Source organism: Hydrogenophaga sp. GW456-12-10-14-TSB4 (genome assembly GCF_059424305.1).
The window spans coordinates 1-56429 of sequence record NZ_JBWKZH010000019.1; the positions used below are offsets into that span (position 1 = coordinate 1).

Genomic DNA, 56429 nt, shown 5'->3' on the forward strand with positions numbered 1-56429 from the left:
ACCCCCGTCCGCCCGGCGCTGCCCCCCGCCGGTGGCCTGCCATCGGCCGTGGCCGCGGCACTGTGGCGGGGTGACCAGCTCGGTGCACCGGTTTCGGCCGTGTGGCCCAGCGGCTTCGCCGTGCTGGACGCGCAACTGCCTGGCGGTGGCTGGCCCGGCCACGGGCTGACCGAAATCCTCACCCCCCACAGCGGCATGCTGGAATGGCGCCTGCTCGGGCCGGCGCTGCGCCGGGTCTGTGCTGCCGGGCAGCCGGTGGTGGTGATCGGCCCGCCGCTCTCGCCGCACCTGCCCGGCCTGCGCTTCGAGGGCCTGGACGAGCGCCGGCTGGTCTGGGTGCAGGCCGACACGGCGGCCGAGCGCCTGTGGTCGGCCGAGCAGCTCATCAAGGCCCAGGCCGGTGGCGCGATCGTCGCCTGGCTGCCGCAGGCGAAGGCGGCGCAGATCCGCCGGCTGCAGGTGCTTGCCACCGGCTTCGAGTCGCCGGTGTTCGTGTGCCGGCCCCTGCACGCCCTGGGCGAGTCGTCGGCCGCGCCGCTGCGCGTGCAGGCCTGCGTGGGGGTGGACTGGGAACTGCACCTGCGCATCGCCAAGCGCAAGGGCCCGCCGCTGGAGGACACCCTGCGCCTGCCCTCGGTGCCCGGCGGCCTGGCCGCCGTCCTCCCGCCCCGGCTGCGCCAGCCCAGTCGGTGGATGCCCCGAACCGGAGAGACCGACCATGTTGTGGTCCGCCCTGTTGCCCAGCCCGAGCGCCGGCACAGTCCCGCCCACTGAGGCCGCGCCGCAGCGTGCGCTGGCGACCTGGGCCCTGCAGTTCACGCCCCGCGTGGCCCTGGCCGACGAAGCCGTGCTCATGGAGGTGGCGGCCAGCGTGCGCCTGTTCGGCGGTCGGCGGGCCCTGCGCGACCGCGTGTGGGGTGAGGCCCGCGAACTCGGTGTGGCGCAACTGGCCTGGGCATCCAATGGCCTGGCCGCGCTCGCGTTGGCGCGCGCCGGCATTGAAAACGGTTTCCAACGCCCCTTGGCCGAGCTGCTCGACACCCTGCCCATGGCGACGCTGAGCGCCGTGCGCCCGCACCGGCTCACGCTCGAACACATCGGCTGCCGCACGCTGGGCGACGTGCGCGCGCTGCCGCGCAGCGGCCTGGGCCGGCGCTTCGACCAGCCGCTGCTGCAGGCGATCGACCAGGCCTACGGGGCGGCGCCCGAGGCGCACGACTGGGTGGCGCTGCCCGAGCACTTTGAAGAGCGGCTCGAACTCATGGCCCGCGTGGAGCAGGCGCCGGCCCTGCTGTTCGGCGCGCGGCGCCTGCTGCGCGTGCTCAGCGGCTGGCTGGCGGCGCGGCGCGCGGGCGTCACCGCCTTCACGCTGCGCTGGGCGCACGACGCGATGCGCGCGCGCTCAGCGGGCGAGGGTGGCGAGATCACCATCCGCACCGCCGAGCCCACGCGCGACATCGAACACCTCTGCCGCCTGCTGGGCGAGCACCTGGCGCGGGTGGAACTGCTCGCGCCCGTGGGCGACCTGGTGCTGGTGGCCACCGAGGTGCGGCCACTGCACGACGTGAGCGCCTCATTGCTGCCCGACACCGTGCGCCAGGGCGAGCAGCTGGGCCTGGTGCTGGAGCGGCTGTCTGCCCGCCTGGGGCCGCAGCGCGTGTTGCGCCCGGTGCTGTGCGAAGACCACCGCCCCGAATGGATGTGCCACTGGCAGCCGGCCACGCTGCCCCTGCCGCGCCAGGGCGCGCCCGGCACCGAGCTGCCGCAGCCCGGCTTTCTGCTGCCCATGCCCTTGCGGTTGGCCGTGCGCGATCACCGGCCGATTCACCACGGCGAACTGGTGATGCTGCTCGGGCCGCAGCGCGTGGAGGGCGGCTGGTGGGACCGCGTCGAAGGCACCGAGCGCATGCGCAACGTGGTGCGCGACTACTGGGTGGCCCTGTCTCCACAGGCCGGCGTGCTGTGGGTGTTCCAGACCCGGCTGGACGGCGCACCCGCCTGGTACCTTCATGGGCATTTCGCATGAGTGCCGACGTCCTTCCCGACTACGTCGAGCTGCGCTGTCTCTCGAACTTCAGCTTCCTGCGCGGCGCCAGCCACCCCGAGGAACTGGTCGAGCGCGCGGCGGCGCTGGGCTACCAGGCGCTGGCCCTGGTGGACGAGTGTTCGCTGGCCGGCGTGGTGCGCGCGCACGTCGCCGCGAAGAAGCACCGCTTCCAGTTGCTGATCGGCAGCCAGTTCCAGGTGCGGTGCGACGCGCCCTTCACCCTGGTCGTGCTGGCCTGCAACCTCAACGGCTACGGCAACCTGTGCGAATTCATCACACGCCTGCGCCGCAGCGCCCCCAAGGGCAGCTACCGTCTGGCGATCGGCGACATCGATGCCCAGGCCCTGGCCGACTGCGTGGTGATCGCCGTGCCCGACCGCCACAGCGACCAGGACCCGATGGACACCGTCGCGCGCTGGCTGCTGCAGCATTTCCGGGGCCGCTGCTGGCTGGGCGTGGAACAGCTCTGCCGCTTTGACGACGAAATGCGCCTGCACCGGCTGCGCCAGAGCAGCGAACTCACTGCCGTGCCGCTGGTGGCCGTGGGCGACGTGCGCATGCACGTGCGCTCGCGCAAACCCCTGCACGATGTGCTCACCGCCACGCGCATCGGCAAGCCACTCACCGAATGCGGCTTTGTGCTGGAGCCTAGCGCCGAGCAGCGCCTGCGCGGGCGTCTCACGCTGGGCCAGCTCTACCCCGCCGACCTGCTGGCCGAAACCCTGGCGGTGGCCGCGCGCTGCGATTTCTCGCTCGACGAACTGCGTTACCAGTACCCGAGCGAGGTGATCCCCGAGGGCGAAACACCGCAGAGCCACCTGCGCCAGCTGACCGAAGCCGGAGCCCGAAGGCGGTGGCCGCAAGGCACGCCCGAGGCGTTTGCCCAACAGATCGAGCACGAGCTGGAGCTCATCGCCTACAAGCAATACGAGCACTACTTCCTGACGGTGCACGACATCGTGGCCTTCGCGCGCTCGAAAGACATCCTGTGCCAGGGCCGGGGCTCGGCGGCCAACAGCGTGGTGTGCTACTGCCTGGGCATCACCGAAGTGGACCCGGGGCGCACGGGCCTGCTGTTCGAGCGCTTCATCTCGCGCGAACGCGACGAACCGCCCGACATCGACGTGGACTTCGAGCACGAGCGGCGCGAGGAAGTCATCCAGTACCTGTACGGGAAGTACGGCCGCGAGCGCGCCGCGCTCACCGCCACCGTCATCAGCTACCGCCCGCGCAGCGCGCTGCGCGATGTGGGCAAGGCGCTGGGCTTTGCGGAGGGCTCGCTCGATGTGCTGGCCAGACAGTCGCGCTGGTGGGACGGGCACGCGATCGCGCCCGAGCGGCTCCAGGAAGCCGGCCTCGACACCGGCGATCTGAAGGTGCGCCAGCTGCTGGAACTCACCTCGACGCTCATGGGATTTCCGCGCCACCTCTCGCAGCACACCGGCGGCTTCGTGCTCACGCAACTGCCGCTCTCGCGCCTGGTGCCGATCGAGAACGCCACCATGAAAGACCGCACCGTGATCGAGTGGGACAAGGACGACCTCGACGCCGTCGGCCTGCTCAAGGTGGACGTGCTCGCCCTGGGCATGCTCACGGCGCTGCGCAAGGCCATGGCGCTGATTGGCGAGAAACAGGGGCGGGCGTTCGGCATGCAGGACATTCCCGATGGCGACGACCCGACCTACGACATGGTCTGCGCCGCCGACACCGTGGGCGTGTTCCAGATCGAGAGCCGCGCGCAGATGAGCATGTTGCCGCGCTTGAGGCCGCGTTCTTACTACGACCTCGTGATCGAGGTCGCGCTGGTGCGGCCCGGGCCCATCCAGGGTGGGGCGGTGCATCCTTATCTGAACCGGCGGCAGGGCAAGGTGCCGGTGAGTTTCCCCGGGCCCCATGGGGGCAGGGCCTTGAAGGCCGCGCTGGGCCGCACCATGGGCGTGCCCATCTTCCAGGAACAATGCATGCAGATCGCCGTGCTCTCGGCCGGCTTCACGCCGGGCGAGGCCGATGAACTGCGCCGCGCCATGGCCGCCTGGAAGCGGCACGGCAATGTGCAGAAGTACGAAGAGCGGCTGGTCAAGGGCATGACCGATCGCGGCTACGAACTGGAGTTTGCCCAGAGCATCTTCGAGCAGATCAAGGGCTTCTCCAGCTACGGCTTTCCCGAAAGCCACGCCGCCAGTTTCGCGCTGCTGGTCTATGTGAGCGCGTGGATCAAATGCCATCACCCGGCCGAGTTCCTCACCGCGCTGCTCAACAGCCAGCCGCTGGGTTTCTACACGCCCAGCCAGCTGGTGCAGGACGCGAAACGCCACGGCGTGGTCGTGCGACCGGTGGACGTGCTGCACAGCGATCGCGACAGCACGATCGATGCCGACGGCGCGGTGCGCCTGGGCATGCGGCTGGTCAGCGGCATCGGCCAGGACGCGACCGAACGCATCGTGCAGGCGCGCGCGCAGCAAGCTTTCCGCAACGCCCAAGACCTTGCGCGCCGCGCCGGCCTGGATCAGCCGCAGATGAAAGCGCTCGCCGCCGCCGATGCCCTCATGGGCCTGAGCGGCCACCGCCGCCAGCAGGTGTGGGATGCCGCCGCGCTGCGCTCGCCGCCAGCCCTGCTCAAGGGCGCACCGGTGGACGAAGCCCCGCTGGCCTTGCCCGCCGCGCCCGAAGGCGAAGCCGTCGTGTGGGACTACGCCAGCACCGGCCTCACCTTGCGCCGCCACCCGCTGGCCCTGCTGCGCGAAGAACTCGCGAAACGCCGGCTCATGACCGCCGCACAGCTCCAGGACGCGCCCGATGGCCGCCTCGTGCGCCACTGCGGCATCGTCACCCTGCGCCAGCAGCCCGGCACCTCCTCGGGCGTGGTGTTCGTGAGCCTGGAGGACGAAACCGGCGTGGTGCAGGTCATCGTGTGGCAACGCATCCGCGAGCGCCAGCGCGCCGTGCTCACCGGCGCGCGCCTGCTGGCCGTGTATGGCCGGTGGCAGCGCGAAGGCGAGGTGCGCAACCTCATCGCCGGCCACCTCGAGGACCTCACGCCGTTGCTCAACGGCCTGTCCACCGTGAGCCGGGATTTTCATTGAGGCCCATCGGCGCTAGGATTGGCTGCATGAACCTCGACACCTGGCTCATCTACCTCCTGGCCGCCGCCGGCCTCTCCCTTTCCCCTGGCCCCAATGGCCTGCTCGCGCTCACGCACGGCGTGCTGCACGGCCAGCGCAAGACGCTGTTCACCATCTTCGGCGGCACGCTGGGCTTCGTGGCGGTCATTGCGCTGTCCATGTTCGGCATCGGCGCGCTGCTGCAGACCTCGCTGGTGTGGCTCACCGCGCTGAAGTGGCTCGGTGGCGCCTACCTCGTGTGGCTGGGCATCCAGGTCTGGCGCTCGCCGCCCGTGGGCGTGCAGCTCACCGAAGGCGACCGGGCCGGGCCGGCGCGCTCGGGCGGCTCGCTGTTCCGGCAGGGCGCCTTGTCCGCCGTCACCAACCCCAAGGGCATCCTGTTCTTCGCGGCCTTCCTGCCGCAGTTCATCGACCCGCACCGCAGCCTGCTGCTGCAGTTCGCGATCATGGCCGGCACCTTCGCGCTGGTCGAGGCCGTCACCGAGCTGTTCATCGCCGGCATGGCCGCGCGCATCAGCCCCTGGCTGCGCCGCGTGGGCAAGCGCTTCAACCAGGTCTGCGGTGGCATCTTCGTGGCCATCGGGCTGGCGCTGCCGTTGCGTGGCTGACGTGGCGACGATCCTGACCGTGGACGACCACGAGCTGGTCCGCCTGGGCCTGCGCCAGGTGATCGTTCAACATTTCGCCGACCGTTTCCAGGTGGCGGAGGCGCCGAGCCTGGAGCAGGCCCTGCTGTTTCTGGGGGGGCGCGCCGGGGACGTCTTTCTGCTGCTGCTCGATCTGAACCTGGGCGACACGCGCGGCCTGGCCGGCCTCAAGCTGCTCAAGCAGCGCTACCCGCAGCTGCCGATCGCCGTCGTGTCGGGCACGCACGATGCCCGCGTCCGCGATGAAGCCCTGGCCCACGGCGCCCTGGGCTACTTCTGCAAGACCGGGGATTCGGATGGCCTGAAGGGCCTGCTCGACACCATCGAGCGCGCCGCGGCCGGGCCTCGCCCGGAGCCCACCGATGCGCGGGCCCGCTGGCAGGGCCTCAAGCCGGGCGTGCGATTGACCGATCGCCAGATCCAGCTTCTGGAACTCCTGCTGAGCGGTCTCGACAACCGGGCGATCGCGGCCGAAACCGGGCTGGCGCTGGGGTCGGTGAAGAACGCCGTCTCGACGATCTTTCTCACCTTCAACGTGCGCTCCCGCGCCGAGCTGATCGGGCTGTTTGCCTGACCCCACCGGGCCGTGACCGGCATGCCGTCGTCCAACCTCCGCATGGCCGTGCAGCGCACCCGGCTCGAACTGCTGTTGCAGAAGACCGGGCCGCTGCGCATCCTCTCGCCCATCCCATTTGCGACGCCGCTGGCGATCCTGTTTGTCCTGGACGGGGCGTCCCGCCTTCCGCTGGTCTGGCTCGGCCTGTTCTACCTCGTCGTTTTCGTCAGCTACGTGCAGCGCAGGAAGCTGGAAACCCACGGCCCGTTGCAGGACCATGAGCTCTCCCACGTCCTGCGCGGGCGCATTCGCGACATCCTGCTGCTGGGCACCCTGTGGGGCGCGGCCCCCTGGATGCTCGGTGCGCACCACAGCACCGAACACCTGGTGCTGGTCTCGGTCTTCATCATGGGCGCGATATCGCTCGGGTCGGCCATCGTGTCGACCCACCGCCAGACCATTGCCGCCTTCAGCATCCCGGCCGCGGTCGGGCTGATCTCCAACAGCCTCTGGCACGGCGGGGCGGTCGGCTGGGTGCTGGCTTTCTGCATGACGCTCTTCTTGCTGATGACGCTCAAGTGGACCTTCCAGCAGGCCGATCTGCTCGAACAGTCCCTGACGGCCCGCTTTGAAAAAGAGGACCTCGCCCGGCGCCTGGCGCAGCAGGTGGAACTGGTCGAAAGCGCCAACCGCGAGAAAAACCGGTTTCTCGCCTCCGCCAGCCACGACCTGCGCCAGCCTCTGCATGCCATCTCGCTGTTCACCTCGGTGCTGGAGCGGTCCCCGTCCGATCCGGGCAACGCGCAGACCATCGCGCGGTTGAGCCAATCGGTGCGCATGCTGAACCAATCGCTGGACACCATGCTCGACATCTCCCGGCTGGACGCCGGCGCGGTGCAACCCGAGCTGGCGCCGGTGAGGGTGCATGAGCTGTTCCTCTCGCTGAACCACATGTTTTCCGGCAGCGCCGAGGAACGGGCGCTTCAACTCCGCTTTCGCGCGCCGGGCGATCTGCTCGTCGTGAGCGACGTGCAGCTGCTCACGCGCCTGCTCGGGAACCTGATCGACAACGCCATCAAGTACACGCCCCGTGGCGGCGTGCTGGTGGCCGCCAGAACGGGGGCGGCCGCGGGGCGTGCCGGCTGGGTGTGCTTCGAGGTCATCGACACCGGGATCGGCATCGCCGGCGAACACCAGCAGCGCGTGTTCGACGAGTTCTTCCAGCTCGCCAACCCGCAGCGCGATCGCGCCTCGGGGCTGGGCATCGGTCTGTCCATCGTGAAACGCCTCTCCCATCTGCTGGCACATCCGCTGGCACTCACCTCCCGGCCGCAGCGGGGGACGCGCTTCCGGGTCTGGGTGAAAGAGGCCGACGCGCAGCGGCCAGGGCCTGTCGATGCGGACCCGGTGCCGGTCACCGCGCCCACCGAGAGGCACCTGCCGCGCCATGTGCTCGTCATCGATGACGAGCCGGTCAGCCGGGAGGCCATGGCCTTGTTGCTGACCTCGTGCGGTTGCACGGTGCATGCGGCCGGCGATCTGGCGCAGGCGCAGCAACTGCTGCAGCGCCATCCGATCGATGCCGTCGTGTCCGACTTCCGGCTCTCGGGCGAACGCAACGGGCTCGACCACCTTCTGGCGTTGCGCCGCAGCTCGCCGCAGTTGCGCACCTTGCTGGTCACCGGCGAGACCGCGCCGCAGCGCATCGCCGACATCCGGGCCAGCGGGGTCCCGTTCCTGCACAAGCCGGTGCGGGCGCAACAGCTGCTCGACGCGCTGGCAGGCTGATCCGGCCTGGCCATGTGACCCGGGTCACTTCACGCCGGGCAAGGCCGCCACGGATACTGCGACCGCCTCTGACGGCACCCCTCCAACAACGTCCCCATCGGGACCTCCTTCTCATGTCCAAAATCCTCCTGGGGCTGGCGCTGTCTTGCCTGGCCAGCGCAGCCATTGCGGCGACCGATCCTTCGTGCGGCGAGTACGACAAGCTCCGCACCCAGCGGGACAACGCGCTGCGCGTGAAGAATTTCAAGCAGTATTGCGACGCCCTGTCCGGCCTGATCAAGCTGATGCCGGCCAAGCCGCCCGAGCCCGCGCGGCTCCAATGCGAGGCCAAGGCCACCAACGTGAAGGTCGAGACCTGGCTCGGCATGCGCCCCGAAGTGATCTCGATCATGACGAGCACGTTCGACGAACAATGCCGGTGACGCTCGCCCGGCCTGGGCTACGATGGCGACCTCGGGTCTCGGGCTGACCCTTCCAACGCGCAGGCATGGCATGCCTCTCACGACCCATGAACCTCCGCGGCAACCTCCAGGCTTGGGCGAAGCGAGCCAAACGGGACGGCGTGACCCTCTGGTTCGCGGGAAAAAACCGGCGCACCCCCTGGTACGCCAAGGCGCTCGGCCTCTTCGTGGTGGCCTACGCGCTCAGCCCCCTCGATCTGATTCCCGACTTCATTCCGGTGCTTGGCTACGTCGACGACGTGTTGCTGCTGCCCGCCCTGATCTGGCTGGCCATCCGGCTCCTGCCCGCCGACGTGCTGGAGGAATGCCGCGGCGAGGCGGACCGCTGGATGGAAGCGAACCACGCCAAGCCACGTAGCCGGCTGGGCACGGTGCTGGTGGTCGGTGTCTGGATCGTGCTGGGCGCCGCAGTGCTGGTCTGGCTGCTCCGATGGCGTGCGAGTGTCGGCGCTGCCTCAAGCCTTGTTTGAGGCTGCGCGCCTTCCGCAGGAAAAGCGCGCCGAGCCGCGCAGGCGTGGCTGACGCGCTGGCCCGCCGCTGTCTTTCCATCCTTCGTGATTTTTGCCCTGATCTGCCGCAAGCCATCCAGGCGGCGCGGCGAAGGCACCGCACAATGCGGCACGCGATGACCTGTGCGCGCAGCCGCAGTCCATCATTCACGGACCGATCGTTCACAGGAGACCCGATGTACCAGGTATTCGACACGGACATGGAGATGTCCTCCATGATTGACAAGCTGTCTTTCCAGTTCAAGCAGCGTTTGTTCGAACACCCCGCGTTGAATCTGGAAAACATCAAGAAGGCCATCCCCGAAATCAACCCGGACCTCATCTACTTTTCGGGCCACAAGATGAGCAAGGACGAGGACTTCGAGACGGCCATCACCGAGGGGCGAAAAGCCCTGCCGATCGAAAAGATCATCGAGAACCTCCCGACGTCCAACTCGTACATCATGATCCGGGAGCCGGAAAGCCACCCCGCATTCCGCGGGCTTCACGACGACCTGGTGAAAGACATCGCCCGGACCGTGAAAGCCCGGGGCCAGGGCGTGCCCATCGAACCCCGTTCCTACATCTTTCTCTCGTCGCCCCACAGCATCACGCCTTTCCATTTCGATCGCGCATCGAATTTCCTGCTTCAGATCGCGGGATCGAAAGAGGTCACTGTTTTTCCGCCCCTGGACAAACGTGTCATCACGCAGCCCGAATACGAGTCGCACGTGGAGCGCGAAGTGGGCGCCCTCAAATGGAAGCCCGATTGCGAGAGCCTGGGTGTGTCCTACCACTGCGAACCGGGGGACGCGCTTCACATCCCCTTCCTGGCCGGGCATCACGTGAAAAACGGCCCTGAGGTGTCGGTGACCTTGTCGATCTTCTTCAACGACACCCGAACGCTCAGGCAGCTCAACGCGATGAGGTTCAACCACCGCGTCCGCAAGAAGCTGGGCGCCTCGCCCATGGCGGTGGGCCAGAACCATCGCATGGATTCCTTGAAGGCCCTGGCATTTCGGGGCTACGCGCGCTTGACCGCGTAAGCAGCAATGGGTCCAGGCGGCACCGTGTTCACCTGGGCATCGCTGGCCCTGGTGGCGCTTCTTGCGGGTTGCGCCGCACCGCACACCGGCACCACCGACTCCCTCGGCATTTCATTTGTTGCCGTGCCCGCGGGCGAGTTCCTGATGGGCAGCGACGAAACGCCGCAGGCCCTGGCGGCGGCTTACCCCGCGCTGGAGCGGTCGCGCTTCGAGGGCCTGACGGACGAGACTCCGGTGCACCGCGTGCGCATCACCCGGCCCTTTGAAATGAGCCGCCATGAGATCACGGTGGGGCAGTTCCGGGCCTTTCTCCAGCGCTCGGGCCACGTGCCGGAATCGATCGCGGACGGCACTGGGGGCTATGGCTACAACCCGGCCTACGACCCGGCCACCAGCGCACGGCACGATGCCTTCGAGGGCCGCTCGCCACGCTACTCCTGGCAGAACCCCGGCTTTGCGCAGGGCGATGACCACCCGGTGGTCAACGTCACCTGGAACGACGCGGTCGCGCTGGCGCGCTGGCTGTCAGGGCAGGAAGGCCGGACCTACCGGCTGCCCACGGAGGCGGAGTGGGAATATGCGTGCCGCGCGGGCGGCAAGGGCCGCTACCAGCACGGCGACGACCCGGCCGGGCTGATCGCGGTGGGCAACACCTTCGATGAAGACGCCGCGGTGAACTGGCCGGCCTGGCGCGATCGCGCGGTGCCTGGCCGTGACGGCCATGCGTTCACGGCGCCCGTGGGCACCTACGCGCCGAACGCCTTCGGGCTGCACGACATGCACGGCAATGTGTGGGAGTGGGTGTCGGACTGGCATGGGGACGACTACTACGCGCAGTCGCCGACAGACGACCCGGCGGGCCCGGCCGATGGCGCGGTGAAGGTGCGCCGGGGCGGCTCCTGGCACACCTGGCCCTTGTACACGCGGTGCGCTTTCCGAAACTGGAACACGGTGCAGACGCGCTACACGCTGGTGGGCATTCGGCTGGTGCGCGAATCGCTCCCCTGAGCATGGGGCCAGGGCGTCAGCACTTCGTGGCCCTCGGGCGTGACGGCCACCATGTGTTCCCACTGGGCGGACAGCGACCGGTCCTTGGTCACGACGGTCCAGCCGTCGGCCAATGAGCGGGTTTCGCGTTTGCCCGCGTTGAGCATGGGCTCGATGGTGAACACCATGCCCGGCTCCAGCCGGAGTCCTTCGCCGCGCCGCCCGTAGTGCAGCACGTTCGGCTCTTCGTGGTAGATCCGGCCGATGCCGTGTCCGCAGTATTCGCGCACCACGCTGAAATGTTCGCGCTGGGCGACGGACTGGATGGCATGGCCAATGTCGCCCAGCGTTGCTCCGGGCCTGACCTCCCGGATGCCGGCCAGCATGGCCTCGTAGGTGGTCTCCACCAGGCGCCGGGCCAGCACATTGGGCGTGCCGACGAAGTACATGCGGCTGGTGTCGCCGAACCAGCCATCTTTGTTGACGGCCACATCGATGTTGACGATGTCGCCTTTCTTCAGAATTCGATCGGGCGAGGGGATGCCGTGGCAGACCACCTGGTTGACGGAGGTGAGGATGGTCTTCGGGTACCCGTGGTAGCCCAGGTTGGCGGGGATGGCACCCTGCACGTTCACGATGTGCTCGTGGCAGATGCGATCCAGTGTTTCCGTGCTCACGCCCGGCACGACATGGGGCTCGATCATGCCGAGCACCTCGGCGGCCAGCCGGCCGGCCCGCCTCGCCATCTCGATGTCCTCGGCGGACTTGAGGGTGATGCCGCGGGCCACTAGCGTTTGCCGGGTGGGGCCGAGACGGCCATGGCGATGTCCAGGCCGCCCGCGAGTTCGGCCTGCACCAGCAGTTGGCAGATCTCGCGGTGGTCCAGCTCCGGGTGAAGCTCGGCCAGCATGCCCACCCGCATCCAGTGCTCGGCCTGCGAATTGATCGACCTGCTGAGAGCGGTTCCCGCCACGCGCAGGTTCTCGTGCATCAGGTCTGAAATCTTGACGATACCCATCCATCACCTATATATGAAACGTATACGAATCATACATGTTTTGGATGGTGGTGATTGGAACTACCTGCGCTCGCCCGCCAGCTGGTCGGTGATGAACTTCCAGTGCGCCGGGCTCACCGGTGTGATGGAGAGCCGGTTGCCGCGCTTGAGCACCACCAGCTCAGCCAGCTCGGGCGTCTCGCGCAACTCGGGCAGGCCGATCAGCCGCGTCTTGCGCAGGGCCTGCACGTCCAGCAGCAGCCAGCGTGGTGCGTCGGGTTTCGACGCGACGTCGAAGTAGGGCGACTTGGCGTCGAACTGTGTGGGGTCGGGCCGCGTGGTGGACGCCACGCGCGCGATGCCGGCGATGCCGGGCTCGGGGCAGCTGGAGTGATAGAACAGCACGCCGTCGCCGACCTGCATGGCGTCGCGCATGAAGTTGCGGGCCTGGTAGTTGCGCACACCGGTCCAGGGCACGGTGGCTTTGGGGGCAGCGAGCGCGTCGTCGATCGAGCACTCTTCGGGCTCGGATTTCATCAGCCAGTAGTGGGTCATGGGGGTGTCCTTTCAGGCATCGGTGAATCGCGGCTCAGCCGGGCGCTTCGGCCTCGGGCCACAGCTTGGGAAAGTAGAAGCGCAAGGCGTGTTGCGGCACACCCAGGCGAAGCCGGCCATGGGGGGAGTCTGACTCCAGCAGGCCGCGCTTGAGCAGGGCGCTCACCTGGGCCGTGGCCAGCCGCTCGCCCAGGCTGAGCATGGCCTTGAAATCGGCGCGGTCCAGGTCGCCCTGGGTGGCAAACAGGTAGTGCAGGGCACGCAGGGATTCGGTGCGCACACCCTGTTTCACCACCTGTTCCTCGTAGTCCAGGCACGCGGCCATGCGGTCTTTCATACCGTCGAGTGCGAGCGCCTTCGACATGAATCTCACCTGATCCTGGCAGACGTCCAGGACGTAGGCGATCCATTGCTCCAGGCCCCGCTCGGTCAGGTTGCCGCGCCCGTCGAGGTCGCCCGCCCGGGGTTCATCGGCGGCCGACAGCCGGGCGTAGTAGGTGTCCTGGCTGCGCGCGAAACCGCGCAGGGGCGACCACAGTCCGCTGGTGAGGCCGAGATGGCCCAGCACAAGGTGGCTGTGCAGCCGCGCCACGCGGCCGTTGCCATCGCGGAAGGGGTGGATCCAGGCCAGCCGGTGGTGCGCGGCGGCCATGGCCGCGACCTGCAGTTCACCCCGTCGCACCCGCCCATAGCCCTGGGACCAGCGCGCCAGGAAGGTGGCCACCTGGTCGGCGGCGGGCGCCGCATGCCGATCCACGCTGACCTGCTGGCGGCGCAACTCGCCTGGGTGCAAGGTTTCTGGTGGCTCGGTGTGGGGGATGGCGAGATCGTCCGATGGCAGGCGGGCAAACAGGTCCTGGTGGATGTCCTGAACGGTTTGCGGCGACCAGACGCGCGGCGTGTCCCATTGCGGCCAGAGCGTTTCCAGCTGGGTTTCGGTGGCCATGTGGGCCAGTGCCAGCCGCTGGCGGCGCGCCTTGTCGGCGTCTTTGGCGTAGTCGTCGCGCAGCGCCTGCTCGATCTCCAGGGGCAGCGTGTGCTGGCCTTCGATCTTGTTGGAGTAGTACGAGTTCATGGCCCGCAGCAGGCGCCGCAGGCCCGCCAGCGAGCCGGGCTGGCACAGGCCGTTGAGCCGGTCGGCCTGTCGGATCAGGTCGCCCGCCTGCTCCAGAAGAGGGCCCAGCCGGTGCTCACCAGGGAGCAGGGGCTCCATCTGGATGGGATTGTCATAAAGCTCAAACTTCTGCGACTTTGAAGGCATTCACAAGTGTATGTCCCATATGGGTTTTTATCAATTCATGCGGAAATTTTTGCGACTTTGTTTGCGACTTCGAGATCACCAGAAAAACTCAGTGCAGCTTCACCAGCGGCGTCGCCCGCTTCACCAGGAAACGCGCCACCGCCAGCACGCCGGTGCGCAGCGTGCCGAGCACGGCCTGGTGGTGCATCAGGTGCAGGCTCACGTACATCATGCGGGCGAACATGCCTTGCACGTACCAGGTGGAGCGGAACAGGTTGCCCATGAGGTTGCCCACCGAGGTCTGCGTGCCCAGCGAGACCAGCGAGCCGTGGTCCTTGTAGACGTAGGGCCTGGTGCTCGCGGGCAGGCCGTTGGCCCGGCGCAGCAGCGCATCGACGAGGTAACTGGCCTGCTGGTGCGCGGCCTGGGCGCGCGGGGGCACGAAGCCGCCTTCGGCCGTGGGACAGGCGGCGCAGTCGCCCAGTGCGTAGAGGTCGGTCTGGCCTTTCACCAGCAGGTTGGCCGCCACCTCCAGCAGGCCAGCGCGGGTGGTGGGCAGGCCGAGCGTGCCCAGCACGTCGGGCGCCTTGATGCCGGCCGCCCAGACCACGATGTCGGCGGCGAACACGCGGCCGGTGGCGTCTTCCACCTGCTCGGGCGTGATGCGCGCGACGCGGCAGTCGGTCTCGATGGTGACGTGGCGTTCGCGCAGCAGCTGCGCGGCGGCGGTGGACACCTTTTCGGGCAGGGGCGCGAGGATGCGGGCCGCACCTTCGAGCAGGGTGATCTGAACGTCTCGGTTCGGGTCGAGCCGGCGAAAGCCGTAGCGGGAATGCACCACGCTGGCTTCGCGCAACTCGGCCGCGAGTTCCACGCCGGTGGCGCCACCGCCGATGATGACCACGCGCACCTGCGCTTGCGAGCCCGCGCTCTTGCGCAGTTCGGCGGCGGTGAGCAGCTTGAGCATGCGCAGGCGGAAGTGCTCGGCATCGGCCGGGCGGTTGAGCGAGAGCGTGTGTTCGGCCGCGCCGGGCACGTTGAAGTGGTTGGCCGTGCTGCCGACAGCGATCACCAGCTGATCGAAGGGCAGGGTGCGCGCCGGAATGAGCTCCTGGCCGGTTTCGTCGTTCACCGGGGCCACGGTGAGGGTCTTGCCGGCGGTGTCGAGCGCGGTCATGGCGCCGAAGCAGAAGGTGAAGCGGTTGTCGTGCGCGAGCATTTCGTACGACAGGCCTTCCTGGTGGATGTCCAGCGTGCCGGCGGCCACTTCGTGCAGCGAGGGCTTCCAGATGTGGAAGAGCTGCTGGTCGACCAGGGTGACCTGTTCCGCGCCGAGCTTGCGCCCGAGTTTGCAGGCCAGTTCCAGGCCGCCCGCACCACCACCCACGATCACGATTCTTGTCTGCATGTGTTCCGTCTCAGTGGAAGACCAGCTGCCACTGTAGACGACGCGGCGCTCCCTTCAGGTTCGCTCGGGCTTGCGGCCGGTCACAAGCACGAACTCCGCCGGCACGGCGTGGCCGGCACCGCGGCGCCAGGGCGCGAGGGCGTCGAGGTAGCGGGCGCAGGCCCGCGCCCGCGCGGCATCGCCAAAGCGCGACCAGGCCAGCGCCACCGGGCCGCCGGCGAAGGCGGCGCGGCAGGCCTCGTCGCCGCTGGCGTAGCGCAGCGTGGTGCTGAGGCGCTCGGTCTGCAAGCCGGTCGCGCCCGCCTCGCCGCACAGCCGCGCCAGTGTGTCGCCCTGGCCGAGGCGGAAGAACAGCGGGCAGACTTCGGTGGTCACTTCGGCATCGACGATGGGAAACAGCGCCGACCAGCCGCAGCGCTCGCGCTCGCCCCACACGGCCAGGCCCAGCCGGCCACCCGGGCGCAGCACGCGCAGCAGCTCTTTCAGGGCCTGCTCGGGTTCGGGCAGGTACATCAGGCCGAAGGCGCAGAGCGCCGCGTCCAGGCCCGCGTCGGGCAGCGCGAGCTGTTCGGCGTCCATGCGCTCGAAACGCAGGTGGGGCTGCCCGCCGGCGTGTGCGCGGCGCGCGGCGGCCTGCACCATGCGCTCCGACAGATCGACCCCGATCACCTGGCCCAGCGGCCCCACGCCCTGCGCCGCGCGCAGGGTGACCAGGCCGGTGCCGCAGGCCACGTCGAGCACGTGTTCACCGGCTTGCAGCGCCACCTTCTCCAGCAGGCGGGCCTGTGCCGGGGCGAGCTGGGCCTGCCACAGGGTTTCGTAGTCGTCCGCGGCCAGGTCCCAGCCGTAGCGCTGCACGCGGCGCTGCAGACGGGCGTCCATGGCCGGGCGTGTCCTCAGCGGCGCGTGATGACGATTTCGAGGTATTCGCTGGGCACCACCAGCGCGGCGGGCCCGCCCCGGTTGAGGCGGTTCAACAGCTCGCTGAGGTCGGTCTCGAGTGCCTGGGCCTTGTCCGCTGGCAGCGCGGCAAAGGCCTTGTGCACCGGGCCGTACCAGGTGCGGAACACGTCGATGAAGTGCGCCGCGGAGCGGTAGCGGAAGTTGAACAGCCGGGGCGTGGCTTCGATCTTCGCGGCGGCGTTGCCGAAGAGTTCGCGCAGGTGGGCTTCGGTGCCCCAGAGCGAGGGCGGCTGCACGCCGGCCGGTGGCGGCAGATGGCGCCCCAGGGTCTTGAACAGCTGGCCGATGAAGCCTTCGGGCGTCCAGTTGGCCAGGCCGATGCGCCCGCCCGGGCGGCACACGCGCGCCATCTCGGCCGCGCTGCGGGCGTGGTCGGGCGCGAACATGACGCCGAAGGTGGAGAGCACCACGTCGAAGCTGGCGTCGTCGAAGGGCAGTTCTTCCACGTCGGCGACCTGGAATTGCACGTCCAGCCTTTCGGCTTGTGCGCGCTCGGCGCCGCGTTCGAGCAGGGTGGGCACGTAGTCGGTGGAGGTGACCCGGGCGCCCCGGCGCGCGGCGGCCAGGGTGGCGTTGCCGTTGCCGGCGGCCACGTCGAGCACGCGCTCGTCCCAGCGCAGGTCGCAGGCTTCGGCGAGCGATTCGCCGACGAGCTGCAGCGTGGTGCCGATGACGGCGTAGTCGCCGCTGGCCCAGGCGGCCTGCTGGCGGGTTTTCAGGGCGATGAAGTCGGTGGGGGCGTTCATGATGGTGTCTCCGCTGAGGGGTGGGTGGGCCGAGGGCGACCCGGCATGCAGTGGAACGCGCGGGGGCGCATGGCGTCCTGCCCGAAGCGCGCTCCGGGCTGCCCGATCGTCCGGATCTGGCCCGGCGCGACGGCGCGGCTGACCGCGCGTCCGGAAATGCTGTCCCGGCGTCCGGCCCGGGCGCGCGAGCCGACGTGCTGCCTTGGTGCCGCGAGGCCGGGCGCCCATAATTCCGTGGCCCGGAGGTGCACCGTGACGCAACAACCCATTGCAGAGGCCCTGCAGCGCGTGCAAGCCGTGCTGCAGCGCCGGCCCGAGGCCGGCTTGCACGAGGACGGGCCCGCCACCGCCCGCTGGACCGGCGGCACGCGCGTCGTGGCCAGCCACGCCAACGGAACGCAGGTGCCGACCGACATGCCTGGCGAGCTGGGCGGCACCGGCGATCGGGTGACGCCGGGCTGGCTGTTCCGCGCGGGACTGGCCTCCTGCGCGACCACCTCCATCGTGATGGTGGCGGCCGCCGAGGAAGTCGCACTCACCCTCCTGGAGGTGAAGGCCACCAGCCGCTCCGATACGCGCGGTCTGCTGGGCATGCGCGATGCCGATGGCCGGGCGGTGGCCGCCGGACCGGGGGACGTGCAACTGGCCGTGCGCATTCAGGCAAACGGTGTACCGCCCGAGCGGCTGGAGGCGCTGGTGCGGACGGCGGTGGGCCGCTCGCCCATTCCGAGTGCGTTGCAGACCGCCACGCCGCTGGCCTTGCGCATCGACACCGGGTGAGACCGTGGACGCTTTGTCGGAAACCCTGCGCGTGGTGCAACTGGTGGGCGCCATCTTTCTCCAGGGCCGCTTCACCGCGCCCTGGTGCTACCAGTCGCCGCGCGCCGACGCGGCCGCGCCGCTGCTGGAGCCCGATGCCGAGCGGGTGGTGATCTTCCACCTGGTGACGGAAGGCGAATGTTTCGTGGAGCTGGAGCACCAGCCGCCGGTGCGGCTGGGCGCGGGGGATGTGATCGTGTTTTCACAGGGCGACGCACACCGCATGGGATCGGCCCCCGGCCTCACGCCCGCGCCCGGCACGCCGCTGAAGGAGCTGCTGCAGCGCCGGCCCCGCCAGCTCATGTACGGCGGCGGCGGTGCCTCCACCCGGCTGCTGTGCGGCTACCTGGCGTGCGACGCGCGGCTGGCCCGCCTGCTGCTGGCCGGCTTGCCGCCGCTGGTGCGCGTGAACGTGCGCGGCTCGAACGCGGGCACCTGGCTGGAGGCCTCGGTGCGCTACGCGCTGGCCGAGGCGCGCTCGCCCCGGCCGGGGGGTGCGGGCGTGCTGTCCAAACTGGCCGAGGTGCTGTTCATCGAGGTGCTGCGCCTCTACATCAACGAGCAGAGCGCGGGCCGCACCGGCTGGCTCGCGGGTTTGGGCGACCGCGTGGTGGGCGCCGCGCTCAACGCGTTGCACCAGCGCCCGGCGCATGCCTGGACGCTGGAGGAACTCGCGCGCGAGGCGGGTACCTCGCGCTCGGTGCTGGCCGAGCGTTTCCAGCACCTGGTGGGCAGCTCGCCCATGCAGTACCTGATCCAGTGGCGCATGATGCTCGCCGCCAACCTGCTGTGCCGCAGCAAGGCGCCGCTCTCGCGCATTGCCGAAGACGTGGGCTACCAGACCGACACCGCCTTCATCCGCGCGTTCCGGCGCGAGTACGGCGTGCCGCCGGCCACCTGGCGGCGCCGGCGCGCGGCGCAGGAGGAACTGGCCGCACCCACCTGATCGGTGGGCGGTGGTGCGGTGTGCCACCATGGCGGTTTTCCAGCCTCGAAAGGAAACCCCATGGACCCGTTCATGCAAGCCGCCATCGACGAAGCCCGGCTGGGCCGCGCCGAGGGAGGTATTCCGATCGGCTCGGTGCTCGTGCACCAGGGCCGCATCATCGGGCGCGGCCACAACCGGCGGGTGCAGCAGGGCAGCGCCATCCTGCACGGCGAGATGGACGCGCTGGAGAACGCGGGCCGGCAGCCGGCGCGGGTCTACCAGGAGTCGGTGATCTACACCACGCTCTCGCCGTGCCCGATGTGCAGCGGCGCGATCGCGCTCTACGGCATTCCGAAGGTGGTGGTGGGCGAGAACGAAACCTTCATGGGCGAGGAAGACTGGTTGCGCAGCCGGGGCGTGGAGGTGCAGGTGCTTCAGGACGCCAGCTGCGTGCACCTGATGCAGGACTTCATCGCCGCCGAGCCCGGGCTCTGGAACGAGGACATCGGCGAGCCCTGAGGCGGCGCAAGCTCAGGGGCTGGCGGCGGCCTCGCCGGTGGCGCGCGGCCGGACCACCTCGCAGTGCCAGCGGTCATGCCGCAGGATGCGGCCCGCCGCCTCCAGCTGGCGCAGCGAGCGCGCGATGGTTTCGCGCGTGGTGGAGAGCAGGGCGGCCAGCGCGACGTGGCTGGGCAGGCGGATGGCCTGGCTGCGCTGTTCGCGGGCGTACAGCTGGAGGGTGGCGAGCAGTTTCTGCTGCAGGCCCTTGATGCGCATGACGCGCGACCAGTCGGCGAGCTGGCCGTGCGAGTCCACCAGGTGGGCCTGGATGCAGGCGTGGAACTGGCGGTCCACCACGCCCAGGCGGTAGAAGTCGGGCACGTCCACGCTGCAGACGCGCCCGGTCGTGAGGGCCAGGGCGCCGATCTGCTCCTGGTGCCCGTAGACCGCGTAGTGCCCCAGGGTCTTGCCCCGGCCGAGCAGGGCCACGGGATGCGGTTGGCCGTCCTCCCCCTGGCGGGTGGCCATCACGGCCCCCACCTTGATGATGGAAATGCGCTGTGCCACCACGCCTTCGAGCTGGAGTGCGTCGCCCTTGCCGAAGGCCGATTCCTCGATGCATGAAGCGAGCAGCTCGCGCGAGGCGTCGGGCAGGCCGCCGATCAGGCAGACGCTGAGCGTGGCGCAATGGCCGCAGCGCGTCCGGCAGCGGGGCGGCTGGACAGGGGCGGCATCGGTGGGCGCATTGGGCTGTTTCATAAGGGCCCCGGGATTTAAACAAGGGTTGCTCTCCAGTGGACGCGAATGGGGGACGAAAAAACGCGTGCTGCGTCACATCTGTTGCAGATTCCTGCTTTTCTGCTGCGTTTTTTGAGATACCGCAAGGCCCATGTGTGCCGAAATAGGGTTCCATGCGGTCCTCTGCGGGCCCGCAGTGCGAGCACCCCACCTCCCACAGCGAGACACTTGCCGATGCGAAACAACCAGCCCGTGACGCAGCAGGAACACGAGTTCGATGAACACAGCACCCTGCTGTCGACCACCGACACGCAGAGCCACATCGTCCACGCCAATGCCGCCTTTTTGCAGGTCAGCGGGTTCACCGCCGAGGAGCTGATCGGCCAGCCGCACAACCTGGTGCGACACCCCGACATGCCGCCCCAGGCGTTTGCCGACATGTGGGCCACCCTGCGTCAGGGCATGCCCTGGTCGGCGCTGGTGAAGAACCGGCGCAAGAACGGTGACCACTACTGGGTGCGCGCCAATGCCGCGCCGGTGATGCGCAACGGCGTCTTGACGGGGTACCTGTCGGTGCGCACCAAGCCGGCCCGCGACGAGGTGCAAGGGGCCGAGGCGCTGTACCAGCGCTTCCGGGAGGGCCGGGCGCAGGGGTGGCGCTTCTTTCGCGGCCTGGTGGTGCGCAGCGGTCCGCTGGCCTGGCTGTCCTGGAGCCGCTGGCTGGGCGTGAGCGGGCGCATCCGCCTGGCGCTGCTGCTGCCCGGCGTGGGCATGGCCGCGGTGCTGGCGCTGTCGGGCCTGACGGGGGAGCGGCTGGCGTGGACGGCGGGTCTGCTGGCACTGCTGCTGGCGGGGGCGGCGTTCTGGCTGCAGCGGCAGCTGGCCGAGCCGCTCAAGTTGGTGTTGCAACAGGCCCAGCGGGTGGCCAGCGGGCATGCCGGCGGACTGGCCAGCCTGAACCGGGTGGACGAGATCGGCATGCTGCTGCTGACCGTGAACCAGTCGGCGCTGAACCTGCGCTCGCTGCTGGCGGACATGTCGACCCAGGCCGCAGGGGTGTCGGTGGCCAGCGGCGAGATCGCCCATGGCAACGACGACCTGAGCAGCCGCACCGAGCAGACCGCCGCCAACCTGCAGCAGACCGCGTCGTCGATGGAGCAACTGGTGGCCACCATGCGGCAGAACGCGAGCGCGGCCCAGGATGCGGCCACGCTGGCGCGGCAGACCAGCGAGGTGGCGAGCTCGGGCGGCGAGGCCATGCGGGCGATGGCGCGCACCATGGAGCAGATCACGCGCTCGAGCCACCGCATCGCCGAGTTCGTGGACATCGTGGACGGCATCGCCTTTCAGACCAACATCCTGGCGCTCAACGCCGCCGTGGAGGCCGCGCGCGCGGGCGAGCAGGGTCGGGGGTTCGCGGTGGTTTCCACCGAGGTGCGCACGCTCGCGCAGCGCAGCGCGAACGCGGCCAAGGAGATCCGCGAACTGATCGACGGCAGCCTGGCCGGCATTCGGGAAGGGGCCGCGCAGGTCGAGGCCACCGGCTCGCGCATGAACGAGATCGTCGCGCAGGTGGGCGATCTCACGCGGTTGATCACCACGGTCAACGCGGCCTCCGTTCAGCAGACGCGCGAAATGGAGCAGCTCAACACCGCCGTGGGGCGGCTGGACGAGATGACCCAGCAGAACGCGGCGCTGGTGGAGCAGAGCGCCGCCGCCGCCAACGCCTTGAACCACCAGTCGCAGAGCATGAAAAGCGCGGTGGGGATCTTTGCCTGAGGAGCAGAAGACCATGTCGCCGACCTCCATGCCCGCCGCCGAAGACGTGATGCGGCGCCTCCAGATGCTGGAGATGATCGTGCAGAACACCTCCAACATGGTGGTGGTGACCGACGAGACGCGGCGCATCATCTGGGTCAACGCCGCTTATTCGCGCATCACCGGCTGGCCGCTGGAGGAGTGCGTCGGGCGCCGCCCGGCCGAGTTGCTGCACGGGCCGCAGACCAGCACGCTGTCGCTCTCCCGCCTGGGCGCGCTGCTGCGGCAGGGGCAGTCGGTGCAGGACTTCGAGCTGCTGAACTACAAGCGCTCGGGTGAGCCTTACTGGGTGTCGCTCAACATCGAGCCGATCCGCGACACCGCCGGCCGCCTGACGAGTTATGTGTCGATCCAGTCCGACATCACCGAGCGCAAGAAGCGCGAGCTGGTCATGGCCGACCTACAGCACCGCCTGGAACTGGCCCAGCGGCTGGCGCGGCTGGGCCGCATCGAACACGACGAGGAGACCGGGCGCTCGCGCTGGACCTCGGAGATCTACCGCATCCTCGGCTGCGAGCGCGACGAGGAGGAACGCGACCTGCAGGCCTTCGTGGCGCATGCCCACGCGCAGGACCGGCCCGCGCTCCAGGCCGCGCTGGACGACGCCCTGCGCTCGGGCGACGAGATCGACGTCGAATTCCGTGTGGTCACCGCCACCGGCGCCTTCCGCTGGGTGCGCTGCCGGGGCGTGCCGCACGTGGGGGCCAAGGCGGTGGAACTGCCGCTCACCTTCACGGTGCAGGACGTGACGCTCTACAAGAACCTGATCGAGCAGCGCCACCGGCGCAACGAGGACCTGAACCAGCAGGTGCTGCTGCGCACGCGCCAGCTGGAGGAAGCCTACGGTTCGCTGGAGGAGTTTTCGTACGCGCTCTCGCACGACCTGCGCACGCCACTGCGCCACATCGCCGGCTTCGCCGAGCTGCTCAGGGAGGAGGTGATCGCGGGCGACGTGCAGGGCAGCCTGCCGTACTGCGACAAGATCATCCGCGCCGCCGTGCAGATGAGGCACCTCATCGACGGCATGTTGTCCTTCGCGCGCCTGGGTCGAAAAGGCATGAAGGTGGGCGAGGTGGACATGGCCGCGCTGGTGGACGAAACCGTGGGCATGCTGGCGATCGACGTTGGCATGAAGAAGCTGCGCTGGCGCATCCAGCCCGGCCTGCCCAAGGTGCAGGGCGACCCGGTGTTGCTGCGCGAGGTGTGGGCCAATCTGCTGGACAACGCGGTGAAGTACGCCTCCCACCGCGAGGTGATCGAGGTCGAGGTCGGGTGGCGGTCGCTGCCCGACGGCACCGAGTTCCATGTGCGCGACAACGGCGTGGGTTTCGAGCCGGGGCAGGCGGAGCGGCTGTTCGGCATGTTCCAGCGCCTGCACAGCGACCCGCGCTTCGAGGGCGCGGGCATCGGGCTGGCGCTGGTGCGCCGCATCGTGGAGTACCACGGCGGGCGCATCTGGGCCGACGCCTGTCCTGACCAGGGCGCCACCTTCCATGTGTTCCTGCCCTTGACGGTGGCGCCGGACGGCGCCGACGAGGCCGGCCTGCGGCCCGAGGACGCCCCGCCCGTGGGCCGCAGCGCCTGAACAGGCCCTACATCCAGAGCGCGCGCCAGGCCAGGCGCGGCAGGTCGGCCTTGTGCAGCGTCACGCGGGTCCGCCAGCTGCGGTGCTGCTGCGCGGCGATGGCGTCGAGGATGCGCAGGCCGCCCTGCACCACGAGGCGCAGTTCCCAGCCGGCGCGGCCCGGCACCCGGTGCACCAGGGGCGCGCCCTGCTGCATGAGGCCCCGCGCAGAGGCGCAGAGTTCGGCCACCACGGCCTGCATGGCCTGCTCCTTCGGGTGGTGGTCGGACGCGAAGTCGGCCACCACCACCCCCTGGCGCCGCAAGGTGTCGGCCGGCAGGTAGACGCGCCCGCGCGGCAGGTCCACGCTGATGTCCTGCCAGAAGTTGATGAGCTGCAGGGCACTGCAGATCTGGTCACTCTGCCGCAGCGAGGTCTCGTCGCGCACCCCGTACAGGTGCAGCAGCAGGCGGCCCACCGGGTTGGCCGACAGGCGGCAGTAGGCCAGCAGCTCGGGCGTGTCGGCGTAAGGGTGGTCGCTGGCGGTGTGGCGCACGTCTTGCTCGAAGGCGCTGAGCAGGTCGTGCAGGGGCTGGGCGGGCAGGGCGTGGCGGTGCGCGGCCTCGCCCAGCGCACGGAAAAGGCCCGACCAGCGTGCGTCGGGCGTGTGCGGCGTGGCGCGCTGCAGGCAGTGCTGCAGTTCGGTCCGATAGGCGGCGAGGTCGGCCAGGCGCTGCGGCGCCGGGGCATCGCCTTCGTCGGCGATGTCGTCGGCGGTGCGGGCGAAGTGGTAGAGGGCGCCGATGGCCGGGCGCAGCGCCGGCGGGCACAGCCAGGAGGCCACGGGGAAGTTCTCGTAGTGCCCGATGCCCGCGCCCATCGGCCCGGCCTCAGCCTTGCTGGATGACGCCGTTGTCATGAAGAACACGCATGTTTTTGATCTACAATTTTTATTACTAACCGGTCAGTCATTAGTGTGGGTCCTTGACGAAGAGGGCTCCCGCGTCCCGTGGTTCCATCCCGCCTCCCTCAGCCATGCCATGAATACACCGCATTTTGTCCTGATCGTGACCGCCGCACTGGCTCTCTCCGCCTGCTCGCGGCCTCCTGCGCCCGAGGAGCCGATCCGCTCGGTCAAGCTGCTCACCGTGGGCACGGGCAACGTGGTGGCGCGCAGCGAGTACGCCGGCGAGGTGCGGGCGCGCACCGAATCCCGGCTGGGCTTTCGGGTCGGGGGCAAGCTGGTGGCGCGTCCTGCCGAGGTGGGGCAGCGGGTGAAGCCGGGCCAGTTGCTGGCGCAACTGGACGCGCAGGACCTCGCGCTCTCCAGCCAGGCGGCCCAGGCTCAGGTGAGCGCCGCCCAGACCCAGCGCGACCTCGCCGCCGCCGATCTCAAGCGCTACCAGGACCTGCAGGCCCAGGGTTTCGTGAGCGGTGCCGAGATCGAGCGGCGCCAGGCCACGCTGCAGTCGGCCGAGGCCACGCTTCGACAGGCGAAGGCGCAAGGGGCGGTGCAGGGCAACCAGGCGGGCTATGCGCGCCTGCTGGCCGACGGCGACGGCGTGGTGCTCTCGGTGGAGGCCGAGGTGGGTCAGGTGGTGGCCGCCGGCACTCCCGTGGTGCGGGTGGCGCGCGACGGTGCGCGCGACGTGGTGATCGCCGTGCCCGAGGACCGGGTGGCGCAGATCCGCCCCGGGGCGACGGCGCAGGTGCGGCTGTGGGCCGGCGCAGGCGCGGCCTCTGCCGCCGCCGCACCGCTGGAGGCGACGGTGCGCGAGGTGGCGGCCAGTGCCGATGCGGCCACGCGCACCTACCAGGTGAAGCTCTCCCTGCCCGACGGCGCGGCCGTGCCGCTGGGGGCGACGGCCTATGTGACGCTGGGCGGCGCGGTGGCCGGCCCGGCGGTGATCAAGCTGCCCACCAGCGCGCTGATGCGCGCCGACCAGGGCTCGGCCGTGTGGGTGTTCGATGCGGCTGCGGGCACGGTGCAGCCCCGCCCGGTGAAGGTGGCCGGGGCCGACGGCAACGAGATGGTCATCCTGGACGGGCTCAAGCCGGGTGAGGAGGTGGTGGCCACCGGGGTGCATGTGCTCTCGCCGGGGCAGAAGGTCACGCGCTTCACGGCTTCCGCCACGCAGTGAGGCCCGGCATGAACGACGCTTCATCGACGACGCCGGCCGGCGACACCGGCTCCTGGGTTTCGCGCTTCAACCTGTCGCAGTGGGCGCTGGACCACCAGGCCTTCACCCGCTACCTGATGATCGTTCTGATGGTGCTGGGCGTGGTGGGCTACTTCCAGCTCGGCCAGGATGAAGACCCGCCGTTCACCTTCCGGGCGATGGTGGTGCGCGCCTACTGGCCCGGCGCCACGGCCGAGCAGGTCGCCGAGCAGGTGGCCGACCGCATCGAGAAGACGCTGCAGGAGGTGCCCTATGCGGACAAGATCCGCAGCTACTCCAAGCCGGGCGAGACGCTGATCATCTTCCAGCTCAAGGACTCCTCGCCGCCGCAGGAGGTGCAGCAGATCTGGTACACGGCGCGCAAGAAGGTGGGCGACATGCGCGGCACCTTGCCGCAGGGCGTGGTGGGCCCGTTCTTCAACGACGAGTTCGGCGACGTGTACGGCGTGATCTACGCGCTGCAGGGCGAAGGCTTCTCGCCGGCCGACAAGAAGCAGGTGGCCGACGACGTGCGCCAGCGCCTGCTGCGCGTGAAAGACGTGCGCAAGGTCGAGCTGTTCGGCGTGCAGGACGAGAAGCTCTACATCGAGATTTCGCAGAAGCGCCTGGCCACGCTGGGCCTGAACCTGCAGCAGGTGCTGGACGCGCTGGGGCAGCAGAACGCGGTGGAATCGGCTGGCTCGGTGCAGACGCCGCAGGACGTGGTCCAGGTGCGCGTGGCCGGCGCCTTCAATTCGGTCGAGCAGTTGCGGGCCATGCCGATCCGCGCGGCCAACGGCACGCAGATCCGCCTGGGCGACATCGCGAAGATCGGCCTGGGCTACGTGGACCCGCCGCAGGTGCTGGTGCGCCACGAGGGGAAGGACAGCATCGCGCTGGGCATCTCCATGGCCAAGGGGGGTGACATCATCGCCCTGGGCAAGGCGCTCAAGACCACCGTGGCCGGCATCGAGGCCACGCTGCCGGCGGGCATGACGCTGGCCCAGGTGCAGGACCAGCCCAGCGCGGTGACGAACTCGGTCAACGAGTTCGTGAAGGTGCTGATCGAGGCGGTGGTGATCGTGCTCGCGGTGAGTTTCCTGGCGCTGGGGCTGCACCGGCGACCGGGCGGCCGGGGCCTGAAACGCTACGTGCTGGACATGCGCCCGGGCCTGGTGGTGTTCATCACCATCCCCCTGGTGCTGGCCATCACCTTCCTGGCCATGCACTACTGGGGCATCGGCCTGCACAAGATCTCGCTGGGCTCGCTGATCATCGCGCTGGGCCTGCTGGTGGACGACGCCATCATTGCGGTGGAGATGATGGTGCGCAAGCTCGAAGAGGGCTACGACATGATGCGCGCGGCCACCTTCACCTGGGACGCCACGGCCATGCCCATGCTGACGGGCACGCTGATCACCGCTGCCGGCTTTCTGCCGATCGGCCTGGCCAACTCCACCACCGGCGAGTACACCTTTGCGATCTTCGCGGTGACCGTGCTCGCGCTGGTGATCTCCTGGGTGGTGGCGGTGCTGTTCGTGCCCTACCTGGGGGTGGTGCTGCTCAAGGTGAAGCCGCACGCCGAAGGCGAGCCGCACGAGGTGTTCGACGGCCCGTTCTACGTGCGCTTCCGCGCCGTGGTGGACTGGTGCGTGCAGCACCGCTGGCTGACCATTGGCGCGACCATCCTGACCTTCGTGCTCGGCATCGCCGGCATGGGTTCGGTGCAGCAGCAGTTCTTCCCGGATTCGAGCCGGCCCGAGATTCTGGTGGACATCTGGCTGCCCGAGGGCAGCAGCATGCCCGCCATGGACGAGGTGACCCGCCGCGTGGAAAACCGGCTGGCGAAAGAAGAGGGCGTGCGCGGCGTGACCACCTGGGTGGGTTCGGGCGTGCCGCGTTTCTACCTGCCGCTGGACCAGATCTTCCCGCAGACCAACGTGTCGCAGATGATCGTGCTGCCGCAGGACCTGAAGACGCGGGAGCACCTGCGCAAGGCCTTGCCCGGTCTGCTGGCCACCGAATTCCCCGAGGTGCGCGGGCGCGTGAAGCTGCTGCCCAACGGCCCGCCAGTGCCGTACCCGGTGCAGTTCCGCGTGGTCGGCTCCGACCCGCAGGTGTTGCGCGGTCTGGCCGACGAGGTGAAGCTGGCGATGCGCGAGAACCCGAACATGCGCGGCGTGAACGACAACTGGAACGAGTCGGTGAAGCGCCTGCGGCTGGAGGTGGACCAGGCCAAGGCGCGCGCGCTGGGGGTGTCGAGCCAGTCGATCGCTCAGGCGTCGCGCACGCTGTTGTCGGGCACCACGGTGGGCCAGTACCGCGAGGGCGACAAGCTGATCGACATCGTGCTGCGCCAGCCGCTGGAGGAGCGCGATGCGATCACCAGCCTGGCCAATGCCTACCTGCCCACGGCCAGCGGCCAGGCGATTCCGCTGTTGCAGATCGCCAGGCCGGTGTTCGACTGGGAGCCGGGCGTGTTGTGGCGCGAGAACCGCGACTATGCGATCACGGTGCAGGGTGACGTGGTCGAGGGCCTTCAGGGGGCGACGGTGACGGCGCAGTTGCAACCCAAGCTCAAGGCGATCAGCGACGGCTGGGCGTCGAAGGGGCTGGGGGCGTACCACATCGAGGTGGCGGGCGCGGTGGAGGAGAGCAGCAAGGGTTCGGCCTCGATCGTGGTGGGCGTGCCTTTGATGTTGTTCATCGTGTTCACCTTGTTGATGTTGCAGTTGCAGAGTTTCAGCCGGTCGATGCTGGTGTTCCTGACCGGGCCTTTGGGCATGGCGGGGGTGGCAGGGGCTTTGCTGTTGCTGAACCGGCCGTTCGGTTTCGTGGCTTTGCTGGGGGTGATCGCCTTGATGGGGATGATCCAGCGCAACTCGGTGATCCTGATCGATCAGATCGAGCAGGACCGGGCGCGCGGTGTGCCGGCGTGGGACGCGATCGTGGAGGCGGCGGTGCGGCGGATGCGGCCCATCGTGTTGACGGCGGCGGCGGCGGTGTTGGCGATGATTCCCTTGTCCCGCAGTGTGTTCTGGGGGCCGATGGCTGTCGCGATCATGGGCGGCCTTATCGTGGCGACGGTGTTGACTCTGCTGGCTTTGCCGGCGATGTACGCGGCCTGGTTCCGGGTTCGTCGGCCTGCCTGAGTTTTTTTGGTGGACCTCGCGGGCGCATGGGCGTCCGGCACTCTGCTCCGCGGGTGTCCCCCGACCCGGCTTCGCCGGGTCTCCTCCTTTACCCCGCTGCGCAGAGCACCGAACACCCATGCGCCAGGAGGTGTAGGCAAACCAGCGCTTCGCACACCCATAGGTCATCGGCGAGGGCGGGGTGAGGGCGCAGCGAAGTAAAGGAGGAGGGGCGGCGAAGCCGGCCCGGGGGACATGAGCGGAGCCCTCACCCCGCCCTCGCCGAGGACCGCTCTAGCCGGAGGCTCCAGGCAGGCAACAATAGAACCCATGCGCCTAAGACACATCGAAGTTTTCAACGCGGTGATGCTCACCGGCAGCGTGAGCGCCGCCGCCCGCATGATCAACGTCACGCAGCCCGCCGTGAGCCGCACGCTGCAGCACGCCGAGATCCAGCTGGGCTTCCAGCTGTTCCAGCGCGTCGGCGGGCGCTTGCGGCCCACCGACGAGGCCCAGACCCTCTACCCCCACATCGAACGCCTGTTCGCCCAGCTCGATGAAGTGCAGCGCCTCTCCGCCAGCCTCAAGGCCGGGCGCGGCAAGGGCGAGTTGCGCGTGCTCACCGTGCTCGCCCTGAGCTACGAAGTGTTCCCGCGCGCCATGCGCCTGTTCCGCGAAAAACACCCCACCGTGCGCGTGCACCACGAAGCGCTGCACTCGCCCCAGATCATCTCCTCCCTGGTGCTGCAGGAAGCCGACGTGGGCTACGTCTTCAGCGCCGTGTCACACCCCGCGCTGGTGCAGGAACAGCTGGCCGACCGCCATGTGGTGTGCGTGGTGCCCAAGGGCCTGCTGCCCGCGCGCCAGATTCGCACTGGCGTCATCACCCTGGCCCAGCTCTCGAAACTGCCGGTGATCGCGCTCGACGGCCGGGACCCGCTGGGCCTGCTGCTGGCCCACACCGTGCGCGACAGCGGCGCCGGCCTGCAGGAGGTGATGACCGTGCAGACCTACCACGTGGCGCTTGCGCTCGCGCACCACGGCGTGGGTGTGGCCATGGTGGAGAGTTGCACCGCCGCCTCGGCCGATCTCGCCAAGGTCGACGTGCTCCGGCTCGAGCCCATGGTGCCCACCACGGTGCGCATGCTGCGGCCCACCGCGCGGCCGAATTCGCTGACCACGCGCGCCTTCACGCGCTGCATGCAGCAGGCGTTGCTGGAGACCGCAGGCTGAGTTGCAGTTGCGCCGCGAGCCGCTGGGCACTGCCGAAGGCCAGCGTGAAACCCAGGGCGCCGTGCCCGGTGTTGAACCACAGATTGTCGGGCCCGCCGCGCAGCCGCCCCAGCACCGGCAGCCCGGTCGGTGTGGCCGGCCGCAGGCCGGCCCAGGGCCGCAGGTCGTCGCCGCAGCGGGCGTCGGGAAACAGGGCCTGGGCGCTGGCCGCCAGCGACGCGATGCGATCGGCCGGTATGTGTGTGTTTTCGCCCACCAATTCGGCCATGCCCGCCACGCGCAGGCGCGAGCCCAGGCGCGCGAACACCACCTTGCGGGCGGCGTCGGTCACGTTCACGCGCGGCGCCGCACCGGGGGCCTCGCTCACGTCCAGCGTGAGGCTGTAGCCCTTGAGGGGGTAGACCGGCACGCGCAGGCCCAGCGTGCGCGCCAGCGGGTGCGAGGCGGTGCCAAGCGCGACCACGAAGGCATCGGCTTCGATCGGGCCGCGCGGTGTCTCGGCCGCCACGACGCGGTCGCCGGCGCGCGTCAGCCGCGTGACCGGGGTGTCGAACGCGAAGCGCACGCCTCGCGCCAGCAGCAGGCGCAGCAGCTCCAGGCAGACCTGGTGGCAGTCGGCCGCGCACTCGCTGGGCGTGTGGATGGCGCCCGCGAAGCGGGGCGCGTAGCCGGCCAGAGCGGGCTCGACAGCCACGCACTCGGTGGGCGAGAGCGCGTGCTGCGGCGGGCTGCCGAGTTCGCGCTGCAAGGCCATCTGGCGGCGCGCGGCGGCGAAACTGGCCTCGTCGGCGCACAGCACCAGCTTGCCGGTGGCGGAGAAGTCGCACGCGATGCGCTCCTCGGTCATCAGGCGCTCGAAGCCGGCGCGGCTCTCCGCCGCCAGGGCCAGCAGGCTGGCCGTGGTGCGCCGCGACACGCCGGCGCGGCAGGCGGCCAGGAATTGCAGGCCCCAGGCCCATTGGTGCGGATCGGGTTGCAGGCGCAGTTTCAGCGGCGAGTCGGCCGCGAACAGCAGCTTGGGCAGCTGGCGCCAGATGCCTGGGTCGGCCAGCGGTTGCACATAGGCGTAGCTCAGCTGCGCGCCGTTGGCGGCGCTGGCGCCGGTGCCGGCCTGGGCGCGGTCGACCACGGTGACCTCGAAGCCCTCGCGCCACAACTGCCAGGCCGCCGCCAGGCCGACGATGCCGGCGCCGAGCACGCACACATGCGGAACCCTGGAGGAAGGAACGTTCATGGAGGGGAATGTAGGCACGCGGCGCCGGGGCGAAAAATGCCAATCGCGCCAACGCCCATGCCGTGAACTCATGGGCAGGCCATAACTGAAAGGCATGGATCGGGGTGAAAAAGGCATTTTTCCCGGTGAGCCGACGCTGCCTACACTGCGCCTCAATCGCTGTCACACCCCATCTCGTCTGCATGAGTTCCACCCGCGTCTTTCACCGCCAGTTGCACCGACCCATGCCGTTCGCCGTGAGCGGCCAGGGCATCACCCTGACCGACCAGGCCGGCAAGTCCTACCTCGATGCCTCGGGCGGCGCCGCCGTGTCCTGCCTGGGCCATGGGCACCCCGACGTGGTGGCCGCGATGCACGCGCAGATCGACCAGCTGGCCTATGCGCACACCAGCTTCTTCACCACCGAGGTGGCCGAGGAACTCGCCGACGTGCTGATCGACTCGGCGCCCGCGGGCATGAGCCACGTGTATTTCGTCAGCGGCGGTTCCGAGGCGGTGGAGGCGGCGCTGAAGATGGCGCGCCAGTATTTCGTGGAGATCGGCCAGTCGCAGCGGCGCCATTTCATCGCGCGGCGCCAGAGCTACCACGGCAACACGCTGGGCGCGCTGGCGGTCGGGGGCAATGCGTGGCGGCGCGAGCAGTTCAAGCCGCTGCTGATCGACGTGACCCATGTCTCGCCGTGCTACGAGTACCGCGACCGGCGCGAGGGCGAGAGCGCCGAGCAGTACGGCCAGCGGCTGGTGGACGAACTGTCCGACGCGATCGATCGCCTGGGGGGCGAGAACGTGATGGCCTTCGTGGCCGAGACGGTGGGCGGCGCCACGGCGGGCGTGCTCACGGCGGTGCCCGGTTATTTCAAGGGCGTGCGCGAGCTGTGCGACCGCCACGGCATCCTGCTGATCCTGGACGAGGTGATGTGCGGCATGGGCCGCACCGGCACCCTGCACGCCTGCGAGCAGGAGGGCGTGGTGCCCGACCTGATGACCATTGCCAAGGGCCTGGGCGGCGGCTATCAGCCCATCGGCGCGGTGCTGGCGCAGGGCAGGGTGGTGGACGCCTTCCGGCAGGGCAGCGGCCTGTTCCAGCACGGCCACACCTACCTGGGCCATGCGATCGCCTGCGCGGCCGCGCTCGCGGTGCAGCGCGTGATCCAGCGCGACGGCCTGCTGGCGCAGGTGCGCGAGCGCGGGCAACTGCTGCAATCGCTGTTGCAACAGGCCTTCGGCGGGCACCCGCACGTGGGCGACATCCGGGGGCGCGGGCTGTTCTGGGGCATCGAGCTGGTGGCCGATCGCGGCAGCCAACAGTGGTTCGACCCCGCGCGCAAGCTGCACGCCCGCATCAAGAGCGAGGCCATGGCCGGCGGCCTGATGGTCTATCCCATGGGCGGCACGGTGGATGGCCGCTGCGGCGATCACGTGCTGCTCGCGCCGCCTTTCATCAGCACGCCCGACGAGCTCGAGCAGATCGTGGCCCGGCTGGCCGGCGCCATCGACCGCGCGGTGGCCGCCTGATGGGGGAAAACCCCGTCGCCATCGCAGCAGGTCTGCACGAAGCTTGCTTGCTCTCGTGAGACGCCTTCGTGTCCGCACCCAGTTTGTTCCACCCCCGTCGAAACTTTCAGGAGCCCTCCGCATGAAAAAGATCCCCCTCAGCCTGAGCACTCTGGCCACTGCAGCCGCCCTGATGACGCCCATGGCCCCGGCCCAGGCGCAGCAGAAGTTCATGACCATCGGCACCGGGGGCGTGACGGGGGTGTATTACGCGGCGGGCGGTGCGATCTGCCGGCTGGTGAACAAGGACCGCGCCAGGCACGGCATCCGCTGCTCGGTGGAGTCCACCGGCGGCTCGGTGTTCAACGTCAACACGATCAAGGCCGGCGAGCTCGACCTGGGCTTCACCCAGTCCGACGTGCAGTTCAACGCGCTCAAGGGCGTGGGCCAGTTCAAGGACGCGGGCGCCTACGGCGACCTGCGCGCGGTGTTCGCGGTGCACCCCGAGCCGTTCACAGTGGTGGCCCGCAAGGAAGCCAACATCACCAAGTTCGAGGACTTCAAGGGCAAGCGCTTCAACGTCGGCAACCCGGGCTCGGGCACGCGCTCGTCGATGGAAGAGCTGCTCGCCGGTATGGGCTGGAAGCTGAGCGACTTCTCGCTGGCTTCCGAGCTCAAGGCCGACGAGCACGGCCCTGCGCTGTGCGACGGCAAGATCGACGGCTTCTACTACGCCGTGGGCCACCCGAGCGCCAACATCCAGGACCCCACCACGTCGTGCGGCGCCAAGCTGGTGTCCATCACCGGCCCGGCCGTGGACAAGCTGGTGGCCGAGAAGCCTTACTACGCCAAGGTCACGCTGCCCGGTGGCCTCTACCCGAACAACCCGCAGCCCACCCAGACCTACGGCGTGTCCGCCACCGTGGTGGCGTCGAGCAAGACCTCGGCCGAAACCGTGTACCAGGTGGTCAAGGCGGTGTTCGACAACTTCGACGAGTTCAAGAAGCTGCATCCCGCGCTGGCCAACCTCACGCCCGAAGGCATGGTCAAGGACGGCCTGAGCGCACCGCTGCACGAAGGCGCGCTGAAGTTCTACAAGGAAAAGGGCTGGGTCAAGTGAGGTGACGCGCCGGGCCGCGTGAGCGGCCCGGCTGTCGCGAATGGCGAAGGTGCTTCGCCATTTTTTTGACCCTCCCCACCGCCGCCCAGGCACGGAGCGCACCATGAGCACCGACATCGAAAAAGCCCCCGAAGCCCTGCAGCAACTCGTGGCCGACAGCGACACCGGGGGCCGCAAGCCCACGGGTGTCACGGCCGGTGTGGTGTTCTCCGTGTGCCTGCTCTGGGCGCTGTTCCAGTACTGGTACGCCTCGCCCCTGCCGTTCGAGCTCGGCATCGGCATCCTCAACGACACCGAGGCGCGCGCCATCCACCTGGCGTTCGCGCTGTTCCTGGCCTTTCTGGCCTGGCCGGCGTTCAAGCGCTCGCCGCGCCACCGCGTGCCGGTGATCGACTGGCTGCTGGCGGGGGTGGCGGCCTTTTGCGGTGCCTACATCATGCTGTTCTATGCGGACCTGGCCACGCGGCCGGGTCAGCCGAACGGCCTGGATATCGCGGTCGGCTTCGCCGGCGTCGTGCTGCTGCTGGAGGCCACACGCCGGGCCGTGGGCTGGCCCATGGCCGCGCTGGCGGTGGTCTTTCTGGCCTACTGTCTGCTCGGGCCGCACTTGCCGGAGGTGCTCTCGCACAAAGGTGCGTCGGTCAACCGGCTGATCTCGCACATGTGGCTCACCACCGAGGGGGTGTACGGCATCGCCCTGGGTGTATCGGCGGGCACCATCTTTGTCTATGTGCTGTTCGGTGCGCTGCTGGACCGCGCCGGGGGCGGCAACTACATGATGCAGGTCAGCTTCGCGGCCCTTGGGCATCTGCGCGGCGGGCCGGCCAAGGTCGCGGTGGTGTCTTCGGCACTCAACGGCATGATTTCGGGTTCCTCGGTCTCCAATGTGGTCTCCGGTGGCATCTTCACGATTCCCTTGATGAAGAAGGCCGGCTACGGCGGCGTCAAGGCCGGGGCGATCGAGACCATGAGCTCGGTCAATGGCCAGATCATGCCGCCTGTGATGGGCGCTGCCGCGTTCCTCATGGTCGAGTACGTCGGCATCCCCTATGCCGACATCGTCAAGCATGCCTTCCTGCCGGCCACTTTGTCCTACATCGGTTTGCTCTACATCGTGCACCTCGAAGCACTCAAGCTGGGCATGCAGCCCATCGTGCAGGCAGTGGCCCGTCCGTGGCGCGTGCGCTTGCTGCGCAACGCCATCGGCATCGCGGGCAGCATCGCGGTGGTGTGCTCCGTGTATTACCTGCTTCAGGGGATCAAGGCGGTGATGGGGCCGGTCGCTCCGTACGCGGCTTCGGCCGTGGTGCTCGGGCTCTACCTGTTTTCGGTCTACCAGGCCGCAGGCTGTCCGGACCTGCCCGACGACATCGACATCGACCACCCCCGGCCGCTGCAGACCTGGCCCACGGTGCGTGCGGGGTTGCACTACCTGATGCCGATCGCGGTGCTGATCTGGTGCCTGATGGTGGAGGAAATGTCGCCCGCGCTCTCGGCATTCTGGGCGGTGACCGTGCTGATCGTGCTCATGCTCACGCAGCGGCCGTTGATCGCGCTGTTCCGCAGAACCAGCGGCGCCGGCACGTGGCTGCAGGGCTGGCGCTCGGTGGTAGACGGTTTCAACGACGGCTCGCGCAACATGATCGGCATCGGCGTGGCCACCGCGACGGCGGGCATCATCGTCGGCGCCATCACGCTCACCGGCCTGGGATTGCGCATGACCGAATTCGTCGAATTCGTGGCGCAGGGCAATGTGATGATGATGCTGCTCTTCATCGCCTTCGTGTGCCTGGTGCTGGGCCTGGGCGTGCCGACCACCGCCAACTACGTGCTCGTGGCCACGCTGATGGCGCCGGTGGTGGTGGAGCTCGGTGCGCAGAGTGGGTTGATCATTCCCCTGGTGGCGGTGCACCTGTTCGTCTTCTACTACGGGATCATGGGCGACATCACCCCCCCGGTGGGGTTGGCCACGTTTGCGGCGGCGGCGATTTCGGGTGAAGACGCCATCCAGACCGGCGTGCAGGGTGCCATCTACGCGCTGCGCACGGTCATCCTGCCTTTCATCTGGATTTTCAATCCGCAACTCTTGCTGATCAATGTGCACAGCACCCCCGAGCTGATTCGCCTCTTGCTGGCCTGCACGCTGGCCACGCTGTTGTTTGCTGCGGCGACGATGAACTGGTTCCGCGTGAAGAGCCGCTGGTGGGAGACGGTGCTGCTTCTGTTGGCGGTGCTGCTGCTGTTCCGCCCCGACTTTTTCATGGACCGCCTGGCGCCCGAGTACCGCGAGGTGCCCGCCTCCCAGGTCTACGAGGTGGCGCGCGACACCCCCGCCGACGACCGGGTCGTGATGATCATCCAGGGCACGACGATCGAAGGCGATGACGTGGTGAAGACCGTGGCCCTGCAGTTGGGCGAAAAAGGCGAAGACGGGCGCAAACGCCTGAGCGAGGCCGGCCTGCAACTGGTGCCGCTCGGCGCCGCGGTGCAGATCGGGCAGGTCAAGTTTGGCACGCGGGCGGCCAAGTCCGGCTTCGAGCAGGGGTGGGACGTGACTGGCGTGCAGGTGCCGTCGGGCCGGGCCACGCCGCACTGGTTCTACCTGCCGGCGCTGTTGCTGGTGGCGCTGGTCTGGTGGAGCCAGGGTCGGCGCATGGCCGCGCCACGCACCTTGAAGGTGGCCTGACATGCGCATCGCCCTGATCCACGCGCTGGCCCATTCGGTCGCGCCCATCAACGAGGAGCTCGCGCGCGCCTGGCCCGAGGCCGAGCGCATGAACCTGCTCGACGACAGCCTCTCGGCCGATCTGGCGCGCAATGGCCAGGGACTCGATGCGGCCATGCACCAGCGCTTCGAGACCCTGACGGCCTACGCCGAAGGCACGGGCGCGCAGGCCATCCTCTTCACCTGCTCGGCGTTCGGCCCGTGCATCGAGGCCGCGGCGGCACGGCGCCCGCACATGCCGGTGCTCAAGCCCAACGAGGCGATGGTGGCCGAAGCCGTGGCCGTGGCGCGGGGCGGTCGCATCGGCCTGATTGCGTCCTTTGCGCCCACCCTGGCGTCCATGCCGCCGGAGTTTCCGGCCGGTACCGAACTCGTCACCTGCCTGGCCGAGGGCGCCATGGACGCCCTCAACCGGGGCGACGACGCCGGCCACGACGCGCGGGTGGTGGAGGCCGCGCGCTGGCTGGTGGGGCAGGGCTGCGACGTGATCGCGCTGTCCCAGTTCAGCATGGCGCGCGCGCAACTGGCGGTCCACAGGGCCGTGGGCATTCCCGTGCTCACCACGCCCGGCAGCGCGGTCCGCGCCCTGCGGCAGCGCCTGGGGGCCTGAGGCCGCCTGGCCGGGTCGGGCGCAGCAGCTACAATTGAGGGTTGCCGTGAAGTGGACAACCGGGCGTCCAGCGCTGCTATTGCGCTGCACCGGAAAACCCCCTACGAGGCGCGCGGGTGGCGAAATTGGTAGACGCACCAGGTTTAGGTCCTGACGCCAGCAATGGTGTGGGGGTTCGAGTCCCCCCCCGCGCACCACACCACAGACGAACAGACAGACCCCCGGGTCGGCCAGACAGGCTGGTTGACCGACACCCTATTGGAGAAAACCATGACCGTGAACGTTGAAACCCTGGAAAAGCTCGAGCGCAAGATCACGCTGACGCTGCCGGCCGATGTGATCCAGAAAGAAGTGTCCAACCGCCTCAAGCGCATCGCGCGTGACGTGAAGATGGACGGCTTTCGCCCGGGCAAGGTGCCGATGAACGTCGTGGCCCAGCGCTACGGCTACTCGGTGCACTACGAGGTGATGAACGACAAGGTCGGCGAAGCCTTTGCCAGCGCCGCCAACGAAGCGCAACTGCGCGTGGCCGGCCAGCCCAAGATCACCGAGAAGGAAGGCGCGCCCGAAGGCCAGCTGACCTTCGACGCCGTCTTCGAGGTGTACCCGCAAGTCAAGATCGACGACCTGTCCACCGCCGCCGTGGAAAAAGTGGCCGCCGAAGTGGACGACGCCGCCATCGATCGCACGCTCGAGATCCTGCGCAAGCAGCGCCGCACCTTCGCGCAGCGCGCGCAGGACCAGGCCGCCCAGGACGGCGACCGCGTCACCATCGACTTCGCCGGCCAGATCGACGGCGAGCCCTTCGAGGGCGGCAAGGCCGAAGGCTTCCAGTTCATCGTCGGCGACGGCCAGATGCTCAAGGAATTCGAAGATGCCGTGCGCGGCATGAAGTCGGGCGAGTCCAAGACCTTCCCGCTGGCCTTCCCCGCCGACTACCACGGCAAGGATGTGGCGGGCAAGACCGCCGACTTCCTGGTCACGGTCAACAAGATCGAAGCCGCCAACCTGCCCGCCGTGGACGAAGCCTTCGCCAAGTCCCTGGGCATTGCCGACGGCACGGTGGAAGGCCTGCGCGCCGACATCCGCAAGAACCTGGAGCGCGAAGTCAAGTTCCGCCTGCAGGCCCGCAACAAGCAGGCCGTGATGGACGCCCTGGTGGCCAAGGCCGAGCTGGACCTGCCCAATGCGGTGGTGCAGTCCGAGCTGGAGCGCCTGGTGGAAGGCGCCCGCGCCGACCTGAAGCAGCGCGGCGTGAAGGATGCCGACAAGGCCCCGATCCCCGAAGAACTGTTCCGCCCGCAGGCCGAGCGCCGCGTGCGCCTGGGTCTGGTGGTGGCCGAGCTGGTGCGCGCCAACGAGCTGCACGCCAAGCCCGAGCAGATCAAGGCCCACATCGAAGAGCTGGCCGCCTCCTACGAGAAGCCGGCCGACGTGGTGCGCTGGTACCAGGGCGACAACCAGCGCATGGCCGAGGTGGAAGCCATCGTGATCGAGAACAACGTCACGGAATTCGTGCTGTCCAAGGCGCAGGTCACCGACAAGGCGATCAGCTTCGACGAGCTGATGGCTCAGGCCTGATCCCCGTCGCGGCGGGATGCTGGAACAGGGCGGAGCGATCCGCCCTTTCTTTTTCAGGATTGCCCCCCATCTGGAATTGCCTCCCCCCGTCCGCCCATCGGTCGCGGCGGTCAAGCCACCGGTCGCCGTGGGGCCTCATGGGGTTGGTTACAGTAGTGATATGGCAAGCATCAACACACGGAGTAACGCATGAGCGCAATGGACATTCAAGGTTTGGGCATGGTGCCCATGGTCATCGAGCAGTCGGGCCGCGGTGAGCGTGCGTACGACATCTATTCGCGCCTGCTCAAGGAGCGCGTGATCTTCCTGGTGGGCCCGGTCAACGACCAGTCGGCCAACCTAGTGGTCGCCCAGCTGCTGTTCCTGGAAAGCGAAAACCCCGACAAGGACATTTCGTTCTACATCAACTCGCCGGGCGGCTCGGTGAGCGCGGGCATGGCGATCTTCGACACCATGAACTTCATCAAGTCCGACGTCTCCACGCTGTGCATCGGCATGGCCGCCAGCATGGGCGCGTTCCTGCTGGCCGCCGGCGCCAAGGGCAAGCGGTTCGCGCTGCCCAACTCCAAGGTCATGATCCACCAGCCGCTGGGCGGCACCCAGGGCCAGGCCACGGAAATCGAGATCCACGCCCGCGAAATCCTCAAGACGCGCGAGCAGCTCAACAAGATCCTGGCGGAACGCACCGGTCAACCGCTGGAGAAGATCGAGCGCGACACCGAGCGCGACTACTACCTGTCGGCCGCCGAATCGGCCGAATATGGCCTGATCGACAAGGTCATCGACAAGCGCCCCGGCGCTGCCTGAGCCCGTCCCGGCCCCGGCCACCCAAGGGCCTCCAAACCCGGGAGACCGCACCAAAAGCGGTGCTTTTCCGGCGTTTGGCCCCCTTGGGGCTTGAACTATCATTGTTGTTACTGCGTCACCCGACCTTCCAGACCTATGGCCGACAAAAAAGCCGCCTCCAGTGAAAAAGCGCTCTACTGCTCGTTTTGCGGCAAGAGCCAGCACGAGGTCAAGAAGCTGATCGCCGGCCCTTCGGTGTTCATCTGCGACGAGTGCATCGACCTGTGCAACGACATCATCCGCGACGAGTTGCCCGGCCTCGAATCCGTCAAGGCCTCGGGCGATGACGTGCCCACGCCGGCCCAGCTCAAGGCCAACCTGGACAACTACGTCATCGGGCAGCAGGCCGCCAAGCGCGCCCTGGCCGTGGCGGTCTACAACCACTACAAGCGCCTGCGCCACAAGGTCGCCGCCCGCAAGGACGACGTCGAACTGGCCAAGAGCAACATCCTCCTGATCGGCCCGACCGGTTCGGGCAAGACGCTGCTGGCCCAGACCATGGCGCGCATGCTCAACGTGCCCTTCGTGATGGCCGACGCCACCACGCTGACCGAAGCCGGCTACGTGGGCGAGGACGTGGAAAACATCGTCGCCAAGCTGCTGCAGAGCTGCAACTACGACGTCGAGCGTGCCCAGCAGGGCATTGTGTACATCGACGAGATCGACAAGATCACGCGCAAGTCCGACAACCCCTCGATCACCCGCGACGTGTCGGGCGAGGGCGTGCAGCAGGCCTTGCTCAAGCTGGTCGAAGGCACGATGGCTTCGGTGCCGCCGCAGGGTGGCCGCAAGCACCCCAACCAGGACTTCCTGCAGGTCGACACCACCAACATCCTGTTCATCTGCGGCGGCGCGTTCGCCGGCCTGGAGAAAATCATCGAGAACCGCACCGAGGCCTCCGGCATCGGCTTCGGCGCCGTGGTCAAGAGCAAGAAGCAGCGCAGCATCACCGAAGCGTTCAAGGAAATCGAGCCGGAAGACCTGATCAAGTTCGGCCTGATTCCCGAGCTGGTGGGCCGCGTGCCGGTGATTGCCGCGCTGTCGGAACTCAGCGAAGACGCCCTGGTCGAAATCCTCACCGAGCCCAAGAACGCCGTCGTCAAGCAGTTCTCCCGCTTGCTGGCGATGGAAGGCGCGGAACTGGAAGTGCGGCCCGCCGCGCTCAAGGCGATCGCCCGCAAGGCCCTGGCCCGCAAGACCGGCGCGCGCGGCCTGCGCTCGATCCTGGAGAACGCGCTGATCGACACCATGTTCGATCTGCCAGGCATGAGCAATGTGGAGAAGGTGGTGGTCGACGAGTCGACCATCGAGGAAAGCAAGCCGCCGCTGCTGGTGTACCGCGAGGCGGCCAAGCAGGCTTGATGCCGGGCCTGGACCCCGCCCGCCACGGATGCGCCCGGTTGAGATCGCTCGCTCCGACCCCATTTACCCGTTTTAGTCGAGGTTGACATGTCCGGACAGACCCCCCTTCCCAGCACGCCGGTCGAACTGCCGCTTCTGCCTTTGCGCGATGTGGTGGTGTTCCCCCACATGGTCATCCCGCTGTTCGTGGGCCGGCCCAAGAGCATCAAGGCACTGGAATCCGCGATGGAGGCCGAGCGCCGCATCATGCTCGTGGCCCAGAAGGCCGCGGCCAAGGACGAGCCCTCGCCCGACGACATGTTCGAGATGGGCTGTGTGGCCACCATCCTGCAGATGCTCAAGCTGCCCGACGGCACGGTGAAGGTGCTGGTTGAAGGCGTGCAGCGCGCCAAGGTGCTGACCATCCGCGACGGCGAGAACCACTTCATCGCCAGCGTGAACCCGGTCGACCCGGCGGTGGAGCGCGCGGACATGCAGTCCAACGAGCTGGAGGCGCTGCGCCGAGCCGTGATGCAGCAGTTCGACCAGTACGTCAAACTGAACAAGAAGATCCCGTCGGAGATCCTCACCTCGATCTCCAGCATCGACGATCCCGGCCGCCTGGCCGACACCATCGCCGCGCACCTGCCGCTCAAGCTCGAGTCCAAGCAGGTCGTGCTGGACCTCGATCCGGTCAACAAACGGCTGGAGAACCTGTTCGAGCAGCTCGAGCGCGAGGTCGATATCCTCAACGTCGACAAGAAGATCCGCGGGCGCGTGAAGCGCCAGATGGAAAAGAACCAGCGCGACTTCTACCTGAACGAACAGGTCAAGGCGATCCAGAAGGAACTCGGCGAAGGTGAAGAGGGCGCCGACATCGAAGAGATCGAGAAGAAGATTAAGGCCGCCAAGATGCCCGCGGAAGCGCGCAAGAAGGCCGATGCCGAGTTCAAGAAGCTCAAGCTCATGTCGCCCATGTCGGCCGAGGCCACCGTGGTGCGCAACTACATCGATGCGCTGGTCGGCCTGCCCTGGAGCAAGAAGACCAAGATCAAGCACGACCTCGCGCATGCCGAGGCCGTGCTCAATGAAGACCACTACGGTCTGGAGAAGGTCAAGGACCGCATCCTCGAATACCTCGCGGTGCAACAGCGCGTGGACAAGGTCAAGGCCCCGATCCTGTGCCTGGTCGGCCCGCCCGGCGTCGGCAAGACCTCGCTGGGGCAGTCGGTGGCCAAGGCCACCGGGCGCAAGTACGTGCGCATGGCGCTGGGCGGCATGCGCGACGAAGCCGAGATTCGCGGCCACCGCCGCACCTACATCGGCGCCATGCCGGGCAAGGTGCTGCAGAGCCTGAACAAGGTCGGCACGCGCAACCCGCTGTTCCTGCTCGACGAAATCGACAAGCTGGGCACGGACTTCCGCGGCGATCCTTCGAGCGCGCTGCTGGAAGTGCTCGACCCTGAGCAGAACCACACCTTCGGCGACCACTACATCGAGGTCGACTTCGACCTGTCCGACGTGATGTTCGTCGCGACCTCGAACTCGATGAACATTCCACCGGCCCTGCTGGACCGCATGGAAGTGATCCGCCTCTCGGGCTACACGGAAGACGAGAAGACCAACATCGCGATCCGCTACCTGCTGCCCAAGCAGATCAAGAACAACGGCATCCGCGAAGGCGAGCTGGACGTGCGCGACGACGCGGTGCGCGACATCGTGCGCTACTACACCCGCGAAGCCGGCGTGCGCTCGCTCGAGCGCGAGCTCTCCAAGATCTGCCGCAAGGTGGTCAAGGGCCTGCTGCTCAAGAAGTACTCGCCCACCGTGGTGGTGAGCGCCGACAACCTCAGCGAATTCCTGGGCGTGCGCAAGTACAGCTACGGCCGTGCCGAAGCGCAGAACCAGGTCGGCCAGGTGGTCGGTCTGGCGTGGACCGAAGTGGGCGGCGATCTGCTGACCATCGAAGTGGCCATCATGCCGGGCAAGGGCGTGATCACGCGCACGGGTTCGCTCGGCGATGTGATGAAGGAATCGGTGGAAGCGGCCCGCACCGTGGTGCGCAGCCGTGCCCGCATGCTCGGCATCAAGGACGAGCAGTTCGACAAGCGCGACATCCACATCCACGTGCCCGACGGCGCCACGCCCAAGGACGGCCCGAGCGCCGGTGCGGCCATGACGACCGCGCTGGTGTCCTCGCTCACGGGCATCCCCGTGCGCGCCGATGTGGCGATGACGGGCGAGATCACGCTGCGCGGTGAAGTCACCGCCATCGGCGGCCTGAAGGAAAAGCTGCTCGCCGCTTTGCGCGGTGGCATCAAGACCGTGATCATCCCGGAAGAGAACGTGAAGGACCTCGCCGAGATTCCCGACAACGTGAAGCAGGGCCTGGAGATCGTGCCGGTGAAATGGATCGACAAGGTCCTGGCCATCGCGCTCGAACGCCAGCCCGTGCCGCTCACGGAAGAGGAAGTCGCCGCCCAGATCGCCGCGGCCAGCGTGAGCAAGCCGGCGGCGTCCCCTGACGCAGTGAAACATTGATCAAAAAATTTCGGGGGACTTGAAAGAGCCCCTTTTTTCGGGTTAGAATCATGGCTTACCGAAATGCAGCAGCAAACGCAATAGCAGATGCAGCGGCAGGTGGTAAAAAATGCGGGAATAGCTCAGTTGGTAGAGCGCAACCTTGCCAAGGTTGAGGTCGCGAGTTCGAATCTCGTTTCCCGCTCCAGATTCAAAAAGGGAAGCTCTGCTTCCCTTTTTTGTCAGAGGGTTCAGCGCGGTGTCTTCGATGCCGCTCCTGATGGCGCGATAGCAAAGCGGTTATGCAACGGATTGCAAATCCGTCTAGTCCGGTTCGACTCCGGATCGCGCCTCCAAAAAAAGAAACTCCAGCATGGCTCGCCGACGGCGGGCCTTTTTTTCGCCTGTGGGTTTCTCAGGTCTGGAAGTCCAGGGTGTTGGGCTCCAGCGGCAGGTTCTGCGGGCTGCGCAGCAGGCCGATCACTTCCGCGAAGGCGTGGATCTCGTCGCCCAGGCCCTCCGTGCGAAAGCTGGCGCGTTCCTGTCCCACCGCGGCAACGTGGGGCTTGATGGTTTGCGCAGACTTGCCGTCGAAGCTGGTGAAGGCGGCCCGCACGGGCGTCTGCACGACGCACCGGCGCAGGTCGAAACCGGTCTCGCAGCCGACAAGGTAGACGTGGTCCTTCTGCATCGATGCCGGCTCCATGGGCACGAGCACGGCCAGGATGCAGTCGCCCGCGCGCACGCCGAAACCCATGTCCCTTCGCGCGCGGAAGTAGCTCAGCTCAGCCTCCCCGGCGGCGCGACCGCGGGCCATGTCTTCGGGCAGGCAGATCGCCAGGTCTTCGCCCGGGCCGATGGCCGGGACGACCCGTGTGCCCTGGGGCAACTCGTCGGCGCTGGGGTCGAGGAAGTAACCCGGAGACTTCTGTGTCAGCTCGCAAAGGGCGAGCAAGGCTTCGTAGTCGGGCAGCGCGTTGCCGCTCAGGAAGGCCGAGGCCAGGCTTTCGTCCACCCCGAGCCTGAAGGCCAGTTCGCGACTTTTTTCACGCATGGCACCCGGGAAGCCCAACTGATCCAGGCTCATTCTCAATCGCGCCCTAAAGCGCGCAGCAAGATCGCCGATAGACAGATGTTCAAGACTTGGCATTGGGGCTAGGGCCTGTTCACACTATTTTTTCAAGTGCGAATGGATTGAAAACAGCGCCAATCAAGGCGCGCGACGACGGCCAGACTGGATGTCTGGCCTAGGAGTGCAACGAAGAGTGGCGCTGTTTTCAATCCATTCCCTTCGGGTTGCGGCCAAAAAGGCCGTGCGCCGCGTTGCGAAGCCTCGCCGGGCCACCGGCCCGTCTGCGTTTCGCGCCTTGCGCATGGTCTTTTTGATCCGCAACGCATCTTGAAAAAATAGTGTGAATAGGCCCTGGGCGTTGGTGTGGGCGTTGCAAACGGTCATGGTAGACGCCAACCGGCTGACCAGGGAGATGCCAGTGCGCCTTTTAGGTGCATTGACCAAATGGCTCAAGAGCAGACAGGGGAATGTACACAGATGATGACGGCGCTTATGGACTCGCGGATTCAGGGCAACCTGCACCTGCCCACCTACGAACGCGCCATCCGTGCCGAGAACCTCAAGGCACTGGCCCGGCGCTGGCACATCGCCCGCAGTCCCGAGCTGGTCGATCCGCGCGTCATCGCGCGATGGTTCCCGGGGCAGCGCAACCTGCTGGAGCTGCTGGCGGTGCTGACCGAGGACGAAGTCATCAAGCTGGCGGACTGCTCCTACCCGCTCTTCTCGATGATGATCCACACGGGCCTGCTGCCCACGACGTCGGCGTCGCTGGTGCAGCCGGGTGAATTTGAAGCCGCCAACCGCCAGGAGGCCTTCATGGCGCTGGCGGTGCGCGTCGACAGCATCAAGACCTCGTTCGACGAGGCCTGCGTGCTGTTCGATCTTTCCATGAGCGAGGCCGTGCATGTCCGCCGCTTCGGTCCGCACGAGCTCTGGGACATCTCGGCCAACCCTGGCCTGGTGATGTTCCCCGTGGCCAGTGACCCCTATTTCGAGGCCGTCGCTACCCGCGACCTGACCGCCTCGCAGAAAACGCAGTTCATGGTCATGAGCCGTCGTTCGAAGAACCGCATTCACTGAAATCAGGGACATCACCATGATCAACACCGCAGGCCGTGCCCTGGCTTCTTCAGGACACAAACGGGTCCTTTTCGAGGACCAGATTTCCGATGAGCGCTTCGAGGCCCTGATCGAATTGACCTCCCGCACCAAGCTGATCGTCAAGCTGCTGGGCACCGACGTGAGCGAGCAGCGGATCAAGGAGGAAATGGACCGGCGCCTGGGGCAGTACGGTATCAAGGTCAAGCGCCCCAGGGGCTTGGGACAAACCACGACGGCGAAGACTTTTCTGGACAGCGCCGCCGAGCGTTTCGAGGCCTCGTACCTGATGGCCCTGCATTTCGGATCGCGAGGCATCGGCGAGTACGCCGTGGTCGAGACGAACTTCGGCAAGGCACTGGACAAGATGATCGAGGTCTACAACAAGTACCGCAGGACGGTGCCGCCCGTGGGCGACACCCAGCGGATCACGTTCGAGACCTACGCCTTGCTGGTCGAGGGCCTGCAAAGCCGCGAGATTGAGGTGAAGCAGTGCGGCTCTTGCAACACCAAGCACCCGGTGGTCAAGCAGCACCAGGGCCCCGCGCATTGCCCGGCCTGCGCCACGCAGGATCTGCGGATGGATGAGGCCCGCGCCGAGGTGCAGGCGCGGATCGCCGCCTATCGCCAGTCCCACAACCAGGTGGCGAAGTTCGGCTGACACCTGCTGCCCTCTACAGGGCAAAACGGCACCGTAGTCCGGGCCGACCACCAGGGCATTGGGTAGAAAAATACCCGGATGCTTCAAAAGTGGCTCACCTTCATCCCGTCGTGGTTCCGGTCGATCGGCTTTGCGTCTGATGCGTCTGCGCCTTCGCGCGTGCGTGGCTGGGCATGACGCAGATCCTTTCGCTTCATGCGGCGCGCGCGCGCCAGGCCAAGCCGGCTCAGGGGGCGGGCGGCAGCGCCTGCTGGCCGCTGCATGAGCTGGCGGCGGGCGGGCCCGAGCAGTGGATCCACGATGCGCTGGCCGACCAGCCCTATGAGGGGTTCGCCTTGTCCTGCTGGGCGCAGCAGCCCAACCTCAAGAAGGCCACGCTCAAGCTGGCCTCCTTCATCACGCCGCGCTGGCCGTGCGAAGACGGCACCCCGCTGCTGGTGCGCGCGATCGGCGAAGCGGTGCGGCGCTCCGAAGTGGCGGTGGGCAACGGCGAGACCTTCACCGGCCGTTTCGTGGGGGTGTACCTCTACGGCCTGACCATGCACGCGAAGGACGTGGCGCGCTTCTCCATCTCCGGGGTGGACCGGTTTGGCATGGTCCAGCGCTGGCGCCACTTTTCGGAACCCTTGCAGGACTGGGCGGTGCGCCACGGCATCGACACGCTCGTCGCCGAGGTGTCCGACCCCCTGCCTGCCGAGGTGGCCGTCGTGGGCATCCGCACGCACATGGTGGTGCGCGTGTCGGACCCGATCGACACCGGCTACCTCATGAAACACGCGGCTCAGGGATGAGGCGCCTGGCCCATGCGCAGCGATGACCCCGCCAGCCTCTATGGCCTGATCGAACGGCGCGCGCCGCGGCACAACCCGTCCACCTGCTTCGCATGCCACAAGTACCTGCTGTCCAGCGTCATTCAGGTGCTGCAGGAGCGCGAACACGCGCCATGCCAGGGGCCCGCCGCGATCCTTCGTGTGGTGCACGCCCATTCCCAGCTCGACGCCGACACCGGCCCGGGCTTTCTCGACTCGGGCGAGGCGAGCTCGTGGGGCGAACTGCGCTCGGGGGACGCCCACGAACCCCGGCCGTTCGCGTTGTCGGTGTTCGATCCCCTGAGCGTCCAGGGCACGGGCGGCACACTGGCCAAGCTCCTTTTCCGTCTCGCGCCCATCCCGTGGGCCCAGACCGCCAGCCTCACCGACCAGGAGGTCACGCACAACAGCATCGTGCACCTGGCGTTCGCACCGCGCCTGCCCGACGACCCCCTGGTCGTCCACAGCTGCAACGCCGCGGGGCAGGGCGTCACCCACCTGCGCAAGGCCGGCCGCTGGCAGCGGGTGTCCGGCGAAGAGGTCATGCGCGCCGCCCTGCGGCATGCGCACACCGCGTCCGGTGGGGTGCCCGCCGCGCAGCCCCCTGGCGAGGCCTACACCAGTGCCAGCGAGGTGCTCAAGGGCTTCGATCACATCCTGGTGCGCGCCGCGGTGAGAGAGCTGCAGAACCAGGAGGCGATGGAGAGCGGCGGCAAGAGCGTGTGGCTGTGAACCGGGTGCCATGAATCGCATGTTGCTGTCCCCCCTGAACCACCCTGGCCGGCGCAGCGCCGCCGAGCGGGCTTCGGCGCCCGCGTCCACCGCCGTGCCCGCCCGGCTCAGTGCACTCGGGGCCGGTCCCGGTGTGGACGTGGGGGTGGTGGTCCATCTGTGGCCCGAGCTCGCGCCGGCCGACGCCAAGGCGCTGTGCGGCGCCCGGCCCAGCGGCATCTTCCGCCGATGGCAGACCCGGCCCGGCGAGCCGGTGTCCTGCGTGAAGTGCCTGGCGGTTCAGGCGGAAGAAACCGCCACGGACCTCGAACCCGCCGCCCCTGTTCTCACCCTGGAACTGCTTGCCGGAGTCTGTTCAACATGAACCTGCATCTGTCGTCTCTCACCTCGCCGGAGGTCATCCCCATGGTCCGGCACATGGTCAAGACCCCTCACATGAAGGCCATGCAGGACGTGCTCGACATCACGGCGGTGATCGATTCCGTGCTGGCCCGCGACTTCGGCGGCAAGGGCCGGGGCATTCACTCCAAGCTCGACAGCCTGCGCCATCCCGTGCCGGCGCGGCTGGACCGGCGGCTGCGCTATCTCGCGGCGGTGCGCAACAAGGCCCTCAACGAACCCGACTGGGCGATCCCCCAGCGCGACCGCTACCTGGCCGAATGCCGGACCCTGGCCATCCGCCTGCTCGACATCAGCCGTCGGCGCCAGCGCAAGGTGCACCTGCTGCAACGGTGGTGGGCCCGCGTGTCGCGCGCCTGGGCCTCGCTGTGATCAGATGCCCAGCGCGGCCAGTCGGGACGTCGTCGCCGCCGCGGTTTCGACGGGCAGGGTGAAGTAGACCGCGCAGCCGTGGCCGGGCGTGCTGTCGAGCCAGATGCGGCCGTTGTGGCGCTGCACGATGCGCTGGCACAGGGCCAGGCCGGCGCCGTAGCCCTCGAAATCCAGCGAGTGGTGCTGGCGCTGGAACATGAGGAACAGGTTGTGGGCCTTGGCGACATCGAAGCCGACGCCGTTGTCCACGATGAAGAACAGGCAACTGCCGTCGCTCTCCGCGCGGCAGCCGATCTGGATCTCGGCCTGCTCGCATGGGCGCGTGAACTTCATGGCGTTGTCCAGCAGCCGCGTGAACAGGTCGGCCACCATGGCCGCGTCGGCGACCACCGCCGGCAGGTCGTCCTGGATCACCCACTGGATGTCGCGGTGGGGCTCGCTCTGCCGCAGGCGCGAGACCACGCCCTCCAGCACGCTCTTCATCTCCAGCTGGCCGGGGTGCAGGTCGATGCGGCCGATGCGCGAGTAGGTCAGCAGGTTCTCGATCATCGCGTTCAGGCGCTGCGAGGCCCGCTTCATCGCATCGCGGAAATGCCGGATCTCGTCGCTCGCGTCCTCGCCCAGGGCTTCCGCGATGAGGCCGGCGAAGGTGTTGATGTGCCGCATCGGCCCGCGCAGATCGTGCGTGATGTGGTGGGTGAAGATGTCCAGGTCCTTGTTGGGCACCGTGTACTGGCGCACCCGCTGGGTCACCCGGCGGTCCAGCTCGGCGTTGAGGTCGTTCATGACCCGGTCCAGGTCCTTCGCCGCGGTCATGTCGCGCGTGATGCACGACAGGCCTTCGAGCTCGTCGTTCTCGCCGCGCAGGGCCGTGATGAGCGTCTGGCCCCAGAAGGCCTCGCCGCCGGCGCGCTTGAGCCAGCCCCGTGTTTCCCATTGCCCGCGATCGATCGCCAGCCGGATGGTGTCGTGGATGCCGATCTCCTCCTCTTCGCCGACACGGGGCGCGGTCAGGTCGGCGAGGTGCAGGTGGCCCACCTGTTCCCGGGAGAAGCCGTGCAGGCGGTGGGCGCTCTCGCTCCACTCGGTGATGAGCCCCGTCGGGTCGAGGAAGTAGATGCACGAATCCTGCAGCGCGTCGACCATGAGGTCGAAGCGGCGTTTGGCCTGGCGCAGCTCGTGGGTGCGGCGGTTCACATGTTCCTCGAGCGCCGGGTCGTGCCGGTGCTCGGTGATGTCGCGGGCCTCCAGGAAGACGCCGTGAACCACGCCGTCGCGAAAGTCCGGGACGAAAGCGGTTTCCAGCCGGACGGCATGGCTGCCCGGGATGTGCTGCTCGGACACCAGCACCTGCTTCTCGCCGCCGACGGCCTGCATGAAGCGAGGCAGCAGGGCGGGGAGGGCGTCCTGCGCAAAGCAGTCCTGGAAAGGGCGGCCTTCCAGTTCCGATGGTCGCAGGCCTTGGCTGTCGCAGAAGGCCTGGTTGCCGAAGTGGCAGCGCAGATCGAGGTCGAAGTACGCCATCTGCCCGGGAAAACGATCGGCGATCGCGCGCGTCAAGGCAAGGTGGGGCGCGGACAGGTGGCGGGTGGGCATCGGGGACATTCGCTTTCAATCGGTGGCGCTGCGCTTGCAGCCTCGCACACCAGCGAGCGGCCGAAGACCATGGCGCGTTCGTGCCGTCGAAGCGCGTGGCCCTGTCGGAGATCCCTGTGGGTGGACGGACCGCCTCGCCGCTGCGTGATCGCGTGCGCGCGTACCCGTTGCCTCTGTGTGCGGTGCAACCATACCAGCCGCCGTGCCCCGGTACCGCGCCGCGCCGGGCACGCCGTTTCGTACATCCCGGGTCCTGCGGCGGGTCCGGGTTAGGTCATTCGCAGTAGCGGTGCCCCCATGGCGCGCGCCGAAGCATTAGCGGAGTCCCCACAAGTCTTACCGTGATTTCCCGACAGGGCCGGGCGCAGATTTTTGGCGTTTTTGCGCAAATTGACACAGTTGGCGTGTGCGAAGTGAGGTGTGCAGCCCACACACCGGCACCTGCAGCGGTCTTAGCCCGAAAGCAGTCGTTTGCCAGCGGCCCCGACGCCGAGGCGGGAGCTACGGGGGAGTTTTGCCCCGAAGAGCGAGGGGGTCGAGGGGGTGCGAGACCCAAGAATTCATCGGTACCCCAACAGGACCTATCGAATGAATGCACTCCGGCTCATGCGCGACAAGCTGCCCCTCGGGAAAGCCTTGGGCGGCGCATGGCGTCCTGAACTGGCCTCCCGCCTGCTGCCGGTCGTTCTGCTGGCGATCGGCATCACCGCCATGGTGATGATGTTCCTCTGGAACGACCAGGCCAGCTACAAGCCGGTGTTCGGCGCCCGTGAGCAGGTGCCGGTGTCGGACATGATGGCCACGCTGGATGCCGAGGGCATCGGCTACCGGCTGCACCCGGAGACGGGGCAGGTGCTGGTGTCCTCCTCCGACCTGGGCCGCGTGCGCATGCTGCTGGCGGCCAAGGGCGTCACCGCGCGCCTGCCCGAGGGACTGGAGCTGATGGACAAGAACGACCCGCTGGGGGTCACGCAGTTTGTCCAGGACATCCGCTTCCGTCGCGGCCTGGAAGGCGAGCTGGTGCAGAGCATCACCTCGATGGACGCGGTGCGCTCGGCGCGGGTCCACCTGTCCGTGGCGCGTTCGTCGACCTTCGTGCTCAACGCCCAGGACAAGAGCACCGCCTCGGTGGTGTTGAACCTGCACCCCGGGCGCACGCTGGGCAACGAGCAGATCGCCTCCATCATCCAGCTCGTGGCCGGCAGCGTGTCCAACCTGGACCCGTCCCGCGTCAGCGTGGTGGACCAGGCCGGTCGCCTGCTGTCCGCGCGCGTCGACGTGAAGGACGGCATCGACAACGGCAGCTTCGCCGACGAGGCCGCCCGCAAGGCGCAGAACGACATCCTCCAGAACGCGCACCAGTTGCTGCAGCCGCTGCTCGGCGCGGGCAACTACAACGTGAGCGTGGCCGTCGAGCTCGGCCAGGACCGCGTGCAGGAAACCCAGGAGCGCTACGGCGACTCGCCCAAGGTCACCAACGAAGCCTCGCGCGAGGAGAGCAACCGCGACCGCGTGGCGCTCGGCGTGCCGGGCTCGCTCAGCAACCGCCCGGCCACGCCGGCGCCGGACGCCAACGCCGCGCCCAACACCGCCGAGCGCAGCGCCGTCACCCGGCAGTTCGCCTACGACCGCAGCGTCACCACCATCCAGCGCGCGCGCGGCCAGCTCAAGAAGCTCAGCGTGGCCGTCGTGCTCAACGAAGGTGCCGCCCCCGGTGGTGCCGCCAGCTGGGGGCCGCAGGAAATCGCGCGCATGGAAAGCCTGCTGCGCGGCGGCCTGGGCATCAACGCCGAGCGCGGTGACCAGCTCGTGGTCTCGGCGCTGGCCTTCCCCGGCGCGGCGCCCGCCGTGCCCTGGTACGCGGAGCGCGAGACCGTGTTCGAGTTCGTGACCTGGGGCCTGTACGCGCTCGGCGCGCTGCTCGCCTACTTGCTGCTGGCGCGCCCGCTGCTGCGCCTCCTGCGCGAGCGCAACAAGCCCGCGGCCGAGATCGGCATGACCGACCTGATCGCTCTCGAAGGCGGCCCGGGCAACGCCGAGGAAGCGCCCGCGCTGGCCCAGCCGTCGCCCGCCGTCGCGGCGCTGCCCAACAAGGTCCAGCCGTCGACCTCCGGCGCGATGGTGCCGCTGCTCGCCGACTACGACCTGCCCCCGCCCGGTTCGCCGGTGGAGGTGCTGGTCAATCACTTGAAGGTGCTGGCCCAGAAGGAGCCCGAGCGCGTCGCCGAAGTTGTCAAACAGTGGGTCCAGAAAAATGCCGCCATCACCTGATCAGGAAGGGGCCGACAGCGGCTCGCTCTCGGCCACCGAGCAGGCCGCCATCGTGCTCCTGAGCATGGGCGAGCAGCCGGCTGCCGCCGTGTTGCAGCACCTCTCGCGCGAGGAACTGCTGGACGTCACCCAGGTCATGTCGCGCATGAGCGGCATCAAGGTGGACATGGCCCGCACGGCCCTGCAGCGCTTCTTCGACGACTACCGTGAGCAAAGCGGCGTGCACGGCGCCTCGCGCGCCTACCTCAAGAGCTCGCTGGACATGGCGCTGGGCGCGAACATCGCCAGCAGCGTGCTCACCCGGATCTACGGCGACGCCATCCGGCCGAAGATGGCCCGGCTGCAGTGGGCCTCGTCGCGCTGGATCGCCGACCGCATCGCGGCAGAGCACGAGCACATGCAGGCGGTCTTTCTGGCCTTCCTGCCCTCTGCGCTGGCCAGCGAGGTCATCGAGCGGCTGCCCGAAGAAAACCGCGACGCGGTGCTGATGCAGATCGCCCAGCTCGGCCACGTGGAGCACGACATCCTGCGCGAGCTCGAGGTCCTGGTGGACGCGTACCTGGCGAGCCTGGAAACCCAGAGCGCCACGGTGGAGGGCGTGCGCCAGGCCGCCGAGATCATCAACCGCCTGCCCGGCAACCGCCAGAAGATGGTCGAGCAGATGCGGGCGCGCGATCCGGCCGTCATGGCGCGGATCGAAGTCAGCATGTACGACTTCTTCATCCTCTCGCGCCAGACCGAGGAAGTCATCACCCGCATCATCGAAGCCTCGCCGCTGGACCTGTGGGCCGTGGCGCTCAAGGGCGCGGACCCCGAGGTGCGCCGCAAGGTGCTGCAGGCCATGCCGCGGCGCCAGGCCCAATCGTTCGAGGACACGCTGCGCCGCACCGGGCCGGTGCCGCTCAGCCGCGTCGAACAGGCGCGCGCCGAGATCATGCGCGAGGTCAAGGCGCTGGTGGACCGCGACGAGATCCAGATCCAGCTGTTTGCCGAGGCGGTGGTCGCATGAAGACCTACCGGCCGCACCGCTTCCCGCCGCTGAGCCGCTTCACGCCGGTCCAGGCGCTGTCGCCTGGCGACGCCGAGAGCGCGCAGGCGGCGCTGGCCGAAGGCTTTCAGCAGGGCATGGACCGCGGCTACCGCGAAGGCTACGACAGCGGGGCGGAGCGCGGCCTGGCCGACGGCCGCCTGCAGGGGCTGCAGGAAGGCCGCGACGAAGGGCAGGCCGAGGCCCGTGCCGCCGTGCTGGCCCGCTGGCAGGTGTATGCCGCGCCGGTGGACGCGGCCCTCGCGGCCTTGAACCAGGCCCAGGACGACTACCAGAAGGCCCTGCGCAGCGAGGTCGTCGATCTCGTGGGCAAGGTGGCCCGGCAGGTGATCCGCGCCGAGCTCACGCTGCAGCCCACGCAGTTGCTGGCCCTGGTCGAGGAATCCCTCAAGAGCATGCCGCCCGCGACCGGCGAGATCGAGGTGTTCCTGAACCCGGAAGACCTGGAGCGCATCCGCGACCTGGACCCCGTGCGCGCCCGGGCCTGGAAGCTCATGGCCGACAGCCGCCTCGACGCCGGTGAGTGCCGGGTGCACTGCGGCGGCCAGGAGGCCGACGCCGGTTGCCGCCACCGGCTGCAGGCCTGCATGGAACAGATCGGCGCGCAACTGCTCGACACCGAGCCCGCTGCCGTGGAGGCGGGCGTGCCCGCGGAGCTCGCCGCATGATTGCCGAGCGCCTCAAGTCCGTCGAACTCACCGACGTGCCGGTCTCCGTGCCCACGGGGCGGCTGGTGGGGGCGGCGGGCATGCTGCTGCACGTCAAGGGCTGCCAGCTTCGCATCGGCCAGCGCTGCCGCATCGAAGCGGGGCCGGGCGAGTGGGTCGAGGCGCAGGTCGTGGGCTTTCGCGACGAGACCACCTCCGTCATGCCCTTCAAGAAGACCGACGGCCTGAGCGCCGGCGCGCGCGTGTTGCCGCTGGCGTCGGACAGCGAACTGCTGATCGGCCCGTCCTGGCTGGGTCGCATCGTCAACGGCCTGGGCGAGCCCATGGACGGCCTGGGCCGCCTCGGCGGCGAGCACCGACTGGGCAGCCAGCCACCGCGCGTGGACCCCTTGCGCAAACGGCCCGTGCACGAGCCGCTGGACGTCGGCGTGCGCGCCATCAACGGCCTGCTCACGCTCGGCCGCGGCCAGCGCGTGGGCCTGATGGCCGGCAGCGGCGTGGGCAAGAGCGTGCTGCTGGGCCTGGTCACGCGCCAGACCGTGGCCGACGTGGTCGTGGTGGGGCTCATCGGTGAACGGGGCCGCGAGGTCCGTGAATTTATCGACCTCTCCCTCGGCCCGGCCGGCCTGCGCCGCGCGGTGGTGGTGGTCGCACCCGCCGACGAATCGCCGCTGATGCGCCTGCGCGCCACCGAACTCTGCCACTCCATCGCCGCGCACTACCGCGACCGCGGCCAGAACGTGCTGCTGCTGCTGGATTCGCTCACCCGCTACGCCATGGCCCAGCGCGAAGTCGCGCTCTCGCTCGGCGAGCCGCCAGCCACGCGCGGCTACCCGCCGTCCGTGTTCAGCGCGCTGCCGCAGCTGGTGGAGAGCGCGGGCAACGGCGAAGGCGAGGGCAGCATGTCCGCCATCTACACCGTGCTGGCCGAAGGCGACGACCAGCAGGACCCGGTGGTGGACACCGCGCGCGCCATCCTGGACGGCCACATCGTGCTCTCACGCGCCTTGGCCGAGCGCGGCCACTACCCGGCCATCGACATCGGCCAGTCCATCAGCCGCTGCATGTCGCTGGTGGCCGGGCCGGCGCACATCGCCGCCGCGCGCTCCATGAAGGCGCTGCTGTCGAGCTACCAGCAGGTGCGCGACCTGCTGCCCATGGGTGCCTACGTGCCGGGCGCCGACCCGCAGGCGGACCGGGCCGTGACCCTGTACCCGCGCATCGAGGCCTACCTGCATCAGGGGGTCAAGGAAAGCGCGCCCCTGACGGACTGCCTGCGCGACCTGAGCGAGCTGATGGCATGACTCCGCCCACCCACCTCACCACCCTCGGCCACCTGGTCACCGCGCGCGAGCGCGAGCAGGAGCGCCTCGGCGCCGAGCTGAGCCGCCAGCAGTCGGTGCGCGAGCGCCTGCAGCGCAGCGTGGACCGGCTGCACGCCATCTGCGAAGCCGCCGGGCCCTCGGGCAGCCAGCCCTTCCTGCTGGCCGCCAACTGCGCGGCCTTCAAGCAGTCGGTGATGGGGCTGGCGCAGGAACAGCAGCGCAGCCTGGAGCGCCACAGCGCCGAGGTGGACGCGGCCCGCGCGGCCTTGCACGCCGCCTTTCGCAAGCGCGAAGGCGTGGCCCAGGTGCTGCACAAGCGCGAGAGCGAATGGCGCCTGGCCGGCGAAGTGCGGGCGCGAAAACAGCTCGACGACGTGGCCCTGACCGTCTGGCGCCGCACCGAACGGTGAAAAAAATGGCCTGCCCCCTTCAAAAACCGCTGCTCCCGGTCGCCTTGTCGGGCATGGGCGGGGCTTTTCCTGCCTGATCAGGAGCAACCATGGACATCAACCCGACCCAGATGGCGACCCAGCTCGCCACGATCTACACCCAGGGCACGCAGGACATCATCACGCGCGACAGCAAGGCCGCCGAAGCCACGAACGCGGGCTACACCCGCCTGCGCTCGGCCCTGGCGGCGTTCAACACCGCGATGGACGCGCTCTCCGGCAAGAAGGGCCTGGTCAAGAACAGCGCGACCGTCGCCGGCAGTTCCGGCGCCACGGGCACCGCCTCTGCCTCGGCCCAGCCCGGCACCTACAGCTTCTTCGTGGAGGCCGTGGCCTCCAACCACCAGATCGCCTTCGCCGACCTGCCCGCCGTGCCGGTGGCCACCGGCGGGCCGCTGGTGATCCAGCAGGCCGACGGCAGCAGTTTCAACGTCAACCTGCTGATGGCCGACGCCGATGGCAACGGCACCATCTCGCAGACCGAGATCGCGCGCGCCATCAACCAGGCCTCCGGCAA

The 56429-nt window shown here is 68.5% G+C and carries 50 protein-coding genes and 3 tRNA genes (1 of these 53 running past the window's edge); 41 read left to right on the forward strand and 12 right to left on the reverse strand.

Annotation, left to right across the window (positions count from 1 at the left end; all coding sequences use genetic code 11):
- From imuA to AC07ZS_RS11490, 10 genes are all read left to right on the forward strand, one after another.
- Nucleotides 1-774: translesion DNA synthesis-associated protein ImuA (imuA, locus tag AC07ZS_RS11445; protein WP_494798724.1), on the forward strand; the 774-nt coding region annotated here is incomplete at its 5' end.
- Nucleotides 719-2026, forward strand: a complete 1308-nt coding sequence (locus tag AC07ZS_RS11450; protein ID WP_494798725.1) for a Y-family DNA polymerase — start codon at nt 719-721, stop codon at nt 2024-2026. The genes imuA and AC07ZS_RS11450, both read left to right, overlap by 56 nt.
- Nucleotides 2023-5130: an error-prone DNA polymerase gene (locus AC07ZS_RS11455; protein WP_494798726.1), complete on the forward strand. Its 3108-nt coding sequence runs from the start codon at nt 2023-2025 to the stop codon at nt 5128-5130. The genes AC07ZS_RS11450 and AC07ZS_RS11455 overlap by 4 nt, the downstream gene beginning before the upstream one ends.
- Before the next feature lie 26 nt (nt 5131-5156).
- Nucleotides 5157-5777 (forward strand): LysE family translocator, encoded by a 621-nt coding sequence (locus tag AC07ZS_RS11460; RefSeq protein WP_494798727.1) that lies wholly within the window; start codon nt 5157-5159, stop codon nt 5775-5777.
- 1 nt (nt 5778) lies between these two features.
- On the forward strand, nt 5779-6390 hold the full coding sequence (locus tag AC07ZS_RS11465; RefSeq protein WP_494798728.1) for a response regulator: 612 nt from the start codon (nt 5779-5781) through the stop codon (nt 6388-6390).
- Between the two features lie 21 nt (nt 6391-6411).
- Nucleotides 6412-8160, forward strand: coding sequence for an ATP-binding response regulator (locus AC07ZS_RS11470; RefSeq protein WP_494798729.1), 1749 nt, complete (start codon nt 6412-6414; stop codon nt 8158-8160).
- A 113-nt stretch (nt 8161-8273) separates the two neighbouring features.
- Nucleotides 8274-8582 carry a hypothetical protein gene (locus tag AC07ZS_RS11475; protein ID WP_494798730.1) on the forward strand — a complete coding sequence of 103 codons (309 nt, stop codon included), beginning with the start codon at nt 8274-8276 and terminating at the stop codon, nt 8580-8582.
- Nucleotides 8583-8668: 86 nt separating this feature from the next.
- The gene (locus tag AC07ZS_RS11480; protein ID WP_494798731.1) at nt 8669-9091 is read left to right on the forward strand and encodes a YkvA family protein; all 423 of its coding nucleotides are present in this window, start codon (nt 8669-8671) and stop codon (nt 9089-9091) included.
- Nucleotides 9092-9135: 44 nt separating this feature from the next.
- The gene (locus AC07ZS_RS11485) at nt 9136-10155 is read left to right on the forward strand and encodes a cupin-like domain-containing protein (protein ID WP_494798732.1); all 1020 of its coding nucleotides are present in this window, start codon (nt 9136-9138) and stop codon (nt 10153-10155) included.
- A 6-nt stretch (nt 10156-10161) separates the two neighbouring features.
- Entirely contained in the window at nt 10162-11163 is a 1002-nt protein-coding gene (locus tag AC07ZS_RS11490) for a formylglycine-generating enzyme family protein (RefSeq protein WP_494798733.1), read from the forward strand.
- On the opposite strand, the gene map is transcribed toward AC07ZS_RS11490, so the two are convergent.
- From map to AC07ZS_RS11525, 7 genes are all read right to left on the reverse strand, one after another.
- Nucleotides 11118-11930: a type I methionyl aminopeptidase gene (map, locus tag AC07ZS_RS11495; RefSeq protein WP_494798734.1), complete on the reverse strand. Its 813-nt coding sequence runs from the start codon at nt 11928-11930 to the stop codon at nt 11118-11120. The two genes, AC07ZS_RS11490 and map, sit on opposite strands and share 46 nt — an antisense overlap.
- Nucleotides 11930-12160, reverse strand: a complete 231-nt coding sequence (locus AC07ZS_RS11500; RefSeq protein WP_494798735.1) for a ParD-like family protein — start codon at nt 12158-12160, stop codon at nt 11930-11932. Before AC07ZS_RS11500 ends, map begins: the two co-directional genes overlap by 1 nt.
- 60 nt (nt 12161-12220) lie before the next feature.
- Nucleotides 12221-12694, reverse strand: a complete 474-nt coding sequence (locus AC07ZS_RS11505) for an EVE domain-containing protein (protein ID WP_494798736.1) — start codon at nt 12692-12694, stop codon at nt 12221-12223.
- Between the two features lie 34 nt (nt 12695-12728).
- The gene (locus AC07ZS_RS11510) at nt 12729-13907 is read right to left on the reverse strand and encodes a Fic family protein (protein ID WP_494798737.1); all 1179 of its coding nucleotides are present in this window, start codon (nt 13905-13907) and stop codon (nt 12729-12731) included.
- A 136-nt stretch (nt 13908-14043) separates the two neighbouring features.
- Entirely contained in the window at nt 14044-15342 is a 1299-nt protein-coding gene (locus AC07ZS_RS11515; protein ID WP_494798738.1) for an NAD(P)/FAD-dependent oxidoreductase, read from the reverse strand.
- A gap of 54 nt (nt 15343-15396) precedes the next feature.
- A complete protein-coding gene (locus AC07ZS_RS11520) occupies nt 15397-16224 on the reverse strand; it encodes a class I SAM-dependent methyltransferase (RefSeq protein WP_494798739.1) in 828 nt (275 codons plus the stop codon).
- Nucleotides 16225-16238: 14 nt separating this feature from the next.
- Entirely contained in the window at nt 16239-17051 is an 813-nt protein-coding gene (locus AC07ZS_RS11525) for a class I SAM-dependent methyltransferase (protein WP_494798740.1), read from the reverse strand.
- A 252-nt stretch (nt 17052-17303) separates the two neighbouring features.
- Between AC07ZS_RS11525 and AC07ZS_RS11530 the strand changes: the two genes are divergently transcribed.
- Genes AC07ZS_RS11530 through AC07ZS_RS11540 form a run of 3 tightly spaced genes read left to right on the forward strand, consistent with a single transcriptional unit; the run spans nt 17304 to nt 19317 of the window.
- Entirely contained in the window at nt 17304-17831 is a 528-nt protein-coding gene (locus tag AC07ZS_RS11530; protein WP_494798741.1) for an OsmC family protein, read from the forward strand.
- A gap of 4 nt (nt 17832-17835) precedes the next feature.
- Nucleotides 17836-18816 carry an AraC family transcriptional regulator gene (locus tag AC07ZS_RS11535; RefSeq protein WP_494798742.1) on the forward strand — a complete coding sequence of 327 codons (981 nt, stop codon included), beginning with the start codon at nt 17836-17838 and terminating at the stop codon, nt 18814-18816.
- A gap of 60 nt (nt 18817-18876) precedes the next feature.
- Nucleotides 18877-19317 (forward strand): nucleoside deaminase, encoded by a 441-nt coding sequence (locus AC07ZS_RS11540; RefSeq protein WP_494798743.1) that lies wholly within the window; start codon nt 18877-18879, stop codon nt 19315-19317.
- Between the two features lie 12 nt (nt 19318-19329).
- Here AC07ZS_RS11540 and AC07ZS_RS11545 read toward each other — a convergent pair whose 3' ends face one another.
- Entirely contained in the window at nt 19330-20058 is a 729-nt protein-coding gene (locus AC07ZS_RS11545) for a Crp/Fnr family transcriptional regulator (RefSeq protein WP_494798744.1), read from the reverse strand.
- Nucleotides 20059-20271: 213 nt separating this feature from the next.
- Here AC07ZS_RS11545 and AC07ZS_RS11550 point away from each other — a divergent pair, with 213 nt between their 5' ends.
- Nucleotides 20272-21816 (forward strand): methyl-accepting chemotaxis protein, encoded by a 1545-nt coding sequence (locus AC07ZS_RS11550; protein WP_494798745.1) that lies wholly within the window; start codon nt 20272-20274, stop codon nt 21814-21816.
- A 13-nt stretch (nt 21817-21829) separates the two neighbouring features.
- Complete coding sequence (locus AC07ZS_RS11555; RefSeq protein WP_494798746.1) at nt 21830-23440, forward strand: sensor histidine kinase; 1611 nt, start codon at nt 21830-21832, stop codon at nt 23438-23440.
- A 7-nt stretch (nt 23441-23447) separates the two neighbouring features.
- Here AC07ZS_RS11555 and hpnC read toward each other — a convergent pair whose 3' ends face one another.
- Complete coding sequence (gene hpnC, locus AC07ZS_RS11560) at nt 23448-24338, reverse strand: squalene synthase HpnC (protein ID WP_494798747.1); 891 nt, start codon at nt 24336-24338, stop codon at nt 23448-23450.
- 121 nt (nt 24339-24459) lie between these two features.
- Between hpnC and AC07ZS_RS11565 the strand changes: the two genes are divergently transcribed.
- The 3 genes from AC07ZS_RS11565 to AC07ZS_RS11575 all read left to right on the forward strand — a co-directional run bounded on the left by AC07ZS_RS11565 (nt 24460) and on the right by AC07ZS_RS11575 (nt 29942).
- On the forward strand, nt 24460-25560 hold the full coding sequence (locus tag AC07ZS_RS11565; RefSeq protein ID WP_494798748.1) for an efflux RND transporter periplasmic adaptor subunit: 1101 nt from the start codon (nt 24460-24462) through the stop codon (nt 25558-25560).
- Nucleotides 25561-25568: 8 nt separating this feature from the next.
- Entirely contained in the window at nt 25569-28730 is a 3162-nt protein-coding gene (locus tag AC07ZS_RS11570) for an efflux RND transporter permease subunit (RefSeq protein WP_494798749.1), read from the forward strand.
- A gap of 309 nt (nt 28731-29039) precedes the next feature.
- Complete coding sequence (locus AC07ZS_RS11575) at nt 29040-29942, forward strand: LysR family transcriptional regulator (RefSeq protein WP_494798750.1); 903 nt, start codon at nt 29040-29042, stop codon at nt 29940-29942.
- Here the strand turns inward: AC07ZS_RS11575 and AC07ZS_RS11580 are convergent.
- Nucleotides 29899-31176, reverse strand: a complete 1278-nt coding sequence (locus tag AC07ZS_RS11580; RefSeq protein WP_494798751.1) for a D-amino acid dehydrogenase — start codon at nt 31174-31176, stop codon at nt 29899-29901. The genes AC07ZS_RS11575 and AC07ZS_RS11580 overlap by 44 nt on opposite strands.
- Before the next feature lie 182 nt (nt 31177-31358).
- Between AC07ZS_RS11580 and AC07ZS_RS11585 the strand changes: the two genes are divergently transcribed.
- The 11 genes from AC07ZS_RS11585 (at nt 31359) to AC07ZS_RS11635 (ending at nt 43768) form a co-directional block, all read left to right on the forward strand.
- Nucleotides 31359-32690: an aspartate aminotransferase family protein gene (locus tag AC07ZS_RS11585; protein WP_494798752.1), complete on the forward strand. Its 1332-nt coding sequence runs from the start codon at nt 31359-31361 to the stop codon at nt 32688-32690.
- Nucleotides 32691-32811: 121 nt separating this feature from the next.
- A complete protein-coding gene (locus tag AC07ZS_RS11590; protein WP_494798753.1) occupies nt 32812-33789 on the forward strand; it encodes a TAXI family TRAP transporter solute-binding subunit in 978 nt (325 codons plus the stop codon).
- 103 nt (nt 33790-33892) lie between these two features.
- Nucleotides 33893-36475 carry a TRAP transporter permease gene (locus AC07ZS_RS11595; RefSeq protein ID WP_494798754.1) on the forward strand — a complete coding sequence of 861 codons (2583 nt, stop codon included), beginning with the start codon at nt 33893-33895 and terminating at the stop codon, nt 36473-36475.
- A gap of 1 nt (nt 36476) precedes the next feature.
- A complete protein-coding gene (locus AC07ZS_RS11600) occupies nt 36477-37124 on the forward strand; it encodes an aspartate/glutamate racemase family protein (RefSeq protein WP_494798755.1) in 648 nt (215 codons plus the stop codon).
- A 110-nt stretch (nt 37125-37234) separates the two neighbouring features.
- Nucleotides 37235-37321: transfer RNA gene (locus AC07ZS_RS11605), tRNA-Leu, on the forward strand.
- 73 nt (nt 37322-37394) lie between these two features.
- Nucleotides 37395-38705, forward strand: a complete 1311-nt coding sequence (tig, locus tag AC07ZS_RS11610; protein WP_494798756.1) for a trigger factor — start codon at nt 37395-37397, stop codon at nt 38703-38705.
- 189 nt (nt 38706-38894) lie between these two features.
- Nucleotides 38895-39512 carry an ATP-dependent Clp endopeptidase proteolytic subunit ClpP gene (gene clpP, locus AC07ZS_RS11615; RefSeq protein ID WP_494798757.1) on the forward strand — a complete coding sequence of 206 codons (618 nt, stop codon included), beginning with the start codon at nt 38895-38897 and terminating at the stop codon, nt 39510-39512.
- A 135-nt stretch (nt 39513-39647) separates the two neighbouring features.
- Nucleotides 39648-40913 carry an ATP-dependent Clp protease ATP-binding subunit ClpX gene (gene clpX / locus AC07ZS_RS11620; protein WP_494798758.1) on the forward strand — a complete coding sequence of 422 codons (1266 nt, stop codon included), beginning with the start codon at nt 39648-39650 and terminating at the stop codon, nt 40911-40913.
- An 87-nt stretch (nt 40914-41000) separates the two neighbouring features.
- Nucleotides 41001-43433: an endopeptidase La gene (gene lon, locus AC07ZS_RS11625; RefSeq protein ID WP_494798759.1), complete on the forward strand. Its 2433-nt coding sequence runs from the start codon at nt 41001-41003 to the stop codon at nt 43431-43433.
- 111 nt (nt 43434-43544) lie between these two features.
- Nucleotides 43545-43620, forward strand: a tRNA-Gly gene (locus AC07ZS_RS11630).
- A 74-nt stretch (nt 43621-43694) separates the two neighbouring features.
- Nucleotides 43695-43768: transfer RNA gene (locus AC07ZS_RS11635), tRNA-Cys, on the forward strand.
- Between the two features lie 59 nt (nt 43769-43827).
- Here AC07ZS_RS11635 and AC07ZS_RS11640 read toward each other — a convergent pair.
- Nucleotides 43828-44466, reverse strand: coding sequence for a hypothetical protein (locus AC07ZS_RS11640; RefSeq protein ID WP_494798760.1), 639 nt, complete (start codon nt 44464-44466; stop codon nt 43828-43830).
- A 510-nt stretch (nt 44467-44976) separates the two neighbouring features.
- Between AC07ZS_RS11640 and AC07ZS_RS11645 the strand changes: the two genes are divergently transcribed.
- The 6 genes from AC07ZS_RS11645 (at nt 44977) to AC07ZS_RS11670 (ending at nt 48555) form a co-directional block, all read left to right on the forward strand.
- Nucleotides 44977-45564: a hypothetical protein gene (locus tag AC07ZS_RS11645; protein ID WP_494798761.1), complete on the forward strand. Its 588-nt coding sequence runs from the start codon at nt 44977-44979 to the stop codon at nt 45562-45564.
- A gap of 16 nt (nt 45565-45580) precedes the next feature.
- Nucleotides 45581-46243 (forward strand): hypothetical protein, encoded by a 663-nt coding sequence (locus AC07ZS_RS11650; protein WP_494798762.1) that lies wholly within the window; start codon nt 45581-45583, stop codon nt 46241-46243.
- Between the two features lie 173 nt (nt 46244-46416).
- Nucleotides 46417-47034: a hypothetical protein gene (locus tag AC07ZS_RS11655; RefSeq protein WP_494798763.1), complete on the forward strand. Its 618-nt coding sequence runs from the start codon at nt 46417-46419 to the stop codon at nt 47032-47034.
- 12 nt (nt 47035-47046) lie between these two features.
- Nucleotides 47047-47784 (forward strand): hypothetical protein, encoded by a 738-nt coding sequence (locus AC07ZS_RS11660; protein ID WP_494798764.1) that lies wholly within the window; start codon nt 47047-47049, stop codon nt 47782-47784.
- A 19-nt stretch (nt 47785-47803) separates the two neighbouring features.
- On the forward strand, nt 47804-48148 hold the full coding sequence (locus tag AC07ZS_RS11665; RefSeq protein WP_494798765.1) for a hypothetical protein: 345 nt from the start codon (nt 47804-47806) through the stop codon (nt 48146-48148).
- Nucleotides 48145-48555 (forward strand): hypothetical protein, encoded by a 411-nt coding sequence (locus tag AC07ZS_RS11670; protein WP_494798766.1) that lies wholly within the window; start codon nt 48145-48147, stop codon nt 48553-48555. Before AC07ZS_RS11665 ends, AC07ZS_RS11670 begins: the two co-directional genes overlap by 4 nt.
- Here AC07ZS_RS11670 and AC07ZS_RS11675 read toward each other — a convergent pair whose 3' ends face one another.
- A complete protein-coding gene (locus tag AC07ZS_RS11675; protein ID WP_494798767.1) occupies nt 48556-50151 on the reverse strand; it encodes a sensor histidine kinase in 1596 nt (531 codons plus the stop codon).
- A 588-nt stretch (nt 50152-50739) separates the two neighbouring features.
- On the opposite strand from AC07ZS_RS11675, the gene fliF reads away from it, so the two are divergent.
- The 6 genes from fliF to fliD form a co-directional block, all read left to right on the forward strand.
- Nucleotides 50740-52422 carry a flagellar basal-body MS-ring/collar protein FliF gene (gene fliF / locus AC07ZS_RS11680; protein WP_494798768.1) on the forward strand — a complete coding sequence of 561 codons (1683 nt, stop codon included), beginning with the start codon at nt 50740-50742 and terminating at the stop codon, nt 52420-52422.
- Nucleotides 52406-53431: a FliG C-terminal domain-containing protein gene (locus tag AC07ZS_RS11685; protein ID WP_494798769.1), complete on the forward strand. Its 1026-nt coding sequence runs from the start codon at nt 52406-52408 to the stop codon at nt 53429-53431. The genes fliF and AC07ZS_RS11685 overlap by 17 nt, the downstream gene beginning before the upstream one ends.
- Nucleotides 53428-54138, forward strand: a complete 711-nt coding sequence (gene fliH / locus AC07ZS_RS11690) for a flagellar assembly protein FliH (RefSeq protein WP_494798770.1) — start codon at nt 53428-53430, stop codon at nt 54136-54138. Before AC07ZS_RS11685 ends, fliH begins: the two co-directional genes overlap by 4 nt.
- Nucleotides 54135-55442, forward strand: coding sequence for a flagellar protein export ATPase FliI (gene fliI, locus AC07ZS_RS11695; protein ID WP_494798771.1), 1308 nt, complete (start codon nt 54135-54137; stop codon nt 55440-55442). The genes fliH and fliI overlap by 4 nt, the downstream gene beginning before the upstream one ends.
- On the forward strand, nt 55439-55873 hold the full coding sequence (gene fliJ / locus AC07ZS_RS11700; RefSeq protein ID WP_494798772.1) for a flagellar export protein FliJ: 435 nt from the start codon (nt 55439-55441) through the stop codon (nt 55871-55873). The genes fliI and fliJ overlap by 4 nt, the downstream gene beginning before the upstream one ends.
- Before the next feature lie 89 nt (nt 55874-55962).
- Nucleotides 55963-56429, forward strand: the beginning of a protein-coding gene (gene fliD, locus AC07ZS_RS11705; protein ID WP_494798773.1) for a flagellar filament capping protein FliD. The gene runs 892 nt beyond the window's last position; 467 of the gene's 1359 nt are visible here — the first part of the coding sequence; its start codon is at nt 55963-55965; its stop codon lies beyond the right edge, outside the window.

What these genes read in the sequence shown, in the direction of transcription:
- AC07ZS_RS11450 (WP_494798725.1), top strand. Translation starts at nt 719, where the DNA reads ATGTTGTGGTCCGCCCTGTTGCCCAGCCCGAGCGCCGGCACAGTCCCG.
- AC07ZS_RS11455 (WP_494798726.1), top strand. Translation starts at nt 2,023, where the DNA reads ATGAGTGCCGACGTCCTTCCCGACTACGTCGAGCTGCGCTGTCTCTCG.
- AC07ZS_RS11460 (WP_494798727.1), top strand. Translation starts at nt 5,157, where the DNA reads ATGAACCTCGACACCTGGCTCATCTACCTCCTGGCCGCCGCCGGCCTC.
- AC07ZS_RS11470 (WP_494798729.1), top strand. Translation starts at nt 6,412, where the DNA reads ATGCCGTCGTCCAACCTCCGCATGGCCGTGCAGCGCACCCGGCTCGAA.
- AC07ZS_RS11475 (WP_494798730.1), top strand. Translation starts at nt 8,274, where the DNA reads ATGTCCAAAATCCTCCTGGGGCTGGCGCTGTCTTGCCTGGCCAGCGCA.
- AC07ZS_RS11480 (WP_494798731.1), top strand. Translation starts at nt 8,669, where the DNA reads ATGAACCTCCGCGGCAACCTCCAGGCTTGGGCGAAGCGAGCCAAACGG.
- AC07ZS_RS11490 (WP_494798733.1), top strand. Translation starts at nt 10,162, where the DNA reads ATGGGTCCAGGCGGCACCGTGTTCACCTGGGCATCGCTGGCCCTGGTG.
- AC07ZS_RS11500 (WP_494798735.1), bottom strand. Translation starts at nt 12,160, where the DNA reads ATGGGTATCGTCAAGATTTCAGACCTGATGCACGAGAACCTGCGCGTG.
- AC07ZS_RS11505 (WP_494798736.1), bottom strand. Translation starts at nt 12,694, where the DNA reads ATGACCCACTACTGGCTGATGAAATCCGAGCCCGAAGAGTGCTCGATC.
- AC07ZS_RS11510 (WP_494798737.1), bottom strand. Translation starts at nt 13,907, where the DNA reads ATGGAGCCCCTGCTCCCTGGTGAGCACCGGCTGGGCCCTCTTCTGGAG.
- AC07ZS_RS11515 (WP_494798738.1), bottom strand. Translation starts at nt 15,342, where the DNA reads ATGCAGACAAGAATCGTGATCGTGGGTGGTGGTGCGGGCGGCCTGGAA.
- AC07ZS_RS11520 (WP_494798739.1), bottom strand. Translation starts at nt 16,224, where the DNA reads ATGGACGCCCGTCTGCAGCGCCGCGTGCAGCGCTACGGCTGGGACCTG.
- AC07ZS_RS11525 (WP_494798740.1), bottom strand. Translation starts at nt 17,051, where the DNA reads ATGAACGCCCCCACCGACTTCATCGCCCTGAAAACCCGCCAGCAGGCC.
- AC07ZS_RS11540 (WP_494798743.1), top strand. Translation starts at nt 18,877, where the DNA reads ATGGACCCGTTCATGCAAGCCGCCATCGACGAAGCCCGGCTGGGCCGC.
- AC07ZS_RS11545 (WP_494798744.1), bottom strand. Translation starts at nt 20,058, where the DNA reads ATGAAACAGCCCAATGCGCCCACCGATGCCGCCCCTGTCCAGCCGCCC.
- AC07ZS_RS11550 (WP_494798745.1), top strand. Translation starts at nt 20,272, where the DNA reads ATGCGAAACAACCAGCCCGTGACGCAGCAGGAACACGAGTTCGATGAA.
- AC07ZS_RS11555 (WP_494798746.1), top strand. Translation starts at nt 21,830, where the DNA reads ATGTCGCCGACCTCCATGCCCGCCGCCGAAGACGTGATGCGGCGCCTC.
- hpnC (WP_494798747.1), bottom strand. Translation starts at nt 24,338, where the DNA reads ATGACAACGGCGTCATCCAGCAAGGCTGAGGCCGGGCCGATGGGCGCG.
- AC07ZS_RS11565 (WP_494798748.1), top strand. Translation starts at nt 24,460, where the DNA reads ATGAATACACCGCATTTTGTCCTGATCGTGACCGCCGCACTGGCTCTC.
- AC07ZS_RS11570 (WP_494798749.1), top strand. Translation starts at nt 25,569, where the DNA reads ATGAACGACGCTTCATCGACGACGCCGGCCGGCGACACCGGCTCCTGG.
- AC07ZS_RS11575 (WP_494798750.1), top strand. Translation starts at nt 29,040, where the DNA reads ATGCGCCTAAGACACATCGAAGTTTTCAACGCGGTGATGCTCACCGGC.
- AC07ZS_RS11580 (WP_494798751.1), bottom strand. Translation starts at nt 31,176, where the DNA reads ATGAACGTTCCTTCCTCCAGGGTTCCGCATGTGTGCGTGCTCGGCGCC.
- AC07ZS_RS11585 (WP_494798752.1), top strand. Translation starts at nt 31,359, where the DNA reads ATGAGTTCCACCCGCGTCTTTCACCGCCAGTTGCACCGACCCATGCCG.
- AC07ZS_RS11590 (WP_494798753.1), top strand. Translation starts at nt 32,812, where the DNA reads ATGAAAAAGATCCCCCTCAGCCTGAGCACTCTGGCCACTGCAGCCGCC.
- AC07ZS_RS11595 (WP_494798754.1), top strand. Translation starts at nt 33,893, where the DNA reads ATGAGCACCGACATCGAAAAAGCCCCCGAAGCCCTGCAGCAACTCGTG.
- AC07ZS_RS11600 (WP_494798755.1), top strand. Translation starts at nt 36,477, where the DNA reads ATGCGCATCGCCCTGATCCACGCGCTGGCCCATTCGGTCGCGCCCATC.
- tig (WP_494798756.1), top strand. Translation starts at nt 37,395, where the DNA reads ATGACCGTGAACGTTGAAACCCTGGAAAAGCTCGAGCGCAAGATCACG.
- clpP (WP_494798757.1), top strand. Translation starts at nt 38,895, where the DNA reads ATGAGCGCAATGGACATTCAAGGTTTGGGCATGGTGCCCATGGTCATC.
- clpX (WP_494798758.1), top strand. Translation starts at nt 39,648, where the DNA reads ATGGCCGACAAAAAAGCCGCCTCCAGTGAAAAAGCGCTCTACTGCTCG.
- lon (WP_494798759.1), top strand. Translation starts at nt 41,001, where the DNA reads ATGTCCGGACAGACCCCCCTTCCCAGCACGCCGGTCGAACTGCCGCTT.
- AC07ZS_RS11640 (WP_494798760.1), bottom strand. Translation starts at nt 44,466, where the DNA reads ATGCGTGAAAAAAGTCGCGAACTGGCCTTCAGGCTCGGGGTGGACGAA.
- AC07ZS_RS11645 (WP_494798761.1), top strand. Translation starts at nt 44,977, where the DNA reads ATGGACTCGCGGATTCAGGGCAACCTGCACCTGCCCACCTACGAACGC.
- AC07ZS_RS11650 (WP_494798762.1), top strand. Translation starts at nt 45,581, where the DNA reads ATGATCAACACCGCAGGCCGTGCCCTGGCTTCTTCAGGACACAAACGG.
- AC07ZS_RS11655 (WP_494798763.1), top strand. Translation starts at nt 46,417, where the DNA reads ATGACGCAGATCCTTTCGCTTCATGCGGCGCGCGCGCGCCAGGCCAAG.
- AC07ZS_RS11660 (WP_494798764.1), top strand. Translation starts at nt 47,047, where the DNA reads ATGCGCAGCGATGACCCCGCCAGCCTCTATGGCCTGATCGAACGGCGC.
- AC07ZS_RS11665 (WP_494798765.1), top strand. Translation starts at nt 47,804, where the DNA reads ATGTTGCTGTCCCCCCTGAACCACCCTGGCCGGCGCAGCGCCGCCGAG.
- AC07ZS_RS11670 (WP_494798766.1), top strand. Translation starts at nt 48,145, where the DNA reads ATGAACCTGCATCTGTCGTCTCTCACCTCGCCGGAGGTCATCCCCATG.
- AC07ZS_RS11675 (WP_494798767.1), bottom strand. Translation starts at nt 50,151, where the DNA reads ATGCCCACCCGCCACCTGTCCGCGCCCCACCTTGCCTTGACGCGCGCG.
- fliF (WP_494798768.1), top strand. Translation starts at nt 50,740, where the DNA reads ATGAATGCACTCCGGCTCATGCGCGACAAGCTGCCCCTCGGGAAAGCC.
- AC07ZS_RS11685 (WP_494798769.1), top strand. Translation starts at nt 52,406, where the DNA reads ATGCCGCCATCACCTGATCAGGAAGGGGCCGACAGCGGCTCGCTCTCG.
- fliH (WP_494798770.1), top strand. Translation starts at nt 53,428, where the DNA reads ATGAAGACCTACCGGCCGCACCGCTTCCCGCCGCTGAGCCGCTTCACG.
- fliI (WP_494798771.1), top strand. Translation starts at nt 54,135, where the DNA reads ATGATTGCCGAGCGCCTCAAGTCCGTCGAACTCACCGACGTGCCGGTC.
- fliJ (WP_494798772.1), top strand. Translation starts at nt 55,439, where the DNA reads ATGACTCCGCCCACCCACCTCACCACCCTCGGCCACCTGGTCACCGCG.